This window comes from Pseudomonas sp. BP11-1-1 (assembly GCF_052112105.1).
In the GTDB taxonomy this organism is placed as follows: domain Bacteria; phylum Pseudomonadota; class Gammaproteobacteria; order Pseudomonadales; family Pseudomonadaceae; genus Aquipseudomonas; species Aquipseudomonas alvandae.
Map to the genome: position 1 here is coordinate 1 of NZ_JAUTYU010000002.1, position 57,671 is coordinate 57,671.

Below are 57,671 nucleotides of genomic sequence, written 5' to 3' on the forward strand. Positions count from 1 at the left end.
GGATCAAGATGCTGACGGTAGAGCTTTAGCTCTGGATTCATCTGGATACTGGAAGCTTCGTCTGGTACTCAGATATTCAAGTAGACCGCTAGCTAGCGCAAAGATGCTTGGTGAACCCCAACCCACTCTAACCTCAGGAATCAGACATGGACGTTATCGAAGAGCCTTACATGCAACAACCCAATGAGCTCGTCGCAGTGGTCGCCAAACGGCTTATAGCCCTTTACCGCGCCGGAGATAAGCGCGCGGGGGCTGAGCTTGAGCGGCTGGTGGCTACCAGCAAGAAATATCGGAAGTACGTTCAAAAGCTAGTTCTAAGCGTAGAGCGGAAAAACCCCGCGAATTTTTCCTATGCCCGTGCGGATATACAGTCTTTGGGCAACGAAAAGCATCCATGGCGATACAGCCGCTAGGGCACTACAGAATTACAGGCTACATTGGCTCCCGCAGAGTAAAATCCGGCCTCGCTCATCACTGCTAATGCACCAATGAAATTACTCAACACCTACGACGACCGCGACGAAGCTGAAGCTGCTGCTGAAAAGATCACAGGCGAAAAACGTCTGGCTAGTGAGCGCGACTCTACCGTGGTCATCTACAACCTTTTCGGGATGCCGTCCTGGGGCAACTTTCATCGTTTGGGCATGTACAACCTGGTTGAGCTAAAAGCTCTCCTGGATCGCCGAGCCAACTGGCAACCGGCTGATCAGCTCCGCCATACAGAAATCCTTGCCACCCTGCGTATCGTGGCGAAGAACTTTCAGGTCGAGATTCCTAGCCACTGGCTCTGAAAGAACACGTCACTCCTAACAAAAAAGCCCCGCTGTTCTGCACAGGCGGGGCTTTCGTGTACCAAGCAGGTCGCAGAGTTACTCGAACTCAGCCGACTTGAACTTCAGTACGTTGCAGTTCTCCTTGATGGCTCGTTGCAGCCCATCATCAAATCCTGCCTTGCTAGAGGCCTGGATCTCGATAGAGATTTTCACTTCTACTCCCAGCTTCGCCGTGAACTGCTGCACTACTTCATCAACCAGCAGCGCAAAGTCCATTTTCGCCTTCACAGGATCCAGGTCAGTAGATGCGTAGAACTGAGTGATCAACGCTTTGGAGGTTTCCTCGTCGGACTCCTCATGACGCTCATCCCCCCCTGGCGGCGTGGGATCAACATCACCACCTTGCTCAGGTTTTTCCCCACCCTCCGCTTCCTGAGCCTTTTTCCGGGCACGCTCGGCTTCTTCTTTTTCCTGACGCAGTTTCTCTGCATAGGCTGAAGCAACCGACGGTTCAATGATCTGACAGGCTTCGAGGGTTACGAGGGCAGGTCTATCAAACACAAACCCGAGGTAACGATCTGCCTCCTTACCCTGCGCGATACCAAAGAAGTCGGTGCTCTCCAGACCAACGCTGAGGGCTTGCACGAACACAGTGCTATCCCGCAGGCGAGGGAGGTACAGGTAGCAGCAGCTCTTCTGCCATATGTCCTGAGCACCTACTTCCTTAACATCATCTTTCCAGAACCAGCTCTTGAGCATGCTAGACAGGTGATAAGGGGCCCACTCCGTGATGAGAAGTTCGTTCTCTTTGAGTACGCGCTCGATTTCCTGGGTAAGGTTGGCTGCACCCGGATTGACTGCAAAATGCTCCCACTCGACATCCGACAGACCACGACCTGACACAGCAGTCTGAACCGGAGCCAACAACCACTTGTAGGTTTCTCGGATCATTCGCTTGAGCGCATCTTTAGACTGCTCAAAACTGGCTGTAGCGTTCTTCGCCATCAGGTTGTCGAGAGTGATGCGGTTGTCCTTGTAGTCGTTAGCGATGGACTCCCACGCCAACATGGTGCGCACCTGCTCCTTCAAACGGCTGACGTTATCGTGCTCGGCAGCCAGGAAGATTAGGCGATTCTGTTTCTGCCGGGGCTGCTCGCCACGGTTCTTCAGAATGTCATTGGCCTTGGCAATAGCTTGGCTTGCGCCACTCTTGCTATAGCCAGCATCCGGAGGCAGCACGACCAAACGCAGTTGGTAGTCATCCAGGACATCACCACTCTCCGTGAAGACATGCACCCCACCGAATAAACCACTGGCGAAACTATCCTGCACTCGCTTGCGAATGGCCGGGAAGACATCCTCGCGATCCTTGAAGCGCTTCTTGCGCTCCTCCATCTCGCGACGAAGATTCGGGCGGGTATCAAACCAGTAGTGATTGTTAGCACTGTTCAGATAATGCAGCTTGTCCGCCAGGCTGCGCAGAGCATCCTTGAACAGGCCAATTTGCTGACCAGGTTGCACCGTACCCAACATGATTCGCTCAAGCTCGATGCCCCGAGCGACCTGCCCCGAAGTCGTTGGTGCGCTGCCCAGGAATATAGTGCGTGCCGTTCTGCGACAAGCCTGCACACTGCCCAGGCGAGCATTATGGTTCTCGATGGCCATCGTCTCAGCACGCGGGCCATCGATGTCGCGCTCCATCACCGGATCCCAGCCGGGAGGCAGGTAGTAGGTGACCTCGTTACGCGAATCCGGATCGGCCAGTGGCAGGCTTCCAGGCATGATCAACGGGTCATTATTTCCATCCTTCCACAGACTGAAGATCATTTTGGCCATCATCTTCAGTACGCCACGGGTACGCTGGAAGTTATCCAGCGTCGACCAGTCCTCATACAGGCGGTCGAACACCTCGGGGTGAATGGGGTAAGCATGCAGCAGACGCTCGTAATAGCGGCTTTCCTGCGTTTCAGCCGGAAATTCATTGCTGTGTGCGATGTAATAATCAGCGAATGTACGGCAAACCTGCTCGGCAGCCAGGCGATCCGAGATGTTGCTGAACAAGCGGCGCCGAACAATTTCGAAAGCCTCTTCTGTACCAACTGGCTTCCACAGCGCTTGGACACGCCCGAAGTAGTGGGAGAGAGACTCCAGCGCCCGAACACCACGCTGGCTACCTGCTTCTTTTTCGGACTCCGGCAAAGACGCCAGCAGTACAGCCGTTGGCACCGCCTTAAGCGCCTCGGTCAGGGCCTGAACGAAGCTCAGGTTGGAGTCGAAGGTGCCACCGCTTAGGGCTTTACCCTCTTCAAACTGGCGAATGTAAGCAACCAACTCGTCGATCAGTATCACACAAGGCGCGCACTTCTCCAGCAGCTGCTGAAGTACATCCTTGCCAGGCGAAGTACCTGATTGGTCAGCGCTGGCGACCAGGGCGTAACCTTCCTCACCACCCAACTGCCAAGCCAAGTCACCCCACAGGGTGTGTACCTGAATGGCGCCATGCTGAACCGGCTGATTCGGTGATGCTTTAATCCCATCGAGCACAGCAATGCGGGCGCGAGGTAGCTCACCTACGCCTGCCTTGTCGATGATATTGGGGATGCCCGGCATTTCACTGGCCGGTACTTTGCCACAAGCCAAGTGATATACCGCCAGCATGGTGTGGGTCTTACCACCACCAAAAGCTGTTTGCAGCTGAATCACTGGATCGCCGCCCTTACCCGCCAACCGCTTTACCACCGAGTCGAGCAGCAGAGACATCCCTTCGGTGATGAAGGTTCGGTCGAAGAACAGCGTCGGGTTCTGGTATTCGGCAGTAGCTGTCCCGCTGTGAACACGGGTGATATCAGCGGCGAATTCAGCCTGAACGAAGGTGCCTCTACGCACGTCTTCATGGGGCTCGGCGATTTCACGCCAAGGTTTAAGGGTCATACATGATCTCCCTGAGCGGTGCGCAGCATGTAGCTGAACTTGTCTTGGATTAACTGCTTACGCGCCTCAATAAACGCTTCGTAATTCTCAAGCTTCCACAGCTCTTGATCTTGGGGAATAAGGTGCATGGCCAAATACTTTTCATGCTCCTCATCGCTCTTGAAACGGCTGCGGTCGAACCAGTCGCCCGGTGGAATATCACACTTGCCGTTGAATCCATTTTCATCAGCGGTCAGCAGCATGCAGTTGGCGATCTGATCCCGATGCTCGGAGCGGTAACGCAGGATATTGCGCTTACCGCTGTCTGGGTTGATGTCCTTGACTGACTTCAACAGGCTCTGCGGAAAGATATGGTCGACCTGCGGGCCATTGGCACCCAGCGCCGGAGAATAGTTGAAGTCGCGATACCACAAGTTGAAGAACAGGTGGATCGAGCGAGAGCCGTAGTACTGGTTGAAAATGACTTCCGGCGTGATCTCCAAGCTGCGGCCATCGGCACGAATAACCCCAAAGACTTCGCTCAACACAAAGTCTTCATGCTCTTGGATGTTACGCACCAACTTGTCGATCAGCTGATCAGGGTTGCCACCAAAGGCACCGCTGAGCAACGAGCGCAGTAGGTACTCAGGCAAGCCAGACTTACCTTTGAACTTGGCAGGGTACTGATACCGGAAGTAAATCAACGGAATCAGGGCCAGGTAGGAGGGCAGAGCCTTGTCACTGCGGATGTAGGTTTTGCTGACAACCAAATCGCGCACATCCTTGATGGCCTCAGCGATCTTCTCCCATTGGGCAATGATCTCCTCCTTGGTTTTGCCATCGCGGAATTTCTCTACCTCGTAGCGAGCGCCCTTGTTCAGTACGGTCAGGCAGCATTTGAGGACAAAGTCGCGATCAAAGTCGAAGCCGCCCTGATTCAAATCATCCAGCAGGGCCTCGATCTCACCATCGGCTTCATCCCAGCTAGAGGTCAGCAGGGAGAACAGAAGATCGGATTTGCCCAACTTAGTGCCACCGGAGTTGGCTCGGATGAAAATCTCAACGATGTCGTCAACCCGATAAGCATCCGGGTTATCGATACCATCCAGTTCCTGGAAGGTGATGTTGTCGTCATTGACGAACTCTTTGCGCACACGGCCTATATTGAGCTGCAAAGTCATCTGCTCATCATTGGTCAGCTCACCAGGGGCCAGTTTGGCTAGCTCTTGAGCAATCTGAAGATCGAGTTTGTTGTTGATAAACACCATGTTCTTGAAACGCACCCAAGGCCAGTTGGCGGAGTCTTTGTCCTTGAAGGCAAAACGGAAGCGGATGTCTTCAGGCGCTGCCATATCACCACCGCTGAGCACATCAAAGTACAGCTCGCGCCCGCTGTAGCCTCCTTTAACGCCAATAAATAGGCTTTGCAGGCGCTGCTGACCATCAAGCACCATCATCTTCGAGCGGCTGTTATCTGGCACCCGGTAATCGGTGAGCTTGATATCGCGGTGGTAGTTGTCGATGAACTTGCGATGCCTGACCTCTTCACGGGTTTTCCACACCAGCAGCGTGCTGATCGGATACTCGCGCATGATGGAGTCAAACAGGCGGCTGATCTGCTCCTCACTCCACACGAAAGGCCGCTGAATATTTGGCAACCAAAAGCCACCACCTTCAGACTCCGAGTCATTCAGGTACGAAACGATTTTGCGGATCGAAAGCTTCCTGTTCTGCATCACCTACGTCCCTTGATCAAATATCCATCTGAGCCTGAGTACGAACATGACCTACCTCGTGGGAGGCTTGCTCAATACCAATCCAAGCACCTTGTAGCTCGTTATAGGCCCGAGCTTCCTCAGCCCAACCTTGCCGTTCACAGAGGGTATAGAGACGATAAGTCAACGCAATAAGGCCAGCAGCTTTGTCGGGCATGCGTGCCAGCAAAGCACCGGCAGCGCTTTCACCGTCCTGGTTAAGGGCTCGGATAAGTTGGTGCAGGGATTCCCAAACCGGCACACGTGTATCGTTTTCTGGAGACCAATTTCGAGGCATTTCAGCCCACTTGAGCAAACGCAGATCTCCACCTGCACTTTCAATGACCCCAGCTTCGGTCAAGCCTCCGACGCTAGTACCCTTAGCGCGAGCCAAAACATCTGCATCACCATATTTACCCTCAGCCCAACCATGTTGTTCAAACCAAGCTATGCAGAACTGGGTATCGTGGTCAAAGTCATCTTCACCAATGAATCGGTTGATCAATTGCAAGGCCGTACGTACTGTCATGGGCATGCCATCTGCCTCCATCACAGCGCTATATTTGCTAAATACCTCCATGCCTGGGCCAATAATTGCTTGCGACAAGTCCACCGGGGCAACAGGCGAATTAATTCCACCACGTGTCATATCCAAAAGTGCTTCCGGCAAGGTGGTATTTAGCTCTCGAATAAAGTCTCGTCGAGATATTTTAATAGCATCGGAGGCGCGCTGAACGCAGACCAAAACTATGCTTGATGCCAAAGCATTAGATCCGATGCCTCGTGAACGGGCGGCACGTTCAGTACGAAGCGGCCATGTTCCGGAAATGGCAAATCCAGCCGAAATGACTGCCTGCAAAAATGTTTCCCAACCAGTACTAGATGTTCCTACATCATTCTGCGTTTCTGATTGCTTAAATGCATAGTATATGGTGACGGGAAATGCCGGATGTGCTCTCACAGATAAATTTTTAATGGCGGAAGTCATTCCGTTTAAGAAAAATTCTTCTGCCTGATTTCTATTTCCATGCCGTCCCGGCGTTGCCACAAGCTCTTCCAGCTTAGGAACAGCCAAGGTTGAAAAAACATCGGGAATTATATTTCTAAGCGACCGCCTAAACCAGACATAAAAGAAATCTGATAGGTCTGCATATCCAATATTGTCGTAATATGGCGGATCTGTCGAAATAACTTTTAAATTTGATATATCTTGAACAGCAGCATCTGCTTGCTGAACTTTTCCGTGGCAATTTGCCGGTAGCTTTTCAACACACTTAGCCACAAAACTAATATTCTGGTTGAAATTACCACCAGAATCACTAAATGGATTCACTTCGGCAAAATCCCAAGTAATTGGAATTGCTTGCTTCGTAAATGCATGAGATACCAACTCATTCTTTGGAGCTGAGCTCCATGTAGCAATAGTGCACCAAAAATCCGCGGATCGGCCAACACCAAGTGTAAGATATACAGCTATTGCGTCTCCGTACGCTCTAGCTCCCGTTCCTCCATTCGCCAGACTCTCCCCTGGCTCTAGTCCTGCTGACAATGCTGCTTGGAATGCATGTTCGCTTGCTTCGATTACTAAATTAGAAAATGTGTTAAGTGCATTCATTTGGCGATCTGTGAACAGATCGCTCCATTTTTGCATTCCATAATTCCCAACTCGAAATCCAAGAGCTTTTTGGAAGAAGTCTATTTCTGGCTTCCATTCTGGCACCGCCAACCTAGCAGTGAACTCCTGATGCTCGGATGGATGGAGATATACTCTCTCTCGCTTACCTTCAGCAGCAATTGCCATCAACTTAATACCAAGGCGTCCAGCTTGGCCCTCAGCCTTAATGTAATCACCACTAATAGGGGTTCCTGACATGACACAAATAAAATCGGCTCCTCTTCCGCCACCTCTAGTTCCTAATTTCGCCTTATTTGTAGGAGCTGATTTTCTTATTACGAATCTATAAGATCCATCCTCTATAACTGGCTCTACATATGCCTCTTTACTCTCTTTGCTTGCAAGCACGAAAGTTGAAACAAGGGGAACTTCGATGTGGCTGTAGGCAGGATTAGGGCTGCGTACTGTGCGTGCCCAAATCCAAGCAATTACCTGTAATTTCTCGCCCGAATAAAATTTAAGGTCAGGGCGTTCAATCACCATTTCAGAAGTCACTTCAATCTTGGGATAGAATTTTCCAATTCTGCTCTCTGCAAGCTCAGACATCCAAGCCCCGTAACGGCGTATATCTTCGGCCAAGCCACAAGCCCCTGACCAATCCTCGAATGCATCCCTAGTTGCTCGCTTTTTTGAACCCTTATTTGCGGCAATTTCCGGGCCCACAGGGGCTTGCCCACCAAACTTTGGAGGGATCTCTATCATCGCTTTATTGATTGTGACCGCTACTGGATTTAGATCACTGGCATAACTTTCTAGACCTAACCGCTGCGCCTCCAGTGGGAGTGCGCCGCCACCGGCAAACGGGTCGTGGAAGCCAGGCAGTCTTTCTGGGTTGAACAACTCCATCGCCAGAGGATGATTCTTGTTCAGCTCACAGGTTTCGCGCCAACTTTTCCAGATTTCTGCTCTCGCACGCTCAAGTACCTCTTCATTGTTACTGTTTTCCCACACAACCAAGTCTTCGATGATCTTAAATAGCCGCTCCCGCTCGGCAGCTGCCCTTTCCTTGTTCACCCCTCGCCCCAGGTGACGCTCATAACCCGGATCATTGACCATCTGTGCAAAGATAACTGCTCGCGCAGCCGCTAGCGGGCGACGTGCCCACCACAGGTGCAAAGTACTGGGATGACCATGACGAATGGACTTTTCACGTGCAGATGCAACGTTGATTGCATCCAATGGAAGCGCGACTTCAATCAGTTTTTTCGGGGTCTTAATCGGGTACATGGTATTCCTTAGCGCCAATGGGCTGGTCGATGCAGGGCAAAGCCACTGGCGGTAATAACAGGATCGGATAACTGATTCTGACGCAGCTTGTCTTCACCAATGACGAGGGTGCCATTAGCGGTTCTCTTTAGCTGCGCCGACTGGCGATTGGGTGGGAACACGACAATTAGCCGTTTATTTGGGAAGCGCTTGCGTACCTGCTGGATCGGTGTAGTCAGGTCACTATCACCAGAAATGATAAAGGCTGTATCGAAGCGATCTTCATAAGCATCAGCCAGCATCTGCGCGGCGATGTTTACGTCTGTCATCTTCTCTTCGTATGTCTTCCAAGTAGCACCGCAGCTCTTACAGTTCCCAGTTTTCTCCAGATAGTGACCTTCATGAAGGGTCAGATTGGGTTGCGCGGCCAAAGCATCGATATAGATCGTCTGCCTCTTAGAGTCATCAGCATTACGGCCATTTGTGCGAATGCGAGCCGTAAAATAGTGAGTTGCCACTAATTCCTGGTCAGGCTTGAGAAGCGCAGTTGATAGCGCAGGTAAGTCTAGCCAGTAGTGCTTTTTGAACCCACTCGTCTTCAGACCGAAGTAAAGGTTGAAACCGTCCACATAAGTGATTACACGCTGCATTTTTAGGCTCCCAAGCCACTGGTTCGCTTGACAGCCTGGTCACGCGTTACCATAATTCGCGCACTAACCCCGCCAGCGATAGCATCGCTGGCCCGACGCCCCGGTAGCGAAAGCTCTGGGGCGTCTCTCTTTGTGCGCTGTAAAAGTATTTCTATGCTCACAAGCTTTCCCCCGGCTGGGTCGCGCGAGCCAGCAAGTCTTGCAGGTCATAGTTGACGCTAGCTACGCCGAACTCAGGCTCGGTCTTGAATGGATGCTTGATGTAGTAGGGGCCTTCCGTCTGCTCGCCATCCACCAGCACGATGGCAAGGATGAATTTCTCGCCCTGGTTGAAGCTAGAGAAAATCTCGTTCTTGGTCACAGTGACGGTGGACGAACCCTTTGCTCGGCCCTTTACCTCAATGTGGCGATCATCACGAATGGCATTGTCCGGGCCGACCGGTGGGCGGGCAGTGATGTCCCAGCCACATTTCTGCGCGGATACATCGAACACTTCGTGACCCAAAGCCTTTTCAGCGGCCACAACGGCATGCATAGCCGCCCACTCGATGCGTGAACGTGCCTCGGCATCCACGCAGAAGGTATTGTCCCCCTTGCGCTGTGCCAGCAGCCCGGCAGGAATGACAAGGGCACCACCCAGCACTACAGGCGTGCTGGATACCACATTCTTCATTCCCTCCAACTCATGCTTCCGCTGGCTAAGGCGAGCAGTGAGTTCATCCACGCGACGGCGGGCATTTTCCGGCTGCATGCGCGGCTGCTTACCCGTACTGACGTCATCGCTGAGTTTGATGAAACGATCCGACCAATAGTTGATCTCTTTCACCAGGCGCTCATTCACCGCCGCGAGAATTTTGTCCGCTTGGCGCTCAAGCCGTACTTTCACTTCTTGATAGTGATCCGGTACCAAGTGCTCAGATGCATGATGAAGAGCCAGAGCTTCAAGATTCTGTGAAATCCAAGGGGCAGCCAGCACATCACCGACAAGCTTTAGGTCGCCATTATCGATTGGTTGAAGATCCAGGTGCGGTGCCCAACCAGCATTGATGGTGTTGCCAAACTGATCGATTTCGACAAATTGCAGACGACGAGAGACAACCTTGGCCAGGGCACTGCCCTGAACTAGGTTTTCCCGGACGCTATGGTCGATCATGAACAGCACTTTGGGGCTGGTGCTGTCGTCATTGGGATCGACCAGGATAGAACCTTGCTTAAGCTTGCTACGGTGTGCCGAAAGGATTAGATCAGTAATTGCCAGCATCAATGCGTGACCTGGATGGATCAGGTCTGCCATGGGCTTACCGTGCAGGCGCACATGCTGCTTTTCAAAACAGATACGCTCGTACTGCTTCAATACAGGGGTACGGGTTTCCCCGATAACTCGATCTCGCTCCCGCAATGCAGCTGGAACATGGCGAATTTCGTATCGCCCCGCTTCACGAGCACGTATTTCCCCGCCCAAGGTATTGAATGCCTCCGTGAAGAACGCACGGATGAAGTAGGGCTGGAGCTTGCGCGCCTCAGCTTTCTCCATTTCTTCCTTAACGGCGTATAGATCAGCCAAGCTCATATGCTGCTCGACCAAAGCATTGCGACGGAGAATTTCCTTCAAGTGCTCGGTATCCAGAGCGCCATCGATAACCTGGGTCAGCTTGGCGCGTGTTTCTGGCGCATCACCATAGCGGATGGCTTCAATCAGCAAATCCTTCAGGGAGATGTTGTCGAAGGCCTCGCCGAGCACATCAAACACCTTGCCACCCAGTGCCTGCTTCTCGATTTCCATCTTGTCGAATAGCTTCTGGAAAACTTCGCCTTCACGTGTTTCGTTGGCGACAATGTTCCACAGGTGACAGACCTCAGTCTGACCAATGCGGTGAATACGGCCAAACCTCTGCTCCAGGCGGTTCGGGTTCCAGGGAAGGTCGTAATTGACCATCAGGTTGGCATTCTGCAAGTTCACGCCTTCGCCCGCAGCGTCCGTTGCAATCAGCACGAGTACATTGGGGTTGTTACGGAACTCCTCCTGAATCTTGCGCCGTTCATCACGGTTAGTGCCGCCATGAATTGTGACCACAGCCTCAGGCTTGCCCAGCATGCTGCCGATTCTGGCCATAAGGTAATTCAGGGTGTCACGGTGTTCAGTAAAGATGATCAGTTTGCGACGGTTGCCGCTGCTGGTGTACATCTCGGGAGTGTCTTGCAGCAGGCAAGAGAGCTGCTCCCATTTCTTGTCTTTTCCAGACCGAACTACTGAAAGCGCTTGGGCCTCCAGAGCCTTCAACGACCAGATTTCAGCCTCAAGTTCTGGAATGGTCTCGGCAGCAGTAGCCTGGTCAACCACCTGCTCGGCATAGAGTTCGTATTCGTCAGCGCTCAGCTCATCATCCAGATCATCAAGATTGTCTGGAAGATCGATCTGTTTCTTTACGTTGTATTCGCCGAGAGTGCTGGCAACGCCTTGTCCACGAGCCAGAAGCTTCGTCTCTTCCAGGCGATTTTCCATGCGCTTACGGCGACGCTGAAGCGATTGGTAAATAGCTTCAGGGCTCGATGCCAAACGACGCTGGAGCTGTGTCAGGGCGAAACCGATTGTGCCTTTACGCTTGCCGTCGAGCTGGTCGGCACGATTCATCTCGTTGCGCACGTACTCGGTAACATCGTGATAGAGCGCGGCCTCAAGGTCTGACAACTCATAGTTCGCGGTATAGGCACGACGCTCGGGGAAGAGGGCAGTGCCATCGAACTTGAGCAATTCCTCCTTGACCATGCGACGCATCATATCGGACACATCGACCTTATGTGCGCCTTCACGAAACTTGCCGTAGAAGCGATCACCGTCGAGCAGGGACAGCCAAATTTGGAAATCTTCTTCCTTGCCGTTGTGAGGCGTTGCCGTCATCAGCAAGAAATGGCGGGTAATGGAGCCGAGCAGTTCACCCAGTTCGAAACGCTTAGTCTTGTTGACCTTGCTGCCGAAATAGTTGGCTGAGAGCTTGTGGGCTTCGTCGACGATGATCAGATCCCACTCGGTATTCTTCAGCTTCTGCTGGTACTCCTCACTGCGCGACAGCTGATCGAGGCGAGCGATCAGCAGGTTGGTTTCTTCGAAGTAGTTTCCCGAGGCGCATTGCTCCTGCTTCTCTCGGCTGAATACCTCGAATCTAACGCCAAACTTTTCCAGCAGCTCATCCTGCCATTGCTCGGTCAGGGAACCAGGTGAAACGACCAGAATGCGTTTGGCATCCGAGCGCATCAGTAGCTCGCGGATCAGCAAACCGGCCATGATGGTTTTACCTGCGCCCGGATCGTCGGCCAAAACGAAGCGCAGAGGCTGACGCGGAAGCATCGACTCATAGACAGCAGAAATCTGGTGGGGAAGTGGATCAACGTTGGAGGTGTGAACCGCCATCATCGGATCAAACAGGTGGGCGAGATTGATACGGTAGGCTTCCAACCCAAGCTTGAAATCAGCGCCAACCGCATCGAACGACCAAGGTCTTCCAGCTTGAGCAAGCTCCAGGCGTGCCTCATCCGAGCGAAACAGCATCTGCTCACCCAGGCGGCCTTGGCTGTCTTTGAAGTACACGGTGATGGCATTGTCACCGACAGGTTCAACCGTCACGACCCGCACGATCTCGTCTGACTGGATACCCCTAACCTGTGCGTCCTTCTTGATGTCTTCGAGCTTGAGCATGCTGAACCCTGGCTTCCCTGTGTGCGCTGCAATATTTTCTGAACAGATGTACATATTAACAGTGCCATTATGGACTGTGGTGTGGTCTCTCTACCCTCAAAAAATGCACTAATCGCTATCAACCACCAAGCTCCTAGGCGATGTGCTAGGAGATAGCACAAAAGAAAAAGCCCCTGGCAATAGCATTGCCAGGGGCTAATGAGCGTGTAATTAACTTTGGTCGAACCGTTTAACTTTGACCGAGAGGGCAAATAACTTTGCCCACCTACAAACCGGATCAGAAATCCAGGTTAGACACCGCCAACGCATTGCTTTCGATGAAGTCACGACGTGGCTCGACCGCATCACCCATCAGGGTGTTGAAGATCTGGTCCGCGCCAATGGCGTCTTCGATGGTGACTTTCAGCATGCGACGCGAGCCCGGGTCCATGGTGGTTTCCCACAGCTGATCCGGGTTCATCTCACCCAGCCCTTTGTATCGCTGGATAGTGTGGCGCTTGGTGCTTTCGGCCATCAGCCATTCAAGGGCTTCCTTGAACTCGGTTACCGATTTCTTGCGCTCGCCACGTTGGATGTACGCACCTTCGTCCAACAGCGTGCTCAATTGCGCGCCGAGGGAAACGACAGTCTTGTAGTCGTTGCTGCCGAAGAAGTCGCGGTTGAAAGTGACGTAGTTCGACAGGCCGTGGGAGATCAGTTCGACCTCCGGTAGCCAGACGTTACGTTCACGGTCTTCGCGCAGGCTGGCTTTGTAGACCAGGCCGGATTTTTCCACGGTGCGTAGACGGACTTCGTACTGGGCCAGCCAATCCTGCATCGCAGCGTGATCGGACAATTGCTCCAGGCTGACGGCCGGCAGGTAAATGAAGTGCTCGGTCAGTTCCTGTGGGTACAGGCGCGACAGGCGCTTGAGGGTCTTCATCACCAGGCGGAAGTCATTCACCAGGCGCTCAAGGGCTTCACCGGAAATGCCAGGGGCATCTTCGTTCAGGTGCAGGCTCGCGTCTTCCAGAGCCGACTGCGTCATGTACTCTTCCATGGCGTCGTCGTCTTTGATGTATTGCTCTTGCTTGCCTTTCTTGACCTTGTACAGCGGCGGCTGGGCGATGTAGATGTAGCCGCGCTCGATCAGCTCCGGCAACTGACGGAAGAAGAACGTCAGCAGCAGGGTACGGATGTGCGAACCGTCGACGTCGGCGTCGGTCATGATGATGATGTTGTGATAGCGCAGCTTGTCGATGTTGTACTCTTCGCGACCGATACCACAGCCCAGCGCAGTGATGAGCGTGCCGACCTCCTGGGAGGAAATCATCTTGTCGAAGCGTGCTTTCTCGACGTTGAGGATCTTGCCCTTCAACGGCAGGATGGCCTGGGTGCGGCGGTTGCGGCCCTGCTTGGCGGAACCGCCAGCGGAGTCACCTTCCACGAGGTACAGCTCGGACAGGGCAGGGTCCTTTTCCTGGCAGTCGGCCAATTTGCCTGGCAGGCCGGCGATGTCCAGCGCGCCTTTGCGGCGGGTCATCTCACGAGCCTTGCGCGCGGCTTCACGGGCACGGGCGGCGTCGATCATCTTGCCGACCACCAGCTTGGCTTCGTTCGGGTTCTCCAGCAGGAAGTCGGAGAAGTACTTGCCCATTTCCTGTTCGACAGCGGTCTTCACTTCGGAAGAAACCAGCTTGTCCTTGGTCTGGGAGCTGAACTTCGGATCCGGCACCTTCACCGAAATGATCGCGGTCAGGCCTTCACGGGCATCGTCACCGGTAGTGGCGACTTTGTGCTTCTTCGCCAGGCCTTCCTGTTCGATGTAGTTGTTCAAGTTACGGGTCAGCGCCGAACGAAAGCCCACCAGGTGGGTACCGCCATCACGCTGTGGAATGTTGTTGGTGAAGCACAACAGGTTCTCGTTGAAGCTGTCGTTCCACTGCAGGGCGATTTCCACGCCGATGCCGTCTTCACGCTGGACGTTGAAGTGGAACACTTGGTTGACCGGGGTCTTGTTGGTGTTCAGGTACTCAACGAACGCCCGCAGGCCACCTTCGTACTTGAACAGCTCCTCCTTGCCGCTGCGCTCGTCCTTGAGGACGATGCCGACACCGGAGTTGAGGAAGGACAGTTCGCGAATCCGCTTGGCCAGGATGTCCCAGCTGAAGTGGATGTTCTTGAAGGTTTCGCTCGAAGCCTTGAAGTGGATCTGCGTGCCGGTGGTCTCGCTGTCGCCGACAATCGCCATCGGTGCCTGAGGCACGCCGTGGACATAGGTCTGTTCCCAGATCTTGCCGCTGCGGCGAACCGTCAGAACCAGCTCTTCGGACAGCGCGTTCACCACCGAGACACCTACGCCGTGCAAGCCGCCGGATACCTTGTAGGAGTTGTCGTCGAACTTACCGCCAGCGTGGAGGACGGTCATGATGACCTCGGCGGCGGAGACACCTTCCTCTTTATGCACATCTACCGGGATACCACGGCCGTTGTCGCGAACGGTGATGGATTCGTCCGGGTGGATGATGATGCTGATATCGTCGCAATAACCGGCGAGGGCTTCGTCGATGGAGTTGTCGACCACCTCGAACACCATGTGGTGCAGGCCGCTACCATCGTCGGTGTCGCCAATATACATACCGGGACGTTTGCGTACGGCATCCAGGCCTTTCAGCACTTTAATGCTCGTTGAGTCGTACGTATTTTCTTCGCTCAATGCCTTCACTCCCGATGGTCGTGGGTCTGGGTGATACGGCCCTGTTCCACGTGGAACAGAGCGACTGGCGTTTCCGTCTGCCAGCCTTCCCTCAATAATTCGTGGTCTACACAGGTAATGAACACCTGGCAGCGTAAGTCTTCCAGCAAGCGGCACAGCGCACGGCGGTGGGCCTCGTCCAGCTCGGACGGCAAGTCATCCACCAGATAAATACACTGACCGCGACGGGCCTGGCTGACCAGATGCCCTTGGGCGATACGCAAGGCGCACACCACCAACTTCTGCTGACCCCGGGACAAAATGTCCGCGGCGTTATGTGCGCCCAATCTAAGACGCAAGTCAGCGCGTTGTGGTCCAGCCTGGGTGTGTCCCATCTGCTGGTCCCGCTGCAGCGAGCCAGCCAGCACGGCACTCAATTCCCGGTCTTTGTCCCAGCCTCGGTAATAGCTGAGCGTCAGTCCCTCAAGCTCAACCAGTTCGCTCAAGGTCTGCTCGAAGACCGGTTTCAAGGCTTTGATATAAGCGCGGCGGTATTCATCGATTTCAGCGCTGGCCTGGCACAGTTCCCTGTCCCAAACCGCTTGCGAAACGGCGTCAAGTGTACCATGTCGCAGCCAAGAGTTACGCTGGCGCAGCGCCTTCTGCAGACGTTGCCAAGTCGCCATGAAACGCGGTTCCACGTGGAACACGCCCCAATCCAGGAACTGCCGGCGGATTTTCGGTGCACCTTCCAACAGGCGGAAGCTATCCGGGTTTATCAGCTGCAACGGCAGAATCTCTGCTAGCTGCGCAGCACTGCGGGCGTTCTGCCCGTCGATGCGAATCTGGAACTCGCCTTGGCGATCCCGGGAAATCCCTAGGGCGCTGTGGCCACCTTCCGCCAGTTCCACCTGCCCGAACACCGTGCACGCCAGTTGATCGTACTGGATGACCGGTAAGAGGCGGGTGCTGCGAAACGAACGGGCAAGCCCTAGCAGGTGCACGGCCTCCAGAACGCTGGTTTTGCCGCTGCCGTTGGCGCCGTAAAGGATATTGATGCGGGGGGAAGGGGAGAAGGTCACCGGGTGCAGATTGCGCACCGCGGTGACCGAGACGCGACTTAAGGACATCTAGCTGGTTACAGACGCATCGGCATGACAACGTAAGCCGAATCGTCGTTATCGGACTCCTGCACCAGCGCACTGCTGTTGGAGTCGGACAGGATCAGACGCACTTGCTCGGTGCTCATCACGCCCAGCACGTCGAGCAGGTAGCTGACGTTGAAGCCGATTTCCAGGGAGCCGCCGTTGTATTCAACGCCGACTTCTTCTTCCGCTTCTTCCTGCTCCGGGTTGTTCGCCTGGATCTTCAACTGACCGTTGGCCAGTTGCAGACGGATGCCGCGGTACTTCTCGTTGGAGAGAATTGCGGTACGGCTGAAGGCTTCGCGCAGCGCTTGGCGATCGCCCAGCACCAGCTTGTCGCCACCTTTTGGCAATACGCGTTCGTAGTCTGGGAACTTGCCGTCCACCAGTTTCGACGTGAAGGTGAACTCGCCGGTGGTGGCGCGGATGTGGTGTTGGCCCAACACGATGCTGACATTGCCATCCGGCTCGGTCAGCAGGCGGGCCAGCTCCAGGATGCCTTTACGCGGCACGATCACCTGGTGGCGATCCGGTTGACCGATATCGGCCTGCATCGAGCACATGGCCAGGCGGTGACCGTCGGTGGCGACGGCGCGGATAACGCCGGCAGACACTTCCAGGAGCATGCCGTTGAGGTAGTAACGCACATCCTGCTGGGCCATGGCGAAACTGGTGCGTTCGATCAGGCGACGCAATTTGCTCTGGTCCAGGCTGCAGGTCAGCGAACCCGGGCCTTCTTCCACAGTCGGGAAGTCATTGGCGGGCAATGTGGACAGGGTGAAGCGGCTGCGCCCGGCCTTGACCACGAGCTTCTGTTCATCGACCTTGATGTCGATCAGCGCATCGTTGGGCAAGCTCTTGCAGATGTCCATCAGCTTGCGCGCCGGCACGGTGATGGAACCCGGATCGGCCGGCTCTTCAAGTTGCACACGACCGACCAGCTCGACTTCCAGGTCGGTACCGGTCAGCGACAATTGCTGGCCTTCGACAACCAGCAGCACGTTGGAAAGTACCGGCAAGGTCTGGCGGCGTTCGACGACGCCCGCGACCAGTTGCAGGGGTTTCAACAGGGCTTCGCGTTGAATGGTGAAATGCATGGTCTAGTCCCTTGCCTTAATAAGCTGCGCTGGTGGTCATCAAGTGGTCAGTGTACGCAGCAGGTTCTTGTAGTCCTCGCGGATGTCCGCGTCGGATTCCTTAAGTTCGTTGATCTTGCGGCAGGCGTGCAGCACGGTGGTGTGGTCGCGTCCACCAAACACATCGCCGATTTCCGGCAGGCTGTGGTTGGTCAGTTCCTTGGACAAGGCCATGGCCACTTGGCGCGGACGTGCCACCGAACGCGAACGGCGTTTGGATAGCAGGTCGGAAATCTTGATCTTGTAGTATTCAGCAACAGTACGCTGAATGTTATCCACAGATACCAGCTTGTCCTGCAGCGCCAACAAGTCCTTCAAGGACTCACGGATAAGCTCGATAGTGATATCGCGCCCCATGAAGTGCGAGTGAGCGATCACCCGCTTGAGGGCACCTTCAAGCTCACGCACGTTCGAGCGAATACGCTGTGCAATAAAGAAAGCGGCGTCATGAGGCAGTTCGACCTTGGCCTGGTCGGCCTTCTTCATCAGGATCGCGACACGGGTTTCCAGCTCCGGCGGCTCGACGGCAACCGTCAAGCCCCAACCGAAGCGTGACTTGAGGCGTTCCTCGAGGCCTTCGATCTCTTTCGGGTAGCGGTCGCTGGTGAGAATGACCTGCTGCCCGCCTTCAAGCAAGGCGTTGAAGGTGTGGAAAAACTCTTCCTGGGAACGTTCCTTGCGGGCGAAAAACTGAATGTCGTCAATCAGCAAGGCGTCCACCGAACGGTAGAAACGCTTGAACTCATTGATCGCGTTCAGTTGCAACGCCTTGACCATGTCGGCCACGAAACGCTCGGAATGCAGGTACACGACCTTGGCATTCGGGTTTTTCTTTAATAGATGGTTGCCCACCGCATGCATCAAGTGGGTCTTACCCAGGCCGACGCCGCCATACAGGAACAGCGGGTTGTAGCCGTGCTTGGGGTTGTCCGCCACCTGCCAGGCCGCCGCGCGAGCCAACTGGTTGGATTTACCTTCGACGAAATTCTCGAAGGTAAATGTCCGGTTCAGGTAGCTGGTGTGCTTGAGAGCGCCTTCGACCTGGACAGTGCGCTGTTCGGCCCGCACCGGTGCCTGCTGGGAGCTGGCGCCGGCCATTGGGTCGAAGCTGTCCCGGGAGGGCTCTTCGCTGACTTCGGCAACCTTTTGCGCGTTGCGTTTGCTCGGGGCGGGCGTGGGCGCCGTGGCGGCATGGTTGTTGACCGGTGCCGGGGCTGCTTGCTGGGCCTGGGAAGCTGCGGCAGCAGCCAGCGGCGCGTTGGGCGCGGCGCGAGGTGCCGAGCTGCGCTTGCTGCCTATTAATAAGGACAACGCAGGCGCCATGCCATTGCCATGCTCGTCGAGCAGTTCCATGACCCGGCCCAGGTACTTTTCATTGACCCAGTCTAGGACGAAACGGTTTGGCGCATAGACGCGCAATTCGTCGCCTTCGGCTTCGACCTGTAGCGGACGGATCCAAGTGTTGAATTGTTGGGCAGGCAGCTCATCGCGCAAAAGCTCCACGCACTGCTGCCAAAGTTCCACTGACACGGACATCCCCTAAGTTGAAAGCCGGTGAGGCAAAAACAAGCGGCCATTGTAGCGATCAGTCGCTCACTTATCCACATGCAGCTTGTCGGTCGCCCATGATTTATCAATGCGTTAAGTGAACGAAAGACGACGGGCGGTCAGTGGATAAGCCTTGTGGATAACCATGCCTGAGGTCGTTGCACAAGTGAGGGGGCAACTCGGTGGATAAACCCTCTGTGGATAACTGGCCATTCCACCCACAGCTTATCCGACAGTGCAGCACAGGCTGGACACTGCTTTCCCGCGTAGTTGTCATTCTCTGTACATGGCGGATTACAAGGCCTCAACGCTGTTATCCACAGATAGGTGGCAGCCTTGCTTTTATAAGCTTTACAGAAAAGCTTTAAATAATTCCTTCTTTATTTTTATATCTAGCTCTGTCTGACGAATCAGCCGAAAGCACCTGGACATCTATTTAAAGGAAACGCTGGTTGGAAATTGACCTAGAGGCTTGCTTTCTCTAGAATCCCCGGTCTCTTAAAACGGGGGCCATTCCGGCCCGTTGTGGACGAACCAGGTAACACGACATGAAACGTACTTTCCAACCAAGCACTATCAAACGCGCTCGTACCCACGGTTTCCGTGCTCGCATGGCTACCAAGAACGGTCGTGCCGTCCTGTCGCGTCGTCGCGCCAAAGGTCGTGCGCGTCTGGCAGTTTGATAATCCGGCACTGGAGGTGAGTCAGGACTTCAGTCGGGAAAAGCGTCTGCTTACACCCCGGCATTTCAAGGCAGTCTTTGACTCCCCTACCGGCAAGGTTCCGGGGAAAAATCTCCTGCTCCTTGCGCGCAGCAACGATCTCGATCACCCCCGACTCGGGCTGGTTATCGGGAAAAAGAGCGTAAAGCTCTCCGTTCAGCGCAATCGCCTCAAACGTCTGATGCGCGAATCGTTTCGCCTGAACCAGGATTCACTGGTCGGTTGGGACATCGTTATCGTCGCGCGCAAAGGTTTGGGTGACGTAGAAAACCCCGAATTGATTCAGCATTTCGGCAAGCTCTGGAAGCGACTGGCCCGTAACAAGCCGGTACCAGCAGTCAACACCGAAACTGTAGGGGTAGACAGTCACGATGCGTAAACTGGCGCTCGTTCCGATCCAGTTTTATCGCTACGCCATTAGTCCTTTGATGGCCAGTCACTGTCGTTTCTACCCCAGTTGTTCCTGCTACGCGTACGAAGCCATAGAAAATCATGGCCTCCTGCGCGGTGGCTGGCTGACCTTTCGTCGTTTAGGTCGCTGTCATCCGTGGAATCCCGGCGGTTATGACCCGGTTCCGCCTATCCCTACCTCCCGTTCTTCTTCGATGGCCGAGTAATCATGGATATCAAACGCACGATCCTGATCGTCGCCCTGGCAATCGTGTCCTACGTCATGGTCCTTAAATGGAACCAGGACTATGGCCAGGCTGCCCTGCCGACTCAGAATGTTGCAGCCAGCAATACCGCACCGAGCCTGCCGGATGCTCCAGTTGGCAACAACGCTGCCAGCAATGACGACATCCCACGTGCGGCAAGCGATACCAGCGCTCCTGCCGAAGCCCCAGTGGCCGTAAGCAAAGATCTCATCCAGATCAAGACGGACGTGCTCGAGCTGGCAATCGATCCACAAGGTGGTGACGTCGCCCAGCTGAAGCTGCCGCTGTACCCACGTCGCCAGGATCATCCGGAAATCCCGTTCCAGTTGTTCGACAACGGTAACGAGCGCACCTATCTTGCCCAAAGTGGCCTGATCGGTACCAACGGTCCGGATTCGAACCCGGCCGGTCGCCCGATCTACTCTGCCGAGAAGAAGACTTATCAACTGGCTGATGGTCAGGACCAACTGGTCGTGGACCTGAAGTTCAGCAAGGATGGCGTCAACTACATCAAGCGTTTCACAGTGAAACGTGGCATGTACGACGTAACCGTCTCTTACCTGATCGACAACCAGAGCGCCCAGCCTTGGTCCGGTGCGATGTTCGCGCAACTCAAGCGTGACGCCAGCGACGATCCTTCTTCCAGCACCGCCACCGGCACCGCGACTTACCTGGGCGCTGCCCTGTGGACAAGTTCGGAACCGTACAAAAAAGTGTCCATGAAGGACATGGACAAGGCTCAGCTGAAGGAAACCGTCCAAGGTGGCTGGGTTGCCTGGCTGCAGCACTATTTTGTAACAGCCTGGATCCCGCAGAAAGGCGACAGCAACGTCGTCCAGACACGTAAAGACAGCAAAGGCAACTTCATCATCGGTTACACCGGTCCGACATTGACTGCCGCCCCCGGTGCAAAAGCCGAAACGAGCGCCGTTCTGTATGCCGGTCCAAAAAGCCAAGCCGTGCTGAAAGAGCTGTCCCCAGGCCTGGAACTGACCGTTGACTATGGCTTCCTGTGGTTCATTGCACAGCCGATTTTCTGGCTGCTGCAACATATCCACAGCATCGTGGGTAACTGGGGTTGGTCGATCATTTTCCTGACCATGCTGATCAAGGGGATCTTCTTCCCGTTGTCGGCCGCCAGCTACAAGTCGATGGCGCGCATGCGTGCAGTGGCACCGAAACTGGCCGCTCTGAAAGAACAACATGGCGATGACCGGCAGAAAATGTCCCAGGCCATGATGGAGCTGTACAAGAAAGAGAAGATCAACCCGCTGGGTGGTTGCTTGCCGATTCTTGTACAGATGCCGGTTTTCCTCGCGCTTTACTGGGTTCTGCTGGAAAGTGTGGAGATGCGCCAGGCGCCGTTCATGCTGTGGATTACCGACCTGTCGATCAAGGATCCGTTCTTCATCCTGCCGATCATCATGGGCGCGACCATGTTCATCCAGCAGCAGCTGAACCCAACGCCTCCGGATCCGATGCAGGCGAAGGTCATGAAAATGATGCCAATCATCTTCACCTTCTTCTTCCTGTGGTTCCCGGCAGGTCTTGTGCTGTACTGGGTTGTGAACAACGTGTTGTCCATCACTCAGCAGTGGTACATCACGCGTAAGATCGAAGCGGCGACGAAAAAAGCCGAGGCGTAACTTGCTCTGTGGATAACCACACAAAACGCCCCCTAGTGGGGCGTTTTGCTATCTGCCACTTTTGTCTGGATACCGGTTTATGAGCACTCCGCGTGAAACCATCGCCGCTGTTGCCACCGCCCAAGGTCGCGGTGGGGTCGGCATCGTCCGTATTTCCGGGCCGTTGGCCAGTGTCGCGGCCCAGGCTATCAGCGGCCGCGTACTCAAACCGCGGTTCGCTCACTACGGGCCGTTCTTCGATGCGCAGCAGCAGGTGCTTGATGAAGGGCTCGCCTTGTATTTTCCAGGGCCCAACTCATTTACCGGTGAGGATGTGTTGGAGTTGCAGGGGCACGGCGGCCCAGTCGTCCTGGACATGCTGCTCAAGCGTTGCCTTGAACTGGGTTGCCGCCTGGCGCGACCGGGGGAGTTCAGCGAACGGGCGTTTCTGAATGACAAACTCGATTTGGCCCAAGCTGAGGCGATTGCCGATTTGATTGAAGCGAGCTCTGCGCAAGCGGCACGTAATGCGTTGCGCTCGTTGCAAGGGGCGTTTTCACAGCGTGTGCATAACCTCACGGAGCAACTGATCGGCCTGCGCATCTACGTCGAGGCAGCAATCGATTTCCCGGAAGAGGAAATCGACTTCCTCGCCGATGGCCACGTATTGAGCATGCTCGATAAGGTGCGCGAGGAGTTATCCACAGTATTGCGCGAAGCAGGGCAGGGCGCATTGTTGCGCGATGGGATGACCGTGGTGATTGCCGGCAGGCCGAATGCCGGCAAATCCAGCCTGCTTAACGCGCTGGCCGGGCGCGAGGCAGCGATCGTCACGGAAATCGCCGGCACTACTCGCGACATCCTGCGTGAACATATCCACATCGACGGCATGCCGCTGCACGTTGTGGACACCGCCGGTTTGCGCGACACCGAGGACCAGGTGGAAAAAATCGGCGTCGAGCGCGCTCTCAAGGCCATCAGCGAAGCCGACCGAGTGTTGCTGGTGGTGGATGCCACCGCGCCGGAAGAGGACGATCCCTTTGCCTTGTGGCCGGAATTCCTCGAGGTCCGCCCGGATCCGGCGAAAGTCACTCTGATTCGCAACAAGGCCGACCTGACCGGGGAAGCGATTGCCCTGGATGTCAGCGACGACGGCCACGTGACCATCAGCCTGAGCGCAAGGTCGGCGGGCGAGGGGCTGGAATTGCTGCGTGAGCATCTCAAGGCCTGCATGGGTTATGAACAGACTTCGGAGAGCAGCTTCAGCGCCCGCCGCAGGCACCTTGAGGCATTACGCCACGCCAGCGCGGCCCTGGAACACGGTCGTGCACAGTTGACCTTGGCGGGGGCCGGAGAACTGCTGGCCGAAGATCTTCGCCAAGCTCAGCATTTCCTCGGCGAAATTACCGGCGCCTTCAGCTCTGATGATTTGCTGGGACGGATCTTCTCCAGCTTCTGCATCGGTAAATAACCCCACCGGACTGACGACGAACCCGTGGCGAGGGAGCTTGTGCTCCCGCTCGGCTGCGAAGCAGTCGTAAACCGGCGGGTGCGGTGTGTCAGGTACTCCGCATTCGGCGGGTTTTGGGGCCGCTTCGCGACCCAGCGGGAGCAAGCTCCCTCGCCACAGGCCTATCGAGCGCAACACAAACCCGCTACCTCCTCTCTTTTTTGAACGGATTGCCCAAATGGTGGCGTGCCTGCGGGCGCTTCGGCGACCCCTTGTCGGCTGTTTCTGTGGATTAAGCTCTGTGAATAACTGCCATTGAGGTCGGTTGATAAACCACCTTCAAATCTGAAGATAACTGCCTCTGTGGATAACCACCTCATTAATCCACAGGCTTACACCGGTTATCCAAGCCCCTCAATGGCACATGACCACAAGGTTTTGAATCTCTGTACACATTGAAAATAAAGGCCTTCGGAACGTTATCCACAGATAAGGTGCTCAGTAAGAATAAACATAAAAACAAAGATTTTATAAATTTCTTTCTTTTTTATTTTTTTAACCGCGAGTTCTCCACAGCTGGTTAAATTTTGTGCAAAGGGTTCTTTAGAAAGGGCGAAGTCCCTATACTTGCCGACCTGGCTCAAAAAACACCCAGGACCAGACTCAAAACCTATTTCCGAATTACCTGAATAAAGCAGGCACGAGGTGCGTGGTGGATTTCCCTTCCCGTTTTGAAGTGATCGTCATCGGCGGCGGTCATGCCGGTACCGAGGCAGCACTTGCATCAGCACGTATGGGGGCCAACACCCTGTTGCTGACGCATAACGTGGAAACCCTCGGTGCCATGAGCTGCAACCCTGCCATTGGTGGGATCGGCAAAAGCCATCTGGTCAAGGAAATCGATGCCCTTGGCGGTGCGATGGCCATGGCCACGGATAAAGGCGGCATCCAGTTTCGTGTGTTGAACAGCCGCAAAGGTCCGGCCGTGCGCGCTACCCGCGCACAGGCTGACCGAGTGCTGTACAAGGCCGCGGTCCGCGAGATCCTGGAAAACCAACCGAACCTGTGGATATTTCAACAGGCGGCCGATGACCTGATCGTCGAACAGGACCAGGTGCGCGGTGTGGTCACGCAAATGGGCCTGCGTTTCTTCGCCGATTCCGTGGTGTTGACCACAGGGACCTTCCTCGGTGGACTTATCCACATCGGTTTGCAGAATTTTTCCGGCGGGCGCGCCGGGGATCCGCCGTCGATTGCTCTCGCTCACCGTCTGCGTGAGTTGCCATTGCGTGTCGGGCGCCTGAAAACCGGTACGCCACCTCGCATCGACGGCAAGTCCGTGGATTTCTCGGTGATGACCGAGCAGCCTGGCGATACTCCGATCCCGGTGATGTCGTTCATGGGCAACAAGGAACAGCATCCACGGCAAGTCAGTTGCTGGATCACCCATACCAACGCACGCACCCACGAAATCATCGCGGCGAACCTCGATCGTTCGCCGATGTATTCCGCTGCCGGTGAAATCGAAGGTGTCGGCCCGCGCTATTGCCCGTCGATCGAAGACAAGATCCATCGTTTTGCCGACAAGGAAAGCCATCAGGTGTTTATCGAACCGGAAGGTTTGACCACCCATGAGCTTTATCCGAACGGGATATCCACAAGCCTGCCGTTCGATGTGCAACTGCAAATCGTGCAGTCGATCCGTGGCATGGAGAACGCGCACATCATGCGTCCGGGTTACGCGATCGAGTACGACTACTTCGATCCGCGAGATCTGAAGTACAGCCTGGAAACCAAGGCCATTGGCGGCCTGTTCTTCGCCGGGCAGATCAACGGCACCACCGGTTACGAAGAAGCCGGCGCCCAAGGCCTGTTGGCCGGTGCCAACGCGGCACTGCGTGCCCAGGGCAAAGACAGCTGGTGTCCGCGTCGCGATGAGGCGTACATCGGTGTGTTGGTGGATGATCTGATTACCCTGGGTACCCAGGAACCGTATCGGATGTTCACGTCCCGTGCCGAATACCGCCTGATCCTGCGTGAAGACAACGCCGACTTGCGCCTGACCGAGAAAGGTCGCGAGTTGGGTCTGGTGGATGACGTGCGCTGGGCTGCGTTCTGCAAGAAACGCGAAAATATCGAACTGGAAGAGCAACGCCTGAAAAGCACCTGGGTTCGTCCGGGTACCGAGCAGGGCGATGCCATTGCGGCGAAATTCGGCACGCCGCTGACCCACGAATATAACCTGCTCAACCTGTTGAGCCGGCCGGAAATCGATTACGTCGGGCTGGTGGAAGTGACCGGCCAGGGAGCGGAAGATCCGCAAGTGGCCGAACAGGTCGAGATCAAGACCAAATACGCCGGTTACATCGACCGCCAGCAGGATGAAATCGCCCGCCTGCGTGCCAGCGAAGACACCAAGCTGCCTGTGGATATCGATTACACCGGCATTTCCGGGTTGTCGAAAGAAATCCAGAGCAAGCTCGGCGCAACGCGTCCAGAAACCCTGGGCCAGGCATCGCGCATCCCCGGTGTAACCCCGGCAGCGATTTCGCTGTTGATGATTCATTTGAAAAAACGCGGCGCGGGCCGCCAGTTGGAGCAAAGCGCTTGAGTTCGATGGTCACCTCGCAACACGCTGAAGAGTTATCCACAGGTGCCCGTCAGCTCGGCGTCAGCCTGAGCGAAGCCCAGCATGCTCAATTGCTGGGTTACCTGGCGCTGTTGATCAAGTGGAACAAGGCCTACAACCTGACCGCGGTGCGTGATCCGGATGAAATGGTTTCGCGGCATTTGCTCGACAGCCTCAGCGTGATGTCCTTCATCGAGAACGGACGTTGGCTGGACGTCGGCAGTGGCGGCGGCATGCCCGGTATCCCGTTGGCGATCCTGTTTCCCGACTCAAAAGTGACCTGTCTGGACAGCAACGGCAAGAAGACCCGCTTCCTGACCCAGGTCAAACTCGAACTCAAACTGGATAACCTGCAAGTTATCCACAGCCGCGTCGAAGCGTTCCAGCCGGCTGAGCCATTCAACGGAATCATCTCCCGGGCGTTCAGCAGCATGGAGAACTTCAGCAATTGGACTCGCCACTTGGGCGATGCCAATACGCGGTGGCTGGCAATGAAGGGCGTTCATCCGGCCGATGAGCTGGTAGCATTGCCGGCAGACTTCCACCTCGATAGCGAACACGCCTTGACCGTACCCGGTTGCCAAGGCCAACGCCATCTGCTGATACTGCGCCGCACGGCATGATTGGGAACACAAGCAAGAATGGCTAAGGTATTCGCGATAGCGAACCAGAAGGGTGGTGTGGGCAAGACCACCACCTGTATCAACCTCGCAGCATCCCTGGTCGCGACCAAGCGTCGGGTGCTGTTGATCGATCTCGATCCACAGGGCAACGCCACCATGGGTAGCGGTGTGGATAAACATGGCTTGGAAAACTCCATATACGATGTCCTGATCGGCGAGTGCGATCTGGGCCAGGCCATGCATTTCTCCGAGCATGGCGGTTATCAACTGCTGCCGGCCAACCGCGACCTGACGGCGGCCGAAGTGGTGCTGCTGGAAATGCAGATGAAGGAAAGCCGCCTGCGCAGCGCGCTGGCGCCGGTTCGCGAGAATTACGACTACATCCTGATCGACTGCCCGCCGTCGTTGTCGATGCTGACGCTCAACGCCTTGGTGGCCGCCGATGGGGTGATTATCCCCATGCAGTGCGAGTACTTTGCCCTCGAAGGGCTGAGCGACCTTGTGGATAACATCAAGCGCATTGCCGAGTTGTTGAACCCGGAGCTGAAAGTCGAAGGGTTGCTGCGGACCATGTATGACCCGCGCCTCAGCCTGATGAACGACGTATCGGCTCAGCTCAAGGAACATTTCGGCGAGCAGCTCTACGACACGGTCATTCCGCGGAACATTCGCCTGGCCGAAGCGCCGAGCTACGGCATGCCGGCGTTGGCCTACGATAAACAATCCCGTGGTGCGCTGGCCTACCTGGCCCTGGCGGGCGAGATGGTTCGCCGTCAGCGCCGCCAACCACGCATCGCTGCAGCCCAGCCAACTTAAGGAAACCCCATGGCCGTCAAGAAACGAGGTCTCGGACGTGGACTGGATGCGCTGCTCAGCGGTCCGACCGTCAGTTCACTGGAAGAGCAGGCCGTGCAGACGGATCAGCGCGAATTGCAACATTTGCCGCTGGACCTGATTCAGCGTGGCAAGTACCAGCCACGTCGGGACATGGACCCGCAAGCTTTGGAAGAACTGGCACAGTCGATCAAGAGCCAGGGCGTGATGCAGCCGATCGTGGTCCGGCCGATCGCCAATGGCCGCTTCGAGATCATCGCCGGCGAACGCCGCTGGCGCGCCAGCCAGCAGGCCGGCCAGGAAACCATCCCGGCGATGGTCCGCGATGTGCCGGACGAAGCGGCCATCGCCATGGCGCTGATCGAAAACATCCAGCGCGAGGACCTCAACCCGGTCGAAGAGGCCGTGGCCCTGCAGCGCTTGCAGCAGGAATTCCAACTGACCCAGCAGCAAGTGGCCGAAGCGGTGGGCAAGTCCCGGGTGACGGTGGCCAACCTGTTGCGGTTGATTGCCTTGCCTGAAGTCATCAAGACCATGCTGTCCCACGGCGACCTGGAGATGGGTCATGCCCGGGCATTGCTCGGTTTGCCGGAAAATCAACAAGTTGAAGGGGCGCGACATGTTGTCGCACGCGGTCTGACCGTGCGCCAAACCGAGGCACTGGTCCGTCAGTGGTTGAGTGGTAAACCGACCCCTGTCGAGGCGCCAAAACCTGACCCGGATATCGCTCGCCTGGAACAGCGCCTGGCCGAGCGCCTAGGCTCTGCGGTGCAGATTCGCCACGGAAAGAAGGGCAAGGGGCAGTTGGTGATCGGCTATAACTCTCTCGACGAGCTGCAAGGTGTCCTTGCACACATTCGCTGAAACAATTGCCCTTGTAGCGCGCAGTCGGAAATCACTACCTGAAGGTTGAATAGGGGCAGAACCGCCCCTATACTCTGCGCGCATTTTGTCGGCACAAATTATGCCAAGTTAGTGAATTCAGGCAGCCGACCATTGGAGAGCAAAAGCGATGGAAACACGCACGCCAAACCGCTTGCCGTTCCATCGTCTGGCAGTTTTCCCGGTTTTGATGGCCCAGTTTGTCGTTGTACTGATCGCCACGTTGGCGCTCTGGCAATGGAAAGGAGTCGTCGCCGGATACTCGGGTCTTTGCGGAGGCCTGATAGCCTTGCTTCCCAATATTTACTTTGCTCACAGGGCCTTTCGGTTTTCCGGCGCCCGAGCAGCCCAAGCCATCGTCCGGTCTTTTTATGCTGGCGAGGCGGGGAAATTGATTTTGACGGCAGTGCTGTTTGCACTGACGTTCGCAGGTGTGAAGCCACTGGCGCCGCTGGCGGTATTCGGCGTGTTCCTGCTGACCCAGATGGTCAGCTGGTTCGCTCCCCTGCTAATGAGAACAAGACTTTCGAGACCTTAGGGCGTTTGAGGCAACCATGGCAGAAACAACCGCTTCGGGCTATATCCAGCACCACTTGCAGAACCTGACCTTCGGGCAGCTACCTAACGGCAGCTGGGGTTTTGCCCACTCCGCAGCAGAAGCCAAGGAAATGGGCTTCTGGGCTTTCCACGTCGATACCCTCGGCTGGTCGGTCGCACTGGGCCTGATCTTCGTTTTCCTTTTCCGCATGGCGGCGAAGAAAGCGACCTCCGGTCAGCCAGGTGCACTGCAGAACTTCGTTGAAGTCCTGGTCGAATTCGTCGATGGCAGCGTGAAAGACAGCTTCCACGGCCGCAGCCCGGTGATTGCACCGTTGGCACTGACCATCTTCGTCTGGGTGTTCCTGATGAACGCCGTCGACCTGGTACCGGTCGACTGGATTCCTCAGCTGGCCATCCTGATCTCCGGCGACCACCATATCCCGTTCCGCGCCGTGTCGACCACCGACCCGAACGCGACCCTGGGCATGGCGTTCTCGGTTTTCGCACTGATCATTTTCTATAGCATCAAGGTCAAGGGCATCGGCGGTTTCATCGGCGAACTGACCCTGCACCCGTTCGGCAGCAAGAACATCCTGGTTCAGGCCCTGCTGATCCCGGTGAACTTCCTGTTGGAATTCGTGACCCTGATCGCCAAGCCAATCTCTCTGGCACTGCGTCTGTTCGGCAACATGTATGCCGGCGAGCTGGTGTTCATCCTGATCGCTGTGATGTTCGGCAGCGGCCTGCTCTGGCTCAGCGGCCTGGGTGTGGTGCTGCAATGGGCGTGGGCTGTGTTCCACATCCTGATCATCACCTTGCAGGCGTTCATCTTCATGATGCTGACCATCGTCTACCTGTCGATGGCGCACGAAGAAAACCATTAAGGCCAGTCTCGACTAGTCTGATGTCCTTCCCGGTCACACGGGAAGGAGCCCGGTACGGGCTGGGAAACGATTTGTTTTACCGCTTTAAAATCTAAAAAACCTAAACCATACGACGTAAAAGTCGGGAGGAAAGATGGAAACTGTAGTTGGTCTAACCGCTATCGCTGTTGCACTGTTGATCGGCCTGGGCGCACTGGGTACCGCAATTGGTTTCGGCCTGCTGGGCGGCAAGTTCCTGGAAGGCGCAGCGCGTCAGCCAGAAATGGTCCCAATGCTGCAAGTCAAGATGTTCATCGTTGCCGGTCTGCTCGACGCCGTAACCATGATCGGTGTTGGTATCGCTCTGTTCTTCACCTTTGCGAACCCGTTCGTTGGTCAAATCGCTGGCTAATTACTCGGATGTCTCGAGTAGATTGGTGTGATGGACAACGTAACTGCGAGGTGTTGGCGTGAACATTAATGCGACCCTGATTGGCCAGTCCGTTGCGTTCCTGATTTTTGTACTGTTCTGCATGAAGTTCGTATGGCCTCCGGTCATTGCGGCATTGCACGAACGTCAAAAGAAGATCGCTGATGGTCTGGACGCTGCCAGCCGTGCAGCTCGCGACCTGGAGTTGGCCCATGAGAAAGTGGGTCAGCAACTGCGCGAAGCGAAAGCTCAGGCAGCTGAAATCATCGAGCAAGCCAAGAAACGCGGTACCCAGATTGTCGACGAAGCCCGTGAACAGGCTCGCGTCGAAGCTGACCGTGTGAAGGCTCAGGCTCAAGCCGAGATCGAACAGGAACTCAACAGTGTCAAAGACGCGCTGCGTGCCCAAGTGGGTAGCCTGGCCGTTGGCGGTGCTTCGAAGATCCTGGGTGCCACAATCGATCAAAACGCGCACGCAGAGCTGGTAAACCAACTGGCTGCTGAAATCTAAGCGAGGGCGATCATGGCAGAACTGACCACGTTGGCCCGACCTTACGCTAAGGCGGCCTTCGAGCACGCTCAGGCCCACCAGCAACTGGCCAATTGGTCAGCCATGCTCGGCCTGGCAGCAGCGGTGTCGCAAGACGACACCATGCAGCGCGTGCTCAAGGCCCCGCGACTGACGAGCGCAGAAAAGGCCGCCACGTTCATTGACGTGTGCGGCGACAAGTTCGATGCCAAGGCACAGAATTTCATTCACGTCGTTGCCGAAAACGACCGTCTCCCGCTTCTGCCGGAGATTGCCGCTCTGTTCGACCTGTACAAGGCCGAGCAAGAGAAGTCGGTAGACGTGGAAGTGACCAGTGCTTTTGCATTGAACCAAGAACAGCAAGACAAACTCGCCAAGGTTCTCAGTGCACGACTCAACCGGGAAGTGCGCCTGCAAGTCGAGGAAGACAAGTCCCTCATAGGGGGCGTTGTAATCCGCGCCGGCGACCTGGTTATCGATGGCTCGATTCGCGGCAAAATCGCGAAACTTGCCGAAGCATTGAAATCTTGAGTTTGAAGGGGCAGCAGAGCAATGCAGCAACTCAATCCTTCCGAAATAAGTGAAATTATCAAGGGCCGCATCGAAAAGCTCGATGTGACCTCCCAAGCCCGTAACGAAGGCACTGTCGTCAGCGTATCTGACGGCATCGTGCGGATTCACGGTCTGGCCGACGTCATGTACGGCGAGATGATCGAGTTTCCGGGCGGTGTCTACGGTATGGCCCTCAACCTGGAGCAAGACTCTGTAGGTGCCGTGGTATTGGGCGCGTACACGACTCTGGCTGAAGGCATGAGCGCCAAGTGCACCGGCCGCATCCTCGAAGTTCCAGTCGGTAAGGAACTGCTGGGTCGCGTAGTCGACGCACTGGGTAACCCAGTTGACGGCAAAGGTCCGCTGAACAACACCGAGACCGATGCGGTCGAGAAAGTTGCTCCTGGCGTGATCTGGCGTAAGTCGGTAGACCAGCCTGTACAGACTGGCTACAAGGCTGTCGATGCCATGATCCCTGTCGGCCGTGGCCAGCGTGAGCTGATCATCGGTGACCGTCAGATCGGTAAGACCGCTCTGGCGATCGACGCGATCATCAACCAGAAGAACAGCGGTATCTTCTGCGTCTACGTGGCAATCGGTCAGAAGCAATCGACCATCGCCAACGTGGTTCGCAAGCTGGAAGAAAACGGTGCACTGGCCAACACCATCATCGTTGCCGCCAGCGCCTCCGAATCGGCTGCCCTGCAGTTCCTGGCACCGTACTCCGGTTGCACCATGGGCGAATACTTCCGCGACCGCGGTGAAGACGCGCTGATCGTTTATGACGATCTGTCCAAGCAAGCAGTGGCCTACCGCCAGATTTCCCTGCTGCTGCGCCGTCCACCAGGCCGTGAAGCCTACCCAGGCGACGTGTTCTATCTCCACTCCCGTCTGCTGGAGCGCGCATCCCGCGTTTCGGAAGAGTACGTAGAGAAGTTCACCAACGGCGCCGTGACTGGCAAGACCGGTTCCCTGACCGCCCTGCCGATCATCGAAACCCAGGCTGGCGACGTTTCCGCGTTCGTTCCGACCAACGTGATTTCCATCACCGACGGTCAGATCTTCCTGGAATCGGCCATGTTCAACTCGGGCATCCGCCCTGCAGTTAACGCCGGTGTTTCGGTATCCCGTGTGGGTGGTGCCGCTCAGACCAAGATCATCAAGAAGCTGTCCGGTGGTATCCGTACCGCCCTGGCCCAGTACCGTGAACTGGCGGCATTCGCCCAGTTCGCTTCTGACCTGGACGAAGCGACCCGTAAGCAACTTGAGCATGGTCAGCGCGTTACCGAGCTGATGAAGCAGAAGCAATACGCACCGATGTCGATCGCTGACATGGCGCTGTCGCTGTATGCCGCTGAGCGTGGGTTCCTGACTGACATTGAAATCGCCAAGATCGGCAGCTTCGAACAAGCGCTGATTGCTTTCTTCAACCGCGATCACGCCGATTTGATGGCGAAGATCAACGTTAAAGGTGACTTCAATGACGAAATCGACGCTGGCCTCAAAGCCGGTATCGAGAAGTTCAAGGCCACCCAAACCTGGTAAGCCGCAGCGGGAGCCGCAAGGCTCCCGCTTGCTAACCTGATAGGTGTTACATGGCAGGCGCAAAAGAGATTCGCAGTAAGATTGCGAGCATCAAAAGCACGCAAAAGATTACCAGCGCCATGGAAAAAGTGGCGGTCAGCAAAATGCGCAAGGCACAAATGCGCATGGCTGCTAGCCGTCCTTATGCGGAGCGCATCCGCCAGGTGATTGGTCATCTGGCCAACGCCAACCCGGAATACCGCCACCCTTTCATGATCGACCGCGCCGTCAAGCGCGTCGGTTACGTTGTGGTGAGCAGTGACCGTGGTCTGTGCGGTGGCTTGAACACCAACCTGTTCAAGGCCCTGGTCAAGGACATGGCGGTAAACCGCGAACAAGGCGTCGAGATCGATCTGTGCGTGGTCGGTAGCAAGGGTGCGGCTTTCTTCCGCAACTTCGGCGGTAACGTCGTCGCTGCTATCAGCCACCTGGGTGAAGAGCCGTCGATCAATGATCTGATCGGCAGCGTCAAGGTGATGCTGGATGCTTACCTGGAAGGCCGGATCGACCGCCTGTCCGTGGTATCCAACAAGTTCATCAACACCATGACGCAACAGCCGACCGTGGAGCAGTTGATTCCACTGGTGGCGACCCCGGAACAGGAACTCAAGCACCACTGGGACTATCTCTACGAACCGGATGCCAAGGAGCTGCTCGACGGCTTGATGGTCCGTTACGTGGAGTCGCAGGTCTACCAGGCGGTGGTCGAGAACAACGCAGCTGAACAAGCGGCGCGGATGATCGCGATGAAGAACGCTACCGACAACGCCGGTGATTTGATCAGCGATTTGCAGCTGATCTACAACAAGGCGCGTCAGGCTGCGATCACCCAAGAGATCTCGGAAATCGTCGGCGGCGCTGCCGCGGTTTAACGGTTCAAATATTCAGAGGATCCAGCTATGAGTAGCGGACGTATCGTTCAAATCATCGGCGCCGTTATCGACGTGGAATTCCCACGCGACAGCGTACCGAGCATCTACGACGCCTTGAAGGTTCAAGGCGCCGAAACCACCCTGGAGGTTCAGCAGCAGCTGGGCGACGGCGTGGTTCGTACCATTGCGATGGGCTCCACCGAAGGCTTGAAGCGCGGTCTGGACGTCAACAACACTGGCGCAGCCATCTCCGTACCGGTCGGTAAAGCGACCCTGGGCCGGATCATGGACGTACTGGGCAACCCGATCGACGAAGCTGGCCCGATCGACACCGAAGAGCGCTGGGGCATTCACCGTCCTGCGCCAACCTTCGCTGAACAGGCCGGTGGCAACGAGCTGCTGGAAACTGGCATCAAGGTTATCGACCTGGTTTGCCCGTTCGCCAAGGGCGGTAAAGTCGGTCTGTTCGGTGGTGCCGGTGTTGGCAAGACCGTAAACATGATGGAACTGATCCGTAACATCGCCATCGAGCACAGCGGTTATTCCGTGTTCGCCGGTGTGGGTGAGCGTACTCGTGAGGGTAACGACTTCTACCACGAGATGAAGGATTCCAACGTTCTGGACAAAGTGGCACTGGTCTACGGCCAGATGAACGAGCCGCCGGGAAACCGTCTGCGCGTAGCCCTGACCGGCCTGACCATGGCCGAGAAGTTCCGTGACGAAGGTAACGACGTTCTGCTGTTCGTCGACAACATCTACCGTTACACCCTGGCCGGTACCGAAGTATCCGCACTGCTGGGCCGTATGCCTTCGGCAGTAGGTTACCAGCCGACCCTGGCTGAAGAGATGGGCGTGCTGCAAGAGCGCATCACTTCGACCAAGCAAGGCTCGATCACTTCGATCCAAGCGGTATACGTACCAGCGGACGACTTGACCGACCCGTCGCCAGCGACCACCTTCGCCCACTTGGACGCCACCGTCGTTCTGTCCCGTGACATCGCTTCCCTGGGTATCTACCCAGCGGTAGACCCACTGGACTCGACTTCGCGCCAGCTGGACCCGAACGTGATCGGCCAGGAGCACTACGACACCGCTCGCGGCGTCCAGTACGTGCTGCAGCGCTACAAAGAGCTGAAGGACATCATCGCGATCCTGGGTATGGACGAGCTGTCGGAAGCCGACAAGCAGTTGGTAAACCGTGCTCGTAAGATCCAGCGCTTCTTGTCGCAGCCGTTCTTCGTGGCTGAAGTCTTCACCGGTGCCTCGGGTAAATACGTTTCCCTGAAAGACACCATTGCTGGCTTCAAAGGCATCCTCAACGGTGACTACGACCACCTGCCAGAACAAGCGTTCTACATGGTCGGCGGCATCGAAGAAGCGATCGAGAAAGCCAAGAAACTGTAATCCCGGCGCCCGGCAACGGGCGCTAATTTAGGTTGAGGCAATCAGATGGCTATGACAGTCCATTGCGATATCGTCAGTGCGGAAGGGGAAATCTTCTCCGGTCTGGTCGAGTTTGTGGTTGCGCACGGTGAGCTGGGTGATCTTGGTATCGCCCTGGGTCACGCACCGCTGATCACCAGCTTGAAGCCAGGTCCGATTACTCTGACCAAGCAGGGCGGGGACAGGGAGGTGTTCTACATCTCCGGTGGTTTCCTCGAGGTTCAGCCGAACATGGTCAAGGTTCTTGCCGACACCGTGCAGCGTGCTGCCGACCTGGACGAAGCCTCTGCTCAGGAGGCCGTCAAGGCCGCCGAGAAGGCTCTGCATGAAAAAGGCGCGGACTTCGATTACGGTTCTGCTGCCGCACGTCTGGCCGAGGCCGCAGCCCAGCTGCGTACCGTCCAGCAGATCCGCAAGAAGTTCGGCGGCTAAGCCGTCTGCTTTCTGTGCGATTGATTAAAAAGGGTAGCCTCGGCTACCCTTTTTCTTTTTCCGATACTCATCATCTGGTCGCAGCCGCTGACCACCCAGGATTGGTAGCCAGTCATGTCTCTCGAAATCGTTATTCTCGCGGCCGGTCAGGGCACCCGCATGCGTTCGGCGCTGCCCAAGGTGTTGCATCCGGTCGCCGGCAATTCCATGCTCGGTCATGTTATCCACAGCGCGCGGCAACTTGATCCACAGCGCATCCATGTGGTGATCGGCCATGGTGCCGATGCGGTGCGTGAGCGCCTGGCGGCGGATGACCTGAATTTTGTGCTGCAAGACAAGCAACTAGGCACCGGCCATGCGGTGGCCCAGGCTGTACCGTTCATAACGGCTGACACGGTATTGATTCTCTACGGTGACGTGCCGCTGATCGAGGTCGAAACGTTGCAGCGCTTGCTCAAGCATGTCGCGCCACGGCAGCTAGGTCTGTTGACGGTCGAGCTGGTTGATCCGACTGGCTACGGCCGCATCGTGCGCAACGCAGAAGGCCAGGTCACGGCGATCGTCGAGCAGAAGGACGCCAACGAAGCCCAGCGCGCCATCACCGAAGGCAACACCGGGATTCTCGCCGTGCCGGCTGAGCGGCTGGGTGACTGGATGAGTCGCCTGTCGAACAACAATGCCCAAGGCGAGTACTACCTGACCGATGTGATCGCCATGGCCGTTGCCGATGGACTGGTGGTCGCCACCGAGCAGCCGCTCGATGCCATGGAAGTACAAGGCGCCAATGACCGCCGGCAACTGGCCGAGCTGGAGCGCCACTATCAATTGCGTGCTGCCCGTCGACTGATGGCCCAAGGTGTGACCCTGCGCGATCCGTCCCGTTTTGACGTACGTGGTGAAGTCAGCGCGGGACGCGACGTGGTCATCGACATCAATGTCATTCTCGAAGGCAAGGTCGTCATCGAAGACGACGTGGTCATCGGCCCGAACTGCGTCATCAAGGACAGCACCCTGCGCAAAGGCGTGGTGGTCAAGGCCAACAGCCACCTTGACGGCGCGGTCATGGGAGAGGGCAGCGATGCTGGTCCGTTTGCCCGCCTGCGTCCCGGTACCGTGCTGGAAGCCCGGGCGCATGTGGGTAACTTCGTCGAGCTGAAGAATGCGCACCTGGGCGAAGGCGCCAAGGCCGGCCACCTGACCTACCTGGGTGACGCGGAAGTCGGCGCCCGCACCAACATTGGCGCGGGGACCATCACTTGCAATTACGACGGCGCCAACAAGTGGAAAACCGTTTTGGGTGAAGATGTGTTCATTGGTTCCAACAACTCCCTGGTGGCGCCTGTGGATATCTCCAGCGGTGCAACCACGGCAGCCGGTTCGACCTTGACCCAAAATGTGGATAAAGGCCAATTGGCAGTCGGACGCGCCCGTCAGCGCAACATCGACGGCTGGAAGCGCCCGGAAAAGATCAAGAAACCCTAAACTTATCCACAACCTCCTGTGGGAGCGAGCTTGCTCGCGATAGCGGTGTATCAGGTAAAGCAGCTTTGCCTGACCTGGCCCCTTCGCGAGCAAGCTCGCTCCCACAGTGCTGAGAGGATTTCTGAATTTTTCTCCGGGCGCCTTGACGATATCGCTTCAATAGGTTTTGATTGCTTACGTTATCTTTCGAATCGAAACTTAAGCCGCCATGTCAAAGCGCAACACACCACAGCGTCGCCACAACATCCTCGCCTTGCTTCAGGAGCAGGGCGAAGTCAGCGTGGATGAACTGGCCAAGCGCTTCGAAACCTCCGAAGTTACGATTCGCAAGGATCTAGCCGCGCTGGAAACCAACGGCCTGCTGCTGCGTCGCTACGGTGGCGCGGTGCCGATGCCCCAGGAGTTGGTGGCCGATAGCGCCCAGACCGTGTCCAAATACAAACAAGCCATCGCCCGGGCCGCGGTCAAGCGGATCCGCGAGCATGCGCGCATCATCATCGACAGTGGCAGCACCACTGCCGCCATGATCCCTCAGCTTGGCAATCAGCCGGGGCTGGTGGTGATGACCAATTCCCTGCATGTCGCCAACGCCTTGAGCGAACTGGAGCACGAGCCGGTGCTGTTGATGACAGGTGGCACCTGGGATCCGCATTCGGAATCGTTCCAAGGCCAAGTCGCTGAGCAAGTGCTGCGCTCCTATGACTTCGACCAGTTGTTCATCGGTGCCGACGGCATCGATCTGGCGCGTGGCACAACCACCTTCAACGAACTGCTGGGCCTGAGCCGTGTAATGGCTGAGGTCGCGCGCGAAGTGATCGTGATGGTGGAGGCCGACAAGATCGGCCGCAAGATCCCCAATCTGGAACTGCCGTGGAGCAGCGTCCATACCTTAATTACCGATGATCGCCTGCCCGTGGAGGCACGCGATCAGATCCAGGCCCGCGGCATCAATGTCATCTGCGCGTCTGTCAGCCAGGAGAAATAGCATGTGTGGAATTGTCGGCGCCGTTGCTGAACGCAACATCACGGCCATCCTGCTTGAAGGCCTCAAGCGTCTCGAATATCGCGGCTACGACAGTGCCGGCGTGGCGGTGTTCACCAATGATGAGACGCTCGAACGTGTGCGTCGTCCGGGCAAGGTGAGTGAGCTGGAACGAGCGTTGGATGCCGAGCCGTTGATCGGTCGCCTGGGCATCGCCCACACGCGCTGGGCCACCCATGGCGCGCCGTGCGAGCGTAACGCCCATCCGCATTTTTCCGGCGACCTGGCGGTGGTGCACAACGGCATCATCGAGAATTATGAAGCCTTGCGCGAACAGCTCAAGGCGCTCGGCTATGTGTTCACCTCGGACACCGACACCGAAGTCATCGCCCATTTGCTTACCCACAAGCTCAAGGATCTGGCGGACCTGACCGTGGCGCTCAAGGCCACGGTCAAGGAACTCCATGGCGCCTATGGCCTGGCGGTGATCAGCGCCAGACAACCGGATCGCCTGGTCGCGGCCCGCAGCGGCAGCCCGCTAGTCATCGGCCTGGGCCTTGGCGAAAACTTCCTGGCCTCCGACCAACTGGCGCTGCGCCAGGTCACTGACCGCTTCATGTACCTGGAAGAAGGCGATATCGCCGAGATTCGCCGCGACAGCGTGCAGATCTGGGACCTGAATGGCAAAAACGTCGAGCGTGAAACCGTCCAGTACCGCGACGGCGCCGAAGCCGCCGACAAGGGCGAGTTCCGCCATTACATGCTCAAGGAAATCCATGAGCAGCCGGCCGTTGTGCAGCGCACCCTCGAAGGTCGCCTGAGCCAGGATCAAGTGCTGGTCCAGGCCTTCGGCCCGCAGGCTGCCGAGCTGTTCGCCAAGGTCCGCAACGTGCAGATCGTTGCCTGCGGCACCAGCTATCACGCCGGCATGGTCGCGCGTTACTGGCTCGAAGAACTGGCGGGTATCCCGTGCCAGGTCGAAGTCGCCAGTGAGTTCCGCTACCGCAAGGTGGTGGTGCAGCCCGATACCCTGTTCGTGACCATTTCCCAGTCCGGCGAAACCGCCGACACCCTGGCTGCCCTGCGCAACGCCAAGGAATTGGGTTTCCTCGCCAGCCTCGCAATCTGCAACGTCGGTATCAGCTCGCTGGTGCGTGAGTCCGACCTGACGCTGCTGACCCAGGCCGGTCGTGAGATTGGCGTGGCGTCGACCAAGGCGTTCACCACGCAATTGGTGGGCCTGCTGTTGCTGACCCTGTCCCTGGGCCAGGTACGCGGCACGCTGGCGGAGGGCGTCGAGGCCAAGCTGGTAGAAGAATTGCGCCGCTTGCCGGCTCGCCTGGGCGAAGCCTTGGCGATGGACAGCACCGTGGAGAAAATCGCCGAGCTGTTCGCCGAGAAGAATCACACCCTGTTCCTGGGCCGTGGCGCGCAATTCCCAGTGGCGATGGAAGGGGCGTTGAAGCTCAAGGAAATCTCCTACATTCACGCCGAGGCCTACCCGGCGGGTGAACTCAAGCACGGCCCGCTCGCGCTTGTGGATAACGACATGCCGGTCGTCACCGTGGCGCCGAACAACGAGCTGTTGGAAAAGCTCAAGTCCAACCTGCAGGAAGTGCGCGCCCGTGGTGGCCAATTGGTGGTTTTCGCGGACGAGAAGGCGGGCATGACCAATGGCGAGGGAACCCATGTGGTGCACATGCCACATATCCACGACATCCTCTCGCCGATTCTTTACACGATCCCGCTGCAGTTGTTGTCCTACTACGTGGCTGTGCTCAAGGGCACCGACGTGGACCAGCCGCGTAACCTGGCAAAATCGGTAACGGTTGAATAACGGCGTCGCGCGCGGGCACAGACGCTCAACCTGACGGTTGGCGCCTGGCCCACTGACTGAACTAACCCCCTGAATTCAGGGGGTTTTTTATGGTCGCGACAAAATGGGTTTCGCAGTTTGGATCAGCAAGGAAATCCGAATTCGAGCTTTTTACTCAACCCTGTTCGTCGTATTCACGGTGAGTCGCGGAATAACTGCGTTGACAACATGGGGTAGAGGTGATGAGTCTCCTGCATTTGCCACCCAGAGAGTATGCAGTCCTCCGGCCCCACGCTTTGACGCCGTGCGCCGAGTACCTTCTTTCTCATCCAAAGAGTCCCGAGCGGGCTCGCAGCTACTACCTAACGCTTCGCTCCCCACGCCCATGCACTTTCGCCTGTCCCATCAGGCGTTACCACCGGGCGTGTCCGTTTCTCGTTCAGCTTCAATCCCCCAATGAATGGCAGCACCCGGAGAACAATAATGAAGAAAACACTCTGCGCCTCTTGATCGCCTCGTTTCTGAGCCTCACCGCCGGCACCGCAATGGCCGCCGACGCCAGCAACTGGCCAAGCCGTCCGGTGCAAGTGGTGGTGATCGCCAACGCCGGCGGTGACACCGATTTCAACGCACGGATGATGGCCAAGTACTTCACCAAGGTCACCGGCAAGACCATGGTCGTCACCAATATGGCCGGTGGGGGCGGGACGATTGCCGCCGATGCGGTCAAGAGCGCGGCGCCGGACGGCAATACCATTCTGTTTACTCACACCGGCCAATTGATCGTCAACGAGGTCGCGGGGCTGTCCGAAGACCGTTTCGATGCGTTCGATATCTCCTGCATCGCTGGCGTCGACAAAGGCGCGGTGTTCGTCTCGGCGAAAAGCTCGGGCATCGACACCCTCGACCAGTTGATCGAGAAGGCCAAGGCCAAGCCCGGCACCATCACCTACGGCACCGAGATGGGCAACTTCTCGCACCTGCAAGGCTTGATGTTCGAGAAGCTCGCCGGGGTGAAACTGAAAATGGTCGACAGCGGCACCGTGTCCGAAAAAATCGTCGCCTTGCTGGGCAAGCGCATCGATCTGGGCGCCATCAGCTACGGCTCGGTCCAGGACTACATTTCCAGCGGCAAGATGAGCGCCCTGGGCCAGCCCAACGCCGAACGCAACGCGCTGCTGGGCGACGTCAAGACCTTCAAGGAGCAAGGCGTCGACCTGGTCCTGGACAAGCCTTACGTCGTCGCTTTCCCGAAAGGCACCGACCCGGCCATCGTCAAGAAAATGGCCGACACCATGAAGAAAATCACCGAAGAACCGGAATACGCCGAAGAGCTGAAGAAGTCGTTCAAGCAGCCGGTCAGCTTCCAGGGCACCGAAGAAGCCATCGCCACGTTGAACAAAACCCGCGACAACTTCATGCAGTTCAAGGACGAGATGCGTAAAGCCAAATAATTTTGCGTAACGGTTCGGACGCGTGCCGCGCTGGCAAGCGTTCGACAACCTGTCCTTACCCGTAACAGGAGCCTGTATGGATTCCTACAAGAGAAACGAGCTGATCGCCGGCCTGGCCATGCTCGGCGCCGGCGTGGCGTATCTGGTCCTGACCATGAACCTGCCGCGTCGTGGAACGATCGATGCCGCGTTTGTGCCTTGGGTGCTCGCCGTCTCGTTGTGCCTGTTGGGCGCATTGCAATTGTGGATGTGGCGAAAGCTGCCGGATAAACGCGCCGAACCCGCAGAAAAGCCAGAGGCGATTGATTACCCAACCGTGTTCAAAACCCTGGCATTGGTGCTGCTTTACACGGCGCTGATGGAGCCGGTGGGTTTCCTGATCACGACCGCGCTCTATCTGTATGTCCAGTTCATCGTGTTGACCCCTGCGGAACAGAAGGTCAAGCACCTGCGCTACGCGTTGATCGCTGTCGTCTCGGCGGTCCTGATTTTCTACATCTTTCGCCATGGCTTCGACTTGCTCCTGCCTGTCGGTTTATTGGATTTCTAGGGGACGGCCATGATTGAACTCATGCAAACAGGCTTCGCAGCCGTACTGACACCCTACGTCTTTCTCCTGATTACCCTCGGCGTTGCGGTGGGGATCGTTTTCGGTGCGGTGCCCGGGCTCTCGGCCACCATGGCGATCGCGTTGTGCTTGCCACTGACGTATTCGATGGGACCCGGCCCTGGCCTGGCGTTGCTGGTGGCGTTGTTCGTTGGCGCCACCTCGGGAGGGCTGATATCGGCGATATTGCTCAACATACCGGGTACGCCGGCCTCCATCGCGACGACGTTCGATGGCTGGCCGTTGATGAAGCAAGGCCATGGCGTCAAGGCCCTTGGCATTGGCGTGGTGTTCTCGTTTCTCGGCACGATCTTCAGTATCGCGGCGCTGATGTTCATCGCCCCGATTCTGGCGGAACTGGCCCTGAGCTTTGGCCCGCACGAATACTTCTCCATCGCGATTTTCTCGCTGACATTGATCGCCACGCTGTCCACCGGCTCGCTGGTCAAAGGCCTGTTTGCCGGTGCCCTGGGTTTTGCCTTCTCCACCGTGGGTATCGCCCCGGTCGAAGCGATCCGTCGTTTTACCTTTGACCTGCCGAGCCTCAACGGCGGCTTCGCCATGCTGACCGTGATGATCGGTATGTTCGCGGTTGCCGAAGTGCTGAAGTTCGCCGAGAGCGCGCGCCTGAGCCACCGGGCCAAACCCCAGCACGTCAGCATGAAAGGCGTGAAAGGTTTTGGTTTCTCGATGAAAGAGTTTGTCGGCCAGTTGCCCAATGCCACCCGTTCTTCGTTGATCGGCCTGGGCATTGGCATCTTGCCCGGCATCGGTGCCGGTACGTCGAATATCGTCTCTTACATCGTGGCGAAGAAACGCTCCAAGACACCCGAGGAGTTCGGCAAAGGCAAGATCGACGGCGTGGTCGCCAGCGAGACGGCAAACAACGCTGGCATCGGCGGCGCGATGATTCCTTTGCTGACGCTCCGCATTCCCGGCGATACCACCACGGCGGTCATGCTCGGTGGCTTCATGATCCACGGCATCCAGCCCGGCCCCCTGCTGTTCATCAGCCAGGCGCCACTGGTCTACACGATCTTCGCCGCGCTGATCCTCGCTTCCGTGCTGATGCTGGTGCTGGAGTTCTACGGCCTGCGCATGTTCATCAAGTTGCTCGCGGTGCCCAAGCACATCTTGCTGCCAATTATCCTGGTGCTTTGCGTGGTCGGCGCCTTTGGCCTGAACAGCCGGATCTTCGATGTCTGGGCGGTGCTGCTGTTTGGCTTGCTGGGGTATGGGTTCGTCAAAAGCGGTCTGCCGATCGCACCGTTCATCATCGGTTTCATTCTCGGCCCGATGGCTGAAACCAACTTGCGCCGAGGCCTGATGCTGTCCGATGGCAACTTCGGCGGCTTCCTGACCAACCCCATCTCGGCGGGCTTCCTCATCCTGGCCGCCGCGTCCATTTCCTGGCATCTGGTGACGGTCATTCGCAACCGCAAGAGTGCTGCGATTGAACTGATGCGCAGCTAGCCCACCGCATTGGCTGCTGCAACGCGCGCCCGTGTTGCAGCCTTGGCCTTGGGCTGTCAGTGAGCGAGCTGGACGCCCGGCCAGCCAGGGTTCGGGCGGCTTCTGTAACGGTTGAGGAGAGAGGGATGTCTTCGTTGAACGATGAAGTGTTCCAGCGCATCGAGCGGGTGGTCGGGCAGGCAGGATGGGTGCGCGACCCCCAGCTGATGCAAGGCTATCTGACGGACTGGCGTAACGCCTATCAAGGCCAGGCCGCCTTGGTGGTGCGCCCGGCCACCACCGAAGAAGTGGCCGAGGTTGTTCGGATCTGCCACGACGCCCAGATTGCCTTGGTACCGCAGGGCGGCAACACCGGGCTATGTGGCGGCTCGATCCCCGATGCCTCTGGCAACCAAGTGGTGTTGTCCTTGACCCGGATGAAGCGCATCCGCGACATCGACCTGGCCAATGAAACCATTACGGTAGAGGCGGGGGTGATCCTGCGGCAGCTACAGGACGCCGCCAGCCAGGCCGGACGTTTGTTTCCGCTGTCGTTGGGGGCGGAGGGCAGTTGCACGGTGGGCGGCAATCTGGCGACCAACGCCGGCGGCACGGCTGTGCTGCGTTACGGCAACATGCGTGAGCTGACCCTAGGCCTGGAAGTGGTGCTGCCGGACGGTCGCGTCTGGAACGGTTTGCGGGGCTTGCGCAAAGACAACACCGGCTACGATCTCAAGCATTTGTTCATTGGCTCGGAGGGCACGCTGGGTATCATCACCGCTGCGGTATTGAAATTGTTCCCGGCGACCCACAGCACGGCGACCGCCTGGGTCGCGCTGCCTTCGCCTCAAGCGGCGGTGGACTTGATCGGCCATGTGCGCAGCCTGTGCGCTGATCGCCTGACAGGCTTCGAGATGATGTCGCGCCAGAGCCTGGATTTCGTCCTGGACCATGTGGCCGGCTGCACTGACCCTCTGGAAGCGAAACATCCTTGGTACGCCTTGATTGAACTGCGCGACACGGTCCCCGACGCCTCCTTGGCTCCGTTGCTGGAAAATGGCCTGGCCCATGCTTTCGAGCTTGGTTGGGTCATCGACGCGGTATTGGCCGGCAGCCAGGCACAGGCCGCGGCGCTGTGGGCGCTGCGCGAAGGCATTTCCGAAGCACAGAACCATGAAGGCCCCAGCCTCAAGCATGACATCAGCGTGCCCGTGAGCCGCATACCGGAGTTCATCGAGCGCACCGACCGCGCGCTGCAACAGGACTTTCCGGGCGTGCGCATCGTTTCTTATGGCCACATGGGCGACGGCAATCTGCACTACAACATCAGCAAGCCGATCGGCGACGCGGACGCCTCGTTCAAGGCGCGGGAACAGGCGATCATGCAGGTCATCTACCGGATGACGAGTACCTTCAACGGCAGCATCAGCGCCGAGCATGGCCTTGGGCAAGCCAAGCCTGAGGCGGCGGTTCGCTTCAAGGACCCGCTGGAGATCGAGTTGATGCGTGCTATCAAGCGCACGCTGGACCCGGCGGGGCTGATGAATCCGGGTAAGGTCTTTACTGCCGGGCTGGAGTGACTGAAGGTATTTCTCGATTATTCCCGCAATTATTAAAAAATAGTTTCATATGCTGCTGTGGATCAGCAGCAACGCAAACCACGAAGAAACTGGCGCAGTATTCACGCTTGCGCGCTAAGCGCTACTCCAGAAAACACCGATCAAAAAGGTAAACGCTGGCCGGCTTGAGATTCTCCACCGTGCGTTGCGGGCGGCCGCCTTCGCCGGCTTTTTTGCGGCCGGTTTCCTGCAGATAACCCGCCTCGGTCATTTTCAGCAGACGCTGGCGCATGCTGGTCTTGAGCACCGGACGACCGAGCACCACGGAGAAGATATCCACCGCTTCCGGCGCGCTGAATTCCGGGCCCAGGAACATCAACGGCAGGCTGCTGTAGAGGGCTTTGGACAGCAACCGTTCCTGGACCGCCGCCACCAGGCTGTTGTGGTCGAAAGGGAGTTTGATCGAGGCGTCTGCGACATCCTTGAGGGGAAAGAATCCCTGGTGTTCGGCGAGCTGGACCGTGTCGCTGAGAATCGCCAGGTAGAACGTCGAGGACGACCAGCAGCGCGGATCGCGGAACGCGTCGCCGACGGTGCCGACCTGTTCGATCCAGGCCAGCGGCATGCCGACCTTGCTTGAATTGCGCAGGCGCTCCACAGCGTCGTTCAGCGTGAGATCTTCGACGTCCCCATTGACCACGATCCCGGGCAACGCCCAATGGCCGGCGAACGGCTCGGCTTCCCGTCGGTTCAGGAGGATTTCCAGCGCCTGGGTCTCCCGGCAGAAGCGCAGCACACAAAGGTCGATGGTGTGCAGATAACCGCGCGCGGCGGCTGGGCTAGTGGGCATGTCGATTTCCGTGGGTAGCGTAAAGGTCATAGTTTAACGGGTTCATGCCCGGAGCCATCCAGTGGGTGGGCAGCGGCTTGCCCAAGGCCAGTCGTTCGCGAACCACCGTGCTGCGCACGTGGATCTTTTCCTCCACGCAAAGAATGGAAAAACGCTCCAGCAATTCCTCACCTCGATAGAACGTCGGCAGCAAATCGGCGACATCCTGGCCCACCACCAACGCGATCCGCTTGCCGTCCAGAGCCAGGCTGTCGGCGAGGTGGGCGAGCAGGGTGTAGCTGTAGATGGCGCCTTCAACGCCACGGGCCACGACCTGTTCCACCCGGCTTGCGCGCACTTCGGCGCGGCACAGTGGTTGCACCTTTTCGACGATCGACTCCAGCCAGTTCAGGCGAACCTCGTAGTTGACCATTTGCTTGCCGTGGGGATGCCGGAAGCTGGGGACCACCAGCACGCGTCTGGCAAAGCGTGAGGCCTCGATCATTACTTGAGCGTGGCCGGCATGAGGGGGATTGAAGGCGCCGCCATACAGGGCAATCTCGAACATGGCTTATCCTCGATTGGTACATGACATGTACTCTATAGGCAAAATCCTTTTTATGTAAACCTGATTCTTCTAGTTGCTTTGCTTAAGCATGGAAGCTTGGCCAAAAATATTTTTCGTGCCTGGCTTGTCATGAAAGTACATCACATATACTCTCGTGACCATGAAGAGGAGAAACCCAGCATGAACAGCCTGATCCGGAAAACCGCTTCCTTCGATGTCGATGCGCAAAAGAGCTTCACACCGCTGTGCCCTGACGAGCTTCCGGTGCCGGGCGGTGACCAGATTGCCGGTGAGCTGAATTTCATCGCGTCCCTGGCCAGCCTCCGCGTCGGCAGCAAGGACGCCCATTCGCCCCTGGCCCCATGGGTGGTCGCCGATCACGCACAGATGTTCGTGCCAACCGGGCTCGAGCACGCCGACATCACTTGGGTCAGCCACTGCGTTCCCGGTACTGAGGGTTTCGCCCTGCTGGATCAACTGCCGACGCCATATGACTACGACTATTTCGTCTGGAAGGGGGTAGAGCCGGATTTGCACCCGTACGGCGCCTGCTACCACGACCTGCACGGCAAGTTGTCCACCGGGGTGATCGAGTACCTCAAGGCCCAGCGTGTGGAGCAAGTCATAGTCGGCGGGCTGGCGCTGGATTTCTGCGTCAAGACCACCGCCCTGCAACTGGCCGCCGCTGGCTTCAAGGTGATCGTTCACCTCCCGGCCTGCCGGGCCATCAGTGAGGAGGGCGCCATTCAAGCCATCCAGGACATGCATCAAGCAGGCATCGCGGTGGCCGCGACGCGCGAAGAAACCCTCCGCCAGGCAAACGCATAAGGAAGAGACATGGACAGTGCATTCGATACAACCAGCGGCACCATCCAGAGTCTTCTGGACACCGACTACTACACCTTCACCATGATGCAGGCGGTCTTGCACCAGCACCCGAATGTCGAGGTGGAATACCAGTTCATCGTCCGCTCCAAGGAGCGGCTCGGTCACCTGATCCCGGATATTCGTGTCGAACTGGAGAAACTCGCCGGGTTGCAACTGCGCGAGGGGGAGCAGCGGTTTCTGTTCAACAAGCGTTTCCGTGAGTACCTGACACCGGACTTCGAACAGTTTCTCGGGCTGTTTCGCTTCAATCTGCGCTACATCCACGTTTCGGAGGTCGACGGCCAACTGCACATCCGCGTCCGTGGTCCGATGCTGCACTGCATCATGTTCGAGCAGCCGGTATTGGCGATGGTCAGCGAACTGCGCAATCGTGAGAAGTATCCCGAAGTCGAGTTGGCCGACGTCACCCGCAAGCTGTACCAGAAATTCGAATGGCTGGAGAAAAATGCCAGCCGTGAAGAACTCGCCGAGTTTCGCGTTTCAGACTTTTCCACCCGTCGTCGGCTGTCGTTCCGGGCCCAGCGGGAAGTGGTAAATGTCATGCGCAGCGATTTTCCTGGGGTCTTTGTCGGCACCAGTAACGCGCACTTGGCTTACGAATTCGATCTGCCCCTGATCGGCACCATGGCTCACCAGTGGCTGATGGTGCACCAGCAACTCGGACGCTTGCGCGAGAGCCAGAACGCGGCGTTGGAAAACTGGGTGCACGAGTATCGCGGCCGCCTCGGTATCGCCCTGACGGACTGCATCAGCACCGACTTTTTCCTCAAGGATTTCGACCTGTATTTTGCCAAGCTCTATGACGGCCTGCGCCAGGATTCCGGTGACCCGATCGTCTGGGCTGACAAGGTGCTGGGGCGTTACCAGGAACTGGGTATCGACCCGCGAACCAAGGACCTGATGTTTTCCGATGGCCTCAATTTCGAAAAATGCCTGCCGATCCTGCGTCACGTTCGCGGCAAGGCCAAGTTCGGTTTTGGCATGGGCACCAGCCTGGCCTGCGATGTCGACGGTGTCGAACCGCTGAGCATCGTCATGAAGCTGGTGCGGGTCCACGGCGAGCCGGTGGTGAAGTTCTCCGATGATCCGATCAAGAACGTCTGCGAGGATGCCTCGTTTCTGCGGTACGCCGCCCAAGTGTTCAACGTTGCCCTGATCAATCCACAGTTGGGAGCTTGATATGACATCGTTTCTGCAAGAACGCATTGCCCAGGAACTGGGCATCGACCGTCAACTCACTCAGGGCGGCGAAGCCAGCGAGATCGCCCGCCGCGTCGAGTTCATCAAGCAGGTCCTGCGAGAATCCGGTTGCCAGTCCCTGGTCCTGGGGATCAGTGGCGGCGTCGACTCGCTCACCGCCGGCCGCCTATGCCAATTGGCGGTGGAGCAACTGCGCAATGAAGACTACGCGGCGCGATTCATCGCCGTCCGGCTACCGTACAAGGCCCAGGCTGACGAGCAGGACGCCCAGGCGTCCCTGGACTTCATCCGGCCGGACTTGATCACCATCAGCAATATTGCCGCGTGCGTTGACAGCTTGATGGGCAGCATTGCCATCGATGGCTTGCAGCCTTCGGCCGAACTCACCGACTTTGCCAAAGGCAACGCCAAGGCCCGCGCCCGGATGCTGGCGCAATACGCCATTGCCAATCTGAGCACCGGATTGGTGGTCGGCACCGATCATGGGGCGGAGGCGGTGATGGGCTTTTTTACCAAGTTTGGCGACGGCGCATGCGACCTGGCACCGCTGTCCGGGCTGACCAAGACCCAGGTGAGACTGCTGGCCGACGCGATGGGCGCCCCGGCGCACCTGGTGCGCAAGGCGCCGACCGCTGATTTGGAAGACCTGGCGCCCGGTAAGTTGGATGAAGTGGCGTATGGCTGCAGCTACGAGGAAATCGATGCGTACCTGATGGGCGAAGAGGTGTCGCCCAAAGCGCGACAAATCATTGAACGCGCTTACCTCAAGACAGCCCACAAGCGAGCACTGCCTCGCGTTCCGGTATCGTTGTAATAGGTTTAAATAGGGGCTTTGGTCTCGAACGGAGTGGAAAATGACCCAGGCAAGCAGCATCAAGGACCGCGTACGTATCAAGCAGGTCGAGGTCCTCTCGGACAATTGGTACATCCTGCGCAAGACCACTTATGACTACCTCGGCCGCAACGGCCAATGGCGCGAGCTGACCCGCGAGACCTATGACCGCGGCAACGGCGCCACCATCCTGCTTTACAGCAAAGCCAAGCAGACCGTGGTGTTGACCCGGCAATTCCGCTTCCCGGCGTTCGTCAACGGGCACGACGGCCTGTTGATCGAAACCTGCGCCGGCCTGCTGGACAACGATGATCCGCAGACCTGCATCCGCAAGGAAACCCAGGAAGAAACCGGCTATGTCGTCCAAGACGTGCGCAAGGTATTCGAGGCGTTCATGAGCCCGGGCTCGGTGACCGAGCGGATCCATTTTTTTGTCGGTGAATACTTCGACGAAGACAAGCAGCACGAAGGTGGCGGGCTTGAGGCCGAAGGGGAAGAGATCGAAGTGCTGGAGATGCCGCTCGACCAGGCCCTGGGCATGATCGAGACCGGCGAAATCTGTGACGGCAAGACCATCATGTTGTTGCAGTACGCCAAGTTGCATCGGTTGCTGGATTAGCAGTTGGCTGCCCAGGCCGCTTGCTTGCTGATTTCATCGCTGCCAAATCTCTCACGGTAGGCCGAGGGAGCCAGGCCCACCGCGTTGCGAAAGGCTGCGCGGAAACTTTCCACTGACCGATACCCACAGGCGTGTGCGATACCGGCGGTGTTTTGATCGGTGCTTTCCAGCAGCTCGCGAGCGCGGTTCAGTCGTTCCTGCTGAAGCCAGGCCTTGGGCGACAGTCCCGTGGTTTCAATGAAACGCCTCAAAAAGGTTCGTTCGCTCATGGCCACGCGAGCCGCCATGTCAGCCACGCTCAACGGTTGGTCCAGGTGCTCGCGGATCCATTGCAACACGCGCGTCAGCTCGTTGCGTGGTGACTTGCACACCGGGGCGACGATGAATTGCGACTGGCCGCCGGTTCTCTGTGGCGCCATTACCAAGCGTCGGGCCACCGAGTTGGCGATGTGCGTGCCGAAATCACGAGCGATCAAATGCAGGCAGGCGTCGATACCGGCGGCACTTCCGGCTGAGGTGATCACCTGGCCGGAATCGACGTAGAGCACATTAGGGTCAACCTTGATGTTGGGGAATCGTTCGGCCAGCTCCTTGGAAAATTGCCAATGCGTGGTAGCGGTTTCTCCATCGAGCAGCCCTGTGGCGGCGAGCACGAACACCCCCGAGCAGATGGACAGCAGGCGTGCGCCGCGGGCATGAGCTCTTGCAAGGGCTTGCAATAGCGCTTCGGGGGGCCGCTCATAACGGTTGCGCCAACCGGGGACGATGATGGTCTGTGCGGTTTCAAGCTCTTCCAGACCCGCGTCGACGGAGATTTGCAATCCTCCCAGCGCACGCATCGGCCCCTCGTCGACGGCAACGATGCGGTGGGTATACCAAGGGACGTCCAGTTCTGGGCGGGGTAGCCCGAAGATCTCGAGGGCGATGCCGAATTCGAATACGCAAAGGCCCTCATAGACGAGGATGGCCACTGTTCCAGGAAGAGCATTCATTTGGCGTAAATTCACCGTTTATTGTCGTCTGCTGCACTGTAGCGGACAGTCCCCTGCCCCTACAATCGCTGCCAGGCAATCAGGAAAACCAAGACGGCTGCACCCCACAAAGGTGATCGCCGCATTACCGGTACCCCACCCCATCGCACCGGTAGAGGATTGTCACTTCCAGATTTATTCCTGCTTCAACAGAATTCGATTCGTACGGATAGGCCAAGTGTGCGCATCTTATTGGGTTCTGTTACGGACGCTGTTAACGGATAACGGCGTTGAAGGAGTTGTGAGTTGTAACCGGATTAACCTGGACGTTGTAAGGGAAAGGACTATGTTGCTGATCCAGATAGTGTTTGTCATGTTGTCAGCAAAACTCCTGGGTGCTGCGTTCAATCGCTTGGGGCAGCCACAGGTTGTTGGAGAAATGATTGCCGGTTTCATGTTGGGCCCCGTTGTACTGGGCCAGTTGTTTCCCGCCTTCCATCAGCAACTATTCGATAGCAGCGCTATCACCCAGCTCAAAGTCCTGAGCGAGTTGGGCATATTGTTGTTCATGTTCGTCATTGGTGCCGAGTTTCGTTTCCCATTGAAACAGAGCAAGACCGGCTTCCATGCCATGGTCATCGGCGCCTTCAGCATTGTCATCCCTTTTTCCCTCGGCGCCGCGATAGCTCCCTGGCTGTACGAACATTTCGCCAGCACCGGGACGTCTCGGTTGGCCTTTGTCTTGTTCATAGGCACCGTGTTTTCCGTCACCGCTTTTCCGGTACTGGCGCGGATCCTCAAGGAACGCGGCATGCTCGGTACGCAGACCGGTGCGATCGCCTTGCTGGCCGCCGCCATGAGCGATGTGGTCGCCTGGATGTTGATTGCCGCTGTCGCGATGGTGAACGGTCAGGACAGTGACTGGATGGCCCTGGTCGTCCGGGGTGGTTGCCTGTTACTGCTGGTGGCCTTTTCGTTCCTGGTGCTCAAGCCCCTCTTGAACCGTTGGCTCGCCGCCGAAGGAAAGCTTGCGCAACCGATGGTGCTCGTGGCGTTGCTGGCCGGTGTGATGATCTATGGCAGCCTGACCCACGCGCTGCAAGTGCACGCCGTATTTGGTGCCTTCCTGTTCGGCCTGTGCTTGCCGCGTGACCAGCGTTTGCTGGACATGATCATCGAACGGCTGGAGCACGTATCGCTGATCATACTGATGCCCTGTTTCTTTGCCCTGGCCGGCTTGAGCACCACCTCGTCGGCGTTCACCGGGCTTGGGGCCTGGGTGCTGCTGGTGATCCTGCTCGTGGCTGTCACTGCGAAGATATTCGGCAGCGCGCTGGGCGCTCGGCTTGTGGGTTGCTCCTGGTCGACGTCGCTGAGCATCGGTGCACTGATGAACACCCGCGGCCTGATGGAACTGGTCGTGCTCAAGATCGGCCTGGACATGGGCATCATCGGCAGCGAGCTGTTTACCGCCCTGGTGGTCATGACCATCGTCACGACGCTGATGACCGGTCCGCTGATGAATCTGCAAGAAAAGAAAATCTTTCCGGTACGCAACTCGTCGACTCCGAGTGCGTTGCCTCCCGTGGATTTGTAACACCGACCGATAACAATGGAATGGAGCGATAAATGAGCGAACAAACGTCCAGCTTGGTTATTGAAGTAATGGAGCAGCAACTGGCCAAGCATTTCCAGGCTCTTTTGCAGGATGAAAACCGGATGAAGCAGATTCGTAATGAATTTCGCCGCGACGGTTACTTCAACTTCAAAAACTTTTCCTTTCTGCCGAAAAGGATTTTGGAAAATGTTCATGCCGAAGTTCATGCGTTATTGGACGAGTATTCGGTGCGCCGCGATGTGACGGTTCCATCCACCGGTAATACCTACCGCAAAATGTATAACGTCAACCAACCGGAGATCGCCGAGGGCGGGACGTTCATTCCCGCGCTTTATCAATCCGAGTCGCTGCGTAAGTTCTTGGGCAATATTGCCGGCGACGACTTGGCGTCCTGCTGGGAGCAGGAGCAATACCTGATCACCAAACTGAGCCACCCGGGCGATACCCATGGCTGGCATTGGGGTGATTACCCGTACACCATGATCTGGATCATCGAGGCGCCCGAGGACCCGGCGATCGGTGGCGTGCTCCAGTGCGTGCCGCACAGCGAGTGGGACAAGCAGAACCCGCAGATCTGGCAGTACATCCTCAACAACCCGATCAAGTCGTATCACCACCTCAAGGGTGATGTGTATTTCCTCAAGTCGGATACCACGTTGCACCACGTGGTACCGATCCAGCAGGAAACCACTCGGATCATTCTCAACACATGCTGGGCCAGTGCCCATGACCGACGAACCGATGTCGCCCACGAAAGTATCGAAGTGATCTGGGATACCAAGGCCAGGACCACCGAAGAGGCCTGACGGCGAGCGGCCGGGCGGATGGGTGTCCGCCCGGTTTCATATTTGGAAAATCAACGTTGCCCCCGGGGCTCAAGGAAGCAGGCCATGTCCATCACTCAAGAAACGTTTCAATCCGAAACCGCCTATGTCGTACGCAACGAAGGCGTCGATCTGGAGCTCAAGTTGTTCATGGATGAGCAGATCGAATACATCCTCAAGCATCGCGCGACCGAGCACCCATTTCTGAACGCCTATGCCGAGCACGGTCTGCCGCCGGAGCAAAGCCAGGTGCTGTACCTGGAAACCCTGCACTACTTCAAATACCTGCCGTTCTATGTTTGTGGGATTTCCACCATCACCCGTGACGAGGCAGTCCTTCGCACCATCGCCTTCAACGCTCGCGATGAACTGGGGGAAACCCATTCCCATTCCGACTTGTACCGCAAGTTCCTGCACGACAAGGGCATCAGCGAGGAGCAGATCGAGGCCTACAAGTGCCTGCCCAGCACTCAGGCGTTGAACGACGGCATTTGCGCGCTCTACAGCAAACCGCCATTGCAAAAGGCACTGGGTGGCTTGTTCGCCGACGAGGCGATGTCCGCATCGATGGTTTCCAAATACAACGATGGCTTGATCAAGGAAGGCGTCAGCGAACGCGGCCGGTTCTTCTGGACGCTGCACATGGAAGTCGAAGTCGGCCACTCCAACGCAGTGTTCAACGTCATGGAAAAACACCTGCAGACGCCGCAAGAGCGTCGTCTGTTCGCCGAAGGCATTGAACAGTACCTGCACCTGATGGAAGTGTACTGGGATGGCATCGAGCGCAAACTCAACGCTGGAGGACGCCAATGACTGCCCAGAACGAATCCGGACAAGGCGTCGCCTTCGGGCTCGGCGCCACGCTGCTCTGGGGCTCGTACCCGCTCTGGTACAAGCCGTTGGCCGGGCTCGATGCCTATCATCTGCTGTCCTGGCGGGTGGTGTTCGCCGAGTTGTTTCTCCTGGCACTGGTGTTGCTGACCGCGCGGGTCGGGACGTTGCGCTCTACGCTCAAGACCGTTCGCCCGGCCAATGTGCTCACGGTGTCCGCGGTGTTGGGGCTTTGGTGGCTGATGTACATCTACGGGATCATGACCGGGCGCGTACTGGAGGTGGCCTTCGGCTATTTCCTCAGCCCGATCATGAGCATGGTGGTGTCGCGGGTGATCTTCAAGGAGCGTCTCACGGCCCTGCAAACCTGGGCGATCTTCCTCGCCGTCACAGGCGTGACATTGATGGCGTTCGAGCTGCTGAACCTGCATTCATTCCCATGGATCGCGCTGGTGATCGGTTTCTGCTATTCGTTCTACGGCATCTTCAAGAAAAAGGTACCGGGTGATCCGGTGGTCATCCAGACGCTGGAAATTGCCGTGCTGCTGCCGTTCGCGGCGCTGTTCCTGGTGTGGGCTCAGGCCCAGGGCCAAGGGCACCAGTTCCTGCAGTCGGGTACTCGCGATCTGCTGTTGGTCGCGACGGGTCTGATCACGGTGTTGCCTTTGTGGTGGTACAGTCTGGCGGCCAAGCAGCTGTCGATGATCACGCTGGGCTTCTTGCAGTTCGTCCCGCCAATTTGCAACTTCCTGTTGGCGGCATTCGTTTATGGTGAACCGGTCTCGTCGTTGAAACTGGCGGCGTTCTCGTTCATCTGGCTGGCGCTTGCGTTGTTTACCTTGAACTCCATCCGGGTCCAGCGTGCAGCGGCGGCCGCCAGGTTGTCCGTGCAAATGCGTACGGCATGACATACCCGCCTGCGCCGTCTCGAGGCGGCGCGGGTTTTTTCAGGATAAGGGAATCGAAATGAAGAAAGTCGCCGTGGTGGGTTGCACCGGTGCAGTGGGCATGACCATGCTGCAATTGCTTGAAGATACCGACTACGAGGTGGTCTGCATGGCCTCTGAACGTTCGGCCGGCAAGCGCTTGAAGGCTGGTAGCACCGAGCACCTGATCGAGCCTTTTTCGGTCGAAGGCTGCGCCTCGTGCGATATCGTCTTCCTGTGTGTTTCCGGGGCGTTTGCCCTGGAATATGGTGAGCGACTGGCTGAAAATTCCTACGTTATCGATAACTCCTCGGCTTTTCGCTATCACCCGAATATCCCGCTGCTTGTACCGCCGATCAACGGTCAACGCTACAAGGGCGAAAAACTGATTGCCAATCCCAACTGTTCTTCGGCCATCGCACTCATGGTGCTGGGACCGCTGCACGACGCATACGAGCTTGAAAGCGCGATCATTTCCACTTACCAGGCCGCCAGCGGTGCGGGCCAACCGGCCATGCTGGAGCTGCGTGAAAAGGCCAAGGCGTTCAGCGACTATGGCGATCAGGACGGCAGCGAAAACTTCGCCCACAACCTGGCGTTCAACGTGATCCCTCAAGTCGATTCGTTTGAAGACAACGGTTATACCCGCGAAGAGATGAAAGTGGTCTGGGAACTGCGCAAGGTCCTGGACGAGCCGGAGCTGGCCATCAGCACGACGGCGGTTCGGGTACCGACCCTGCGTTCCCACGCCGAGAGCCTGAGCCTGCGCTTCAGGAAGCCGGTGCAATCACTGGCCCAGGTGCGTGAACTCCTGGCGGCTGCGCCAGGTGTCGAGGTGGTGGATGAACCCAAGCAAGGCGTTTATCCGATGCCCATGACCTCGACCTATAAGCACGCCGTGGAAGTAGGACGGATTCGCTACAATCTGATCTACGGCGATCACGGGCTGGATCTGTTTATCAGCGGCGACCAGTTGCTGCGAGGCGCGGCACTGAACGCGTTCGAAATCATGCAATTGGTCAATGACTGATCACCAAGGGGTTGAATGATAAACGCGCAACCGCTTTACAGCGGCTGCGCGTTTTTTCATTCAGCTGGACTGAGGCTCGCTGTCGTCCTGCAAATCGTCCAGGTATTCCGGTTGGTCCAGCTGTTCCGGCAGTTCAGTCACGACACTGAAGTCGCTGATCTCGATGGCGCCCGTCCCGTGGCCGAGCAAGTGGAAGGAGAACGCCTTGCGCGGCTGCGGGTTATCGAAATGGATATCCATCACCAGCGGCTGATCGGTGGTCACCGCGACGTCGGTGGGCAAATCCATCGGCACGTCCTGTTCGAACTCCTTGGCCTTGAGGGATATGTACGCGGCGTGGTCCGCGTCCACGGCTCGGATGCTCAAGCTGACGCGCGTGCGGGTGCCCTTGGGCATTTCCAGGTACTGGGCGCCGATCAGATTGTCGGTCCAGTCGTTGGACACCTGGGCCGGCAGCGGGATCTTTTCCGCGCTACCGAATTGGTAGTGTTGGTTCAAGGGCGTGGTGAACAACGTCTGGTCCAGTGCCGTGGCTCGGGCACTGACTTGTCTTGCGCGTTGGCCGCTGTATTGCCCCAGGTAGGTGGCGCTGTCGGCGATGAAGCCTTCGCTCTTGTAGTCGAGGCAATGTTGCTGGAAATCGCATTCGGTGAAGGTGCCCTTGCCATCGTGGTAGCGCAGCTTGCCGTTGGTGAACGACATGATTTCCCGGCCCGTCGCATAGTCCCTGAACATCGAGCGACCGGACAGCGAAGTCGGCACTTTGAAACCGAAGTAGTCGAGTACCGAAGCGGTCAGGTCGACATGGCCATGAACCCCTTGCTTGAGGCGCGGCAATGGCTCGGGCGCCAACATGAGGTTGAAGCCCCAGGACGAGGCCAGGCGCACATCGTCGATGCCGTGGGATTCATCCGAAGTGATGATCACCAGGGTATTGTCCAGGATGCCCTGGCGTTCCAGGCCGGCGAGGAAGCTGTCCAGCGCATCGTCCAGGTAACCCACGGCGGCCTGCTTGGCGGTGTCGTAGCGCTCCAGGTAATCCTCTGGCGCTGAATAGGGTTGGTGTGTGCCCACTGTCAGCAGTGTGAGCATCCAGGGTTTATCCGCCTGTTGCAGGTGCCCGACGTAATCCAGCGCGCCTTCGAAGAAAGTCTTGTCATCCTTGCCCCAGGGAAACTCCAGATAGGCGGGTCGGGTGAACCACTCCATGCCCAGGGTCGTGTCGAAGCCGATGTGCGGCATGATCCGGTCCTTGGCCATGAACCGCAGGCCGGCGCCTTGCAGGAAGTGGGTCGAGAACCCGTTCTGGCGCAATTGGGCAGGCAAGCAGGCCTGGTTGCGCTGGCTCTGGT

Annotated in this window: 49 protein-coding genes (1 of these 49 running past the window's edge); 36 read left to right on the forward strand and 13 right to left on the reverse strand. The window is 57.3% G+C overall.

Annotation, left to right across the window (positions count from 1 at the left end; translation table 11 throughout):
- Positions 1-146 precede the first annotated feature (146 nt).
- On the forward strand, positions 147-413 hold the full coding sequence (locus Q7C33_RS03645; RefSeq protein WP_407682859.1) for a hypothetical protein: 267 nt from the start codon (positions 147-149) through the stop codon (positions 411-413).
- Positions 414-488: 75 nt separating this feature from the next.
- Entirely contained in the window at positions 489-791 is a 303-nt protein-coding gene (locus Q7C33_RS03650) for a hypothetical protein (RefSeq protein ID WP_407682860.1), read from the forward strand.
- A gap of 78 nt (positions 792-869) precedes the next feature.
- Here Q7C33_RS03650 and Q7C33_RS03655 read toward each other — a convergent pair whose 3' ends face one another.
- The 9 genes from Q7C33_RS03655 to dnaA all read right to left on the reverse strand — a co-directional run bounded on the left by Q7C33_RS03655 (position 870) and on the right by dnaA (position 19,147).
- Positions 870-3,704 carry an ATP-binding protein gene (locus Q7C33_RS03655; RefSeq protein ID WP_407682861.1) on the reverse strand — a complete coding sequence of 945 codons (2,835 nt, stop codon included), beginning with the start codon at positions 3,702-3,704 and terminating at the stop codon, positions 870-872.
- Complete coding sequence (locus tag Q7C33_RS03660; protein ID WP_407682862.1) at positions 3,701-5,419, reverse strand: GmrSD restriction endonuclease domain-containing protein; 1,719 nt, start codon at positions 5,417-5,419, stop codon at positions 3,701-3,703. The genes Q7C33_RS03655 and Q7C33_RS03660 overlap by 4 nt, the downstream gene beginning before the upstream one ends.
- A gap of 16 nt (positions 5,420-5,435) precedes the next feature.
- Complete coding sequence (locus tag Q7C33_RS03665) at positions 5,436-8,339, reverse strand: DUF1156 domain-containing protein (protein WP_407682863.1); 2,904 nt, start codon at positions 8,337-8,339, stop codon at positions 5,436-5,438.
- 8 nt (positions 8,340-8,347) lie between these two features.
- Positions 8,348-8,968: an NYN domain-containing protein gene (locus Q7C33_RS03670; RefSeq protein ID WP_407682864.1), complete on the reverse strand. Its 621-nt coding sequence runs from the start codon at positions 8,966-8,968 to the stop codon at positions 8,348-8,350.
- A gap of 157 nt (positions 8,969-9,125) precedes the next feature.
- On the reverse strand, positions 9,126-12,662 hold the full coding sequence (locus Q7C33_RS03675) for a helicase-related protein (RefSeq protein WP_407682865.1): 3,537 nt from the start codon (positions 12,660-12,662) through the stop codon (positions 9,126-9,128).
- A 277-nt stretch (positions 12,663-12,939) separates the two neighbouring features.
- Positions 12,940-15,357 carry a DNA topoisomerase (ATP-hydrolyzing) subunit B gene (gene gyrB / locus Q7C33_RS03680; protein ID WP_030139021.1) on the reverse strand — a complete coding sequence of 806 codons (2,418 nt, stop codon included), beginning with the start codon at positions 15,355-15,357 and terminating at the stop codon, positions 12,940-12,942.
- 5 nt (positions 15,358-15,362) lie between these two features.
- Entirely contained in the window at positions 15,363-16,466 is a 1,104-nt protein-coding gene (recF, locus tag Q7C33_RS03685) for a DNA replication/repair protein RecF (protein WP_030139022.1), read from the reverse strand.
- 8 nt (positions 16,467-16,474) lie between these two features.
- Positions 16,475-17,578 (reverse strand): DNA polymerase III subunit beta, encoded by a 1,104-nt coding sequence (gene dnaN, locus Q7C33_RS03690; protein ID WP_407682866.1) that lies wholly within the window; start codon positions 17,576-17,578, stop codon positions 16,475-16,477.
- A gap of 39 nt (positions 17,579-17,617) precedes the next feature.
- The gene (gene dnaA / locus Q7C33_RS03695; protein ID WP_258648575.1) at positions 17,618-19,147 is read right to left on the reverse strand and encodes a chromosomal replication initiator protein DnaA; all 1,530 of its coding nucleotides are present in this window, start codon (positions 19,145-19,147) and stop codon (positions 17,618-17,620) included.
- A 566-nt stretch (positions 19,148-19,713) separates the two neighbouring features.
- Here dnaA and rpmH point away from each other — a divergent pair.
- The 25 genes from rpmH to Q7C33_RS03820 all read left to right on the forward strand — a co-directional run bounded on the left by rpmH (position 19,714) and on the right by Q7C33_RS03820 (position 45,204).
- On the forward strand, positions 19,714-19,848 hold the full coding sequence (rpmH, locus tag Q7C33_RS03700; RefSeq protein ID WP_003213577.1) for a 50S ribosomal protein L34: 135 nt from the start codon (positions 19,714-19,716) through the stop codon (positions 19,846-19,848).
- 16 nt (positions 19,849-19,864) lie between these two features.
- On the forward strand, positions 19,865-20,266 hold the full coding sequence (gene rnpA, locus Q7C33_RS03705; protein WP_030139024.1) for a ribonuclease P protein component: 402 nt from the start codon (positions 19,865-19,867) through the stop codon (positions 20,264-20,266).
- Positions 20,259-20,504, forward strand: a complete 246-nt coding sequence (yidD, locus tag Q7C33_RS03710) for a membrane protein insertion efficiency factor YidD (RefSeq protein ID WP_010465488.1) — start codon at positions 20,259-20,261, stop codon at positions 20,502-20,504. The genes rnpA and yidD overlap by 8 nt, the downstream gene beginning before the upstream one ends.
- A gap of 2 nt (positions 20,505-20,506) precedes the next feature.
- Positions 20,507-22,189 carry a membrane protein insertase YidC gene (gene yidC, locus Q7C33_RS03715; protein WP_030139025.1) on the forward strand — a complete coding sequence of 561 codons (1,683 nt, stop codon included), beginning with the start codon at positions 20,507-20,509 and terminating at the stop codon, positions 22,187-22,189.
- A gap of 79 nt (positions 22,190-22,268) precedes the next feature.
- A complete protein-coding gene (gene mnmE, locus Q7C33_RS03720; RefSeq protein WP_407682867.1) occupies positions 22,269-23,639 on the forward strand; it encodes a tRNA uridine-5-carboxymethylaminomethyl(34) synthesis GTPase MnmE in 1,371 nt (456 codons plus the stop codon).
- Positions 23,640-24,330: 691 nt separating this feature from the next.
- Complete coding sequence (mnmG, locus tag Q7C33_RS03725; protein WP_407682868.1) at positions 24,331-26,229, forward strand: tRNA uridine-5-carboxymethylaminomethyl(34) synthesis enzyme MnmG; 1,899 nt, start codon at positions 24,331-24,333, stop codon at positions 26,227-26,229.
- Positions 26,230-26,234: 5 nt separating this feature from the next.
- Positions 26,235-26,870, forward strand: a complete 636-nt coding sequence (gene rsmG / locus Q7C33_RS03730) for a 16S rRNA (guanine(527)-N(7))-methyltransferase RsmG (RefSeq protein ID WP_187293307.1) — start codon at positions 26,235-26,237, stop codon at positions 26,868-26,870.
- 18 nt (positions 26,871-26,888) lie between these two features.
- Positions 26,889-27,686 carry a ParA family protein gene (locus Q7C33_RS03735; RefSeq protein ID WP_030139029.1) on the forward strand — a complete coding sequence of 266 codons (798 nt, stop codon included), beginning with the start codon at positions 26,889-26,891 and terminating at the stop codon, positions 27,684-27,686.
- Positions 27,687-27,695: 9 nt separating this feature from the next.
- Positions 27,696-28,568 (forward strand): ParB/RepB/Spo0J family partition protein, encoded by an 873-nt coding sequence (locus tag Q7C33_RS03740; protein ID WP_030139030.1) that lies wholly within the window; start codon positions 27,696-27,698, stop codon positions 28,566-28,568.
- Between the two features lie 148 nt (positions 28,569-28,716).
- A complete protein-coding gene (locus Q7C33_RS03745; protein WP_030139031.1) occupies positions 28,717-29,124 on the forward strand; it encodes a F0F1 ATP synthase subunit I in 408 nt (135 codons plus the stop codon).
- Between the two features lie 16 nt (positions 29,125-29,140).
- The gene (gene atpB, locus Q7C33_RS03750) at positions 29,141-30,010 is read left to right on the forward strand and encodes a F0F1 ATP synthase subunit A (RefSeq protein ID WP_030139032.1); all 870 of its coding nucleotides are present in this window, start codon (positions 29,141-29,143) and stop codon (positions 30,008-30,010) included.
- Between the two features lie 133 nt (positions 30,011-30,143).
- Positions 30,144-30,401 (forward strand): F0F1 ATP synthase subunit C, encoded by a 258-nt coding sequence (gene atpE, locus Q7C33_RS03755; protein ID WP_003097235.1) that lies wholly within the window; start codon positions 30,144-30,146, stop codon positions 30,399-30,401.
- Positions 30,402-30,459: 58 nt separating this feature from the next.
- Entirely contained in the window at positions 30,460-30,930 is a 471-nt protein-coding gene (locus Q7C33_RS03760) for a F0F1 ATP synthase subunit B (RefSeq protein ID WP_030139033.1), read from the forward strand.
- A 12-nt stretch (positions 30,931-30,942) separates the two neighbouring features.
- Positions 30,943-31,479, forward strand: coding sequence for a F0F1 ATP synthase subunit delta (locus Q7C33_RS03765; RefSeq protein WP_003187192.1), 537 nt, complete (start codon positions 30,943-30,945; stop codon positions 31,477-31,479).
- A 21-nt stretch (positions 31,480-31,500) separates the two neighbouring features.
- Entirely contained in the window at positions 31,501-33,045 is a 1,545-nt protein-coding gene (gene atpA / locus Q7C33_RS03770; protein ID WP_024777788.1) for a F0F1 ATP synthase subunit alpha, read from the forward strand.
- A 50-nt stretch (positions 33,046-33,095) separates the two neighbouring features.
- On the forward strand, positions 33,096-33,956 hold the full coding sequence (gene atpG / locus Q7C33_RS03775) for a F0F1 ATP synthase subunit gamma (RefSeq protein ID WP_030139034.1): 861 nt from the start codon (positions 33,096-33,098) through the stop codon (positions 33,954-33,956).
- Between the two features lie 27 nt (positions 33,957-33,983).
- Positions 33,984-35,360: a F0F1 ATP synthase subunit beta gene (atpD, locus tag Q7C33_RS03780; RefSeq protein ID WP_003187186.1), complete on the forward strand. Its 1,377-nt coding sequence runs from the start codon at positions 33,984-33,986 to the stop codon at positions 35,358-35,360.
- 45 nt (positions 35,361-35,405) lie between these two features.
- The gene (locus Q7C33_RS03785) at positions 35,406-35,831 is read left to right on the forward strand and encodes a F0F1 ATP synthase subunit epsilon (RefSeq protein WP_030139035.1); all 426 of its coding nucleotides are present in this window, start codon (positions 35,406-35,408) and stop codon (positions 35,829-35,831) included.
- A gap of 114 nt (positions 35,832-35,945) precedes the next feature.
- Complete coding sequence (gene glmU, locus Q7C33_RS03790) at positions 35,946-37,313, forward strand: bifunctional UDP-N-acetylglucosamine diphosphorylase/glucosamine-1-phosphate N-acetyltransferase GlmU (protein WP_217860717.1); 1,368 nt, start codon at positions 35,946-35,948, stop codon at positions 37,311-37,313.
- Between the two features lie 208 nt (positions 37,314-37,521).
- Positions 37,522-38,298, forward strand: coding sequence for a DeoR/GlpR family DNA-binding transcription regulator (locus Q7C33_RS03795; protein WP_030139037.1), 777 nt, complete (start codon positions 37,522-37,524; stop codon positions 38,296-38,298).
- A 1-nt stretch (position 38,299) separates the two neighbouring features.
- Positions 38,300-40,132 carry a glutamine--fructose-6-phosphate transaminase (isomerizing) gene (glmS, locus tag Q7C33_RS03800; RefSeq protein ID WP_407682869.1) on the forward strand — a complete coding sequence of 611 codons (1,833 nt, stop codon included), beginning with the start codon at positions 38,300-38,302 and terminating at the stop codon, positions 40,130-40,132.
- Between the two features lie 524 nt (positions 40,133-40,656).
- On the forward strand, positions 40,657-41,565 hold the full coding sequence (locus Q7C33_RS03805) for a tripartite tricarboxylate transporter substrate binding protein (RefSeq protein ID WP_407683035.1): 909 nt from the start codon (positions 40,657-40,659) through the stop codon (positions 41,563-41,565).
- Between the two features lie 76 nt (positions 41,566-41,641).
- Positions 41,642-42,115, forward strand: coding sequence for a tripartite tricarboxylate transporter TctB family protein (locus tag Q7C33_RS03810; RefSeq protein ID WP_030139040.1), 474 nt, complete (start codon positions 41,642-41,644; stop codon positions 42,113-42,115).
- 9 nt (positions 42,116-42,124) lie between these two features.
- Complete coding sequence (locus Q7C33_RS03815; protein WP_407682870.1) at positions 42,125-43,645, forward strand: tripartite tricarboxylate transporter permease; 1,521 nt, start codon at positions 42,125-42,127, stop codon at positions 43,643-43,645.
- A 125-nt stretch (positions 43,646-43,770) separates the two neighbouring features.
- On the forward strand, positions 43,771-45,204 hold the full coding sequence (locus Q7C33_RS03820; RefSeq protein WP_198796143.1) for an FAD-binding oxidoreductase: 1,434 nt from the start codon (positions 43,771-43,773) through the stop codon (positions 45,202-45,204).
- A 121-nt stretch (positions 45,205-45,325) separates the two neighbouring features.
- On the opposite strand, the gene Q7C33_RS03825 is transcribed toward Q7C33_RS03820, so the two are convergent.
- Entirely contained in the window at positions 45,326-46,033 is a 708-nt protein-coding gene (locus Q7C33_RS03825; RefSeq protein ID WP_030139046.1) for an NUDIX hydrolase, read from the reverse strand.
- Positions 46,023-46,580: an adenylyltransferase/cytidyltransferase family protein gene (locus Q7C33_RS03830; RefSeq protein ID WP_407682871.1), complete on the reverse strand. Its 558-nt coding sequence runs from the start codon at positions 46,578-46,580 to the stop codon at positions 46,023-46,025. Before Q7C33_RS03830 ends, Q7C33_RS03825 begins: the two co-directional genes overlap by 11 nt.
- 180 nt (positions 46,581-46,760) lie before the next feature.
- On the opposite strand from Q7C33_RS03830, the gene Q7C33_RS03835 reads away from it, so the two are divergent.
- The 4 genes from Q7C33_RS03835 to nudK are packed head-to-tail and all read left to right on the forward strand — an operon-like array spanning position 46,761 to position 50,119.
- On the forward strand, positions 46,761-47,408 hold the full coding sequence (locus tag Q7C33_RS03835; protein WP_030139048.1) for a nicotinamidase: 648 nt from the start codon (positions 46,761-46,763) through the stop codon (positions 47,406-47,408).
- Between the two features lie 9 nt (positions 47,409-47,417).
- Positions 47,418-48,647 carry a nicotinate phosphoribosyltransferase gene (gene pncB / locus Q7C33_RS03840; protein WP_030139049.1) on the forward strand — a complete coding sequence of 410 codons (1,230 nt, stop codon included), beginning with the start codon at positions 47,418-47,420 and terminating at the stop codon, positions 48,645-48,647.
- A 1-nt stretch (position 48,648) separates the two neighbouring features.
- Positions 48,649-49,482, forward strand: coding sequence for an ammonia-dependent NAD(+) synthetase (gene nadE, locus Q7C33_RS03845; RefSeq protein ID WP_334598557.1), 834 nt, complete (start codon positions 48,649-48,651; stop codon positions 49,480-49,482).
- Positions 49,483-49,522: 40 nt separating this feature from the next.
- Positions 49,523-50,119 (forward strand): GDP-mannose pyrophosphatase NudK, encoded by a 597-nt coding sequence (gene nudK, locus Q7C33_RS03850; protein WP_198796146.1) that lies wholly within the window; start codon positions 49,523-49,525, stop codon positions 50,117-50,119.
- Here nudK and ftrA read toward each other — a convergent pair.
- Positions 50,116-51,111 carry a transcriptional regulator FtrA gene (gene ftrA, locus Q7C33_RS03855; RefSeq protein ID WP_198796147.1) on the reverse strand — a complete coding sequence of 332 codons (996 nt, stop codon included), beginning with the start codon at positions 51,109-51,111 and terminating at the stop codon, positions 50,116-50,118. The genes nudK and ftrA overlap by 4 nt on opposite strands.
- A gap of 352 nt (positions 51,112-51,463) precedes the next feature.
- Between ftrA and Q7C33_RS03860 the strand changes: the two genes are divergently transcribed.
- The 5 genes from Q7C33_RS03860 to Q7C33_RS03880 all read left to right on the forward strand — a co-directional run bounded on the left by Q7C33_RS03860 (position 51,464) and on the right by Q7C33_RS03880 (position 56,319).
- A complete protein-coding gene (locus tag Q7C33_RS03860) occupies positions 51,464-52,687 on the forward strand; it encodes a cation:proton antiporter domain-containing protein (protein WP_236010285.1) in 1,224 nt (407 codons plus the stop codon).
- Positions 52,688-52,719: 32 nt separating this feature from the next.
- On the forward strand, positions 52,720-53,514 hold the full coding sequence (locus tag Q7C33_RS03865) for a HalD/BesD family halogenase (RefSeq protein ID WP_030139054.1): 795 nt from the start codon (positions 52,720-52,722) through the stop codon (positions 53,512-53,514).
- An 84-nt stretch (positions 53,515-53,598) separates the two neighbouring features.
- Positions 53,599-54,345, forward strand: coding sequence for an iron-containing redox enzyme family protein (locus Q7C33_RS03870; protein ID WP_198796149.1), 747 nt, complete (start codon positions 53,599-53,601; stop codon positions 54,343-54,345).
- Positions 54,342-55,271 (forward strand): EamA family transporter RarD, encoded by a 930-nt coding sequence (gene rarD / locus Q7C33_RS03875; protein ID WP_030139056.1) that lies wholly within the window; start codon positions 54,342-54,344, stop codon positions 55,269-55,271. The genes Q7C33_RS03870 and rarD overlap by 4 nt, the downstream gene beginning before the upstream one ends.
- Positions 55,272-55,329: 58 nt before the next feature.
- Positions 55,330-56,319 (forward strand): aspartate-semialdehyde dehydrogenase, encoded by a 990-nt coding sequence (locus tag Q7C33_RS03880; protein ID WP_030139057.1) that lies wholly within the window; start codon positions 55,330-55,332, stop codon positions 56,317-56,319.
- A gap of 60 nt (positions 56,320-56,379) precedes the next feature.
- On the opposite strand, the gene Q7C33_RS03885 is transcribed toward Q7C33_RS03880, so the two are convergent.
- Positions 56,380-57,671, reverse strand: partial view of an LTA synthase family protein gene (locus Q7C33_RS03885; protein ID WP_407682872.1) — the 3' portion only. Its footprint extends 922 nt past the window's final position; 1,292 of the gene's 2,214 nt are visible here — the last part of the coding sequence; its start codon lies beyond the right edge, outside the window — the gene reads right to left on this strand; it ends in the stop codon at positions 56,380-56,382.

Coding starts and splice junctions, on each gene's coding strand:
- Q7C33_RS03645 (WP_407682859.1), top strand. CDS start 147: ATGGACGTTATCGAAGAGCCTTACATGCAACAACCCAATGAGCTCGTC.
- Q7C33_RS03650 (WP_407682860.1), top strand. CDS start 489: ATGAAATTACTCAACACCTACGACGACCGCGACGAAGCTGAAGCTGCT.
- Q7C33_RS03655 (WP_407682861.1), bottom strand. CDS start 3,704: ATGACCCTTAAACCTTGGCGTGAAATCGCCGAGCCCCATGAAGACGTG.
- Q7C33_RS03660 (WP_407682862.1), bottom strand. CDS start 5,419: ATGCAGAACAGGAAGCTTTCGATCCGCAAAATCGTTTCGTACCTGAAT.
- Q7C33_RS03665 (WP_407682863.1), bottom strand. CDS start 8,339: ATGTACCCGATTAAGACCCCGAAAAAACTGATTGAAGTCGCGCTTCCA.
- Q7C33_RS03670 (WP_407682864.1), bottom strand. CDS start 8,968: ATGCAGCGTGTAATCACTTATGTGGACGGTTTCAACCTTTACTTCGGT.
- Q7C33_RS03675 (WP_407682865.1), bottom strand. CDS start 12,662: ATGCTCAAGCTCGAAGACATCAAGAAGGACGCACAGGTTAGGGGTATC.
- recF (WP_030139022.1), bottom strand. CDS start 16,466: ATGTCCTTAAGTCGCGTCTCGGTCACCGCGGTGCGCAATCTGCACCCG.
- dnaN (WP_407682866.1), bottom strand. CDS start 17,578: ATGCATTTCACCATTCAACGCGAAGCCCTGTTGAAACCCCTGCAACTG.
- rpmH (WP_003213577.1), top strand. CDS start 19,714: ATGAAACGTACTTTCCAACCAAGCACTATCAAACGCGCTCGTACCCAC.
- yidD (WP_010465488.1), top strand. CDS start 20,259: ATGCGTAAACTGGCGCTCGTTCCGATCCAGTTTTATCGCTACGCCATT.
- yidC (WP_030139025.1), top strand. CDS start 20,507: ATGGATATCAAACGCACGATCCTGATCGTCGCCCTGGCAATCGTGTCC.
- mnmE (WP_407682867.1), top strand. CDS start 22,269: ATGAGCACTCCGCGTGAAACCATCGCCGCTGTTGCCACCGCCCAAGGT.
- rsmG (WP_187293307.1), top strand. CDS start 26,235: ATGGTCACCTCGCAACACGCTGAAGAGTTATCCACAGGTGCCCGTCAG.
- Q7C33_RS03735 (WP_030139029.1), top strand. CDS start 26,889: ATGGCTAAGGTATTCGCGATAGCGAACCAGAAGGGTGGTGTGGGCAAG.
- Q7C33_RS03740 (WP_030139030.1), top strand. CDS start 27,696: ATGGCCGTCAAGAAACGAGGTCTCGGACGTGGACTGGATGCGCTGCTC.
- Q7C33_RS03745 (WP_030139031.1), top strand. CDS start 28,717: ATGGAAACACGCACGCCAAACCGCTTGCCGTTCCATCGTCTGGCAGTT.
- atpB (WP_030139032.1), top strand. CDS start 29,141: ATGGCAGAAACAACCGCTTCGGGCTATATCCAGCACCACTTGCAGAAC.
- atpE (WP_003097235.1), top strand. CDS start 30,144: ATGGAAACTGTAGTTGGTCTAACCGCTATCGCTGTTGCACTGTTGATC.
- Q7C33_RS03765 (WP_003187192.1), top strand. CDS start 30,943: ATGGCAGAACTGACCACGTTGGCCCGACCTTACGCTAAGGCGGCCTTC.
- atpA (WP_024777788.1), top strand. CDS start 31,501: ATGCAGCAACTCAATCCTTCCGAAATAAGTGAAATTATCAAGGGCCGC.
- atpG (WP_030139034.1), top strand. CDS start 33,096: ATGGCAGGCGCAAAAGAGATTCGCAGTAAGATTGCGAGCATCAAAAGC.
- atpD (WP_003187186.1), top strand. CDS start 33,984: ATGAGTAGCGGACGTATCGTTCAAATCATCGGCGCCGTTATCGACGTG.
- Q7C33_RS03785 (WP_030139035.1), top strand. CDS start 35,406: ATGGCTATGACAGTCCATTGCGATATCGTCAGTGCGGAAGGGGAAATC.
- glmU (WP_217860717.1), top strand. CDS start 35,946: ATGTCTCTCGAAATCGTTATTCTCGCGGCCGGTCAGGGCACCCGCATG.
- Q7C33_RS03795 (WP_030139037.1), top strand. CDS start 37,522: ATGTCAAAGCGCAACACACCACAGCGTCGCCACAACATCCTCGCCTTG.
- glmS (WP_407682869.1), top strand. CDS start 38,300: ATGTGTGGAATTGTCGGCGCCGTTGCTGAACGCAACATCACGGCCATC.
- Q7C33_RS03805 (WP_407683035.1), top strand. CDS start 40,657: ATGGCCGCCGACGCCAGCAACTGGCCAAGCCGTCCGGTGCAAGTGGTG.
- Q7C33_RS03810 (WP_030139040.1), top strand. CDS start 41,642: ATGGATTCCTACAAGAGAAACGAGCTGATCGCCGGCCTGGCCATGCTC.
- Q7C33_RS03815 (WP_407682870.1), top strand. CDS start 42,125: ATGATTGAACTCATGCAAACAGGCTTCGCAGCCGTACTGACACCCTAC.
- Q7C33_RS03820 (WP_198796143.1), top strand. CDS start 43,771: ATGTCTTCGTTGAACGATGAAGTGTTCCAGCGCATCGAGCGGGTGGTC.
- Q7C33_RS03825 (WP_030139046.1), bottom strand. CDS start 46,033: ATGCCCACTAGCCCAGCCGCCGCGCGCGGTTATCTGCACACCATCGAC.
- Q7C33_RS03830 (WP_407682871.1), bottom strand. CDS start 46,580: ATGTTCGAGATTGCCCTGTATGGCGGCGCCTTCAATCCCCCTCATGCC.
- Q7C33_RS03835 (WP_030139048.1), top strand. CDS start 46,761: ATGAACAGCCTGATCCGGAAAACCGCTTCCTTCGATGTCGATGCGCAA.
- pncB (WP_030139049.1), top strand. CDS start 47,418: ATGGACAGTGCATTCGATACAACCAGCGGCACCATCCAGAGTCTTCTG.
- nadE (WP_334598557.1), top strand. CDS start 48,649: ATGACATCGTTTCTGCAAGAACGCATTGCCCAGGAACTGGGCATCGAC.
- nudK (WP_198796146.1), top strand. CDS start 49,523: ATGACCCAGGCAAGCAGCATCAAGGACCGCGTACGTATCAAGCAGGTC.
- ftrA (WP_198796147.1), bottom strand. CDS start 51,111: ATGAATGCTCTTCCTGGAACAGTGGCCATCCTCGTCTATGAGGGCCTT.
- Q7C33_RS03860 (WP_236010285.1), top strand. CDS start 51,464: ATGTTGTCAGCAAAACTCCTGGGTGCTGCGTTCAATCGCTTGGGGCAG.
- Q7C33_RS03865 (WP_030139054.1), top strand. CDS start 52,720: ATGAGCGAACAAACGTCCAGCTTGGTTATTGAAGTAATGGAGCAGCAA.
- Q7C33_RS03870 (WP_198796149.1), top strand. CDS start 53,599: ATGTCCATCACTCAAGAAACGTTTCAATCCGAAACCGCCTATGTCGTA.
- rarD (WP_030139056.1), top strand. CDS start 54,342: ATGACTGCCCAGAACGAATCCGGACAAGGCGTCGCCTTCGGGCTCGGC.
- Q7C33_RS03880 (WP_030139057.1), top strand. CDS start 55,330: ATGAAGAAAGTCGCCGTGGTGGGTTGCACCGGTGCAGTGGGCATGACC.